The sequence below is a fragment of the Pseudoalteromonas sp. NZS100 genome (assembly GCF_015864815.1).
Classification (GTDB): domain Bacteria; phylum Pseudomonadota; class Gammaproteobacteria; order Enterobacterales; family Alteromonadaceae; genus Pseudoalteromonas; species Pseudoalteromonas distincta.
In genome coordinates this window covers 1-57,671 of record NZ_JADYWM010000006.1, presented here as the reverse complement: position 1 = coordinate 57,671, position 57,671 = coordinate 1, and the positions used below count along the sequence as shown (strand labels likewise).

The window sequence follows — 57,671 nt, the reverse complement described above, 5'->3', positions numbered from 1 at the left end:
ACCATTGATATTGAAAGAAATCACTTTCATAAAATTTACCTTAAAATTGGATCTATTTAATGAATTAAATTGTATCAGTAAATACGCGTACATAACATGACTGAAATGAGAAAATAGCTGCACAAATGTTGATCAATTGGTGAGTAAAGTTTAAATATTGTAAATGCAGTATTGATTTTTTAAATAAATAAAAAATTCAATTGAACTTAACTTTATTGAATATATAATGCGCGAAATTCACTTGTTTAGCTCGTTCAAATAGGATCTCTCATGAAAACACAACTACTTTTAGCTACTGCTTTATTAGCATCTGCAACTGCTTCAGCACAAAGCAATACTTACTTCAGTCAAGATAATAAAATTGAGTCTAAGTTATGTGTACTAAGCGCAAACGAAGGCTTTAGTGTTGCTCGTAAAGAAGCTGCTCAGCACGGTGTTTACTTATCTCGTTTTTCTAAAAGCATTTTATGTAATGGTGAAGATATTCGCGATATTGCTAAAAAAACGACATTAAGCAACGCATCAGTTGAGAAAGTAGAAGTATTTGCAAAAGACGCTCAACAAGAAACTCAATTATGTATGACGGCTTTAAAACAAGGTTTAGCACCTGTTCGTCAAAAAATTGGTAACTTAAACTCATTAAAATGTAATGGTCAAAACGTTACTGAGTTTGTTAAACGCTACCAAAACGCAGCAATCTAATTATTGGCTGAACTATATAACTAAAATTGAGATACCTGGTTTTTTACCGGGTATTTTTTTGCAAAAATTACAAGGTTGTTTGCAAAGCTTGCAAGCTTAACTTATTGAAAGTGTTCAATAAATATACCAATCAAGATTAAGTTGTTGATTCTTATAAGTTAACTATTATTGGCATTGGATTTGTATTAGTTAAAGTGACATTTAATTAATTACGAAGGATACGTCTTATGAAAAAGTTAACATTAGCAGCCACTATTTTAGCATCATTAAGCCTAGCGGCTTGTTCATCTAATCAAGGTCTTGAAAGAATAGACAGTGACTTTGCAAGTTTAGATAATGACAGCGATGGCTACATCTCAAAAGTTGAAGCTGATGACGATAGCATTTGGGGCCATTTTTCAAATATTGATACCAATATGGATAACGAAATTAGCCGCAAAGAATTCAACACTTACATGAAGTTAAACAATGGTAAAGTAGCCACTGATTCTGAAGTAAGTGAGTCGGCATTTAAAGCTGAAATCGCTAAATTCGATAAAATTGAAAGCAGCTTTTCAAGCTTAGATAACGACAGCAATGGCTATATCTCGGTAGTTGAAGGTAACGATGATGATATTTCAAATCATTTTGGTTACATGGATAAAAACCAAGATAAGCGCATCAGTAAAAGCGAGTTTATGGGTTACATTAAAAAATACGGTAACGCTGTAGCTGAAGATGATGCATTAGAAGCCATTAAACACAGCTAATATTTGTTGTTTTAAAGAGTAAATTAGAAGCCAGTGATAATCACTGGCTTTTTTGTGTTTAAAATCTAGTTATTTAGTAGATATATTTTCCTAGTTTGGCGTTGTTCTGTCATAATAGATGGCTGTGTATTTTTATTTGTTAAGAGTGTGTATGGCGGGTCGACGAATTAGTGATGAACAACTAGTTGAGATCATTGAAGCAGCTATTTTTGTTGCAGATAAGCCTGTGAGTAAACGCCACCTTAAAGATACTGTATTAATAGATTTAGCTATTTCTATGGCGCGAATAAACGACGCAATAGATACAATACAAGAGCATTTTCAAACTCGTGGTATTCGCTTAGTCGAAGTTGGTAGCGGTTATCGTTTTCAGGCATGCAGTAGTTTAAGCCCTTGGTTAAATAACTTGTGGCAAGAACGCGCGCCTAAGTATTCACGTGCTTTACTGGAAACATTATCACTTATTACATACAGGCAGCCCATTACACGCGGTGAAATTGAGCAAGTAAGGGGGGTTACTACGGGTTCGAATATTATTAAAACCCTACTCGAAAGAGAGTGGGTTAAAGTGGTAGGGCATAAAGAGGTTCCGGGTAAGCCGGCTTTATATGCAACTACTAAACAATTTTTAGATTATTTTTCGTTAACTGGACTTGAAAACTTACCTGCGCTGCCAACAGAGCAGCAAAGTAAAATTAACCAGTTATTAAGTGATCCTTCTGTGAGAGAACCATCCGAATGAGTATACAAGGTGAAAAGTTACAAAAAGTCCTAGCCCGTGCAGGCGTAGGCTCACGCCGTGAAATGGAAAAATACATTGATGCAAACCGCGTTAGTGTAAACGGTAAAGTGGCAAAGTTAGGTGACCGTGTTGAAGAAACTGATTTAATTCGTGTAGACGGACACACTGTAAAGATTGAAGAAAAAGCAGATAGAATCTGTCGTGTAATTATGTATAACAAACCAGAAGGTGAGTTAAGCACACGTAAAGATCCAGAAGGGCGTCGTACAGTATTTGACCGACTTCCTCGTATTGATGGTGAGCGTTGGATTGCGGTTGGCCGACTAGACGTTAATACTTCGGGTTTGATGCTTTTTACTAATGATGGTGAATTAGCTAACCGCTTGATGCACCCAAGCTATGAAGTAGAGCGTGAATACTCTGCACGTGTATTTGGTGAAGTAACCAACGAGACGGTTAAAAACTTACTACGTGGTGTTGAGCTTGAAGATGGTCCAGCCAAATTCACGACTGTAACCCCTATGGGTGGCGAAGGCGTTAACCGCTGGTTTAACGTGACGTTAAATGAAGGACGTAACCGTGAAGTACGTCGTTTATGGCAGTCTCAAGATGCGGAAGTATCTCGTCTTATTCGTATTCGTTACGGTAAACTAGAGCTTGATAAGCGCGTGCCACAAGGTGGTTGGATGGAGTATGATTTAGAAACAGTAAACTACTTACGCAAAACCGTTAAATTAGGGCGCGAGACACAAACTAAGCTTTCTGTTATGCCTGAAAAACGCAAAGATAAACGCGCTAAAATCAACCAGATCCGTAAAGCAGTTAAAAAACACAATCAACGTGTTAAGCCTACTAAACGTAAATAATAAATTAGTTATTTATTGAACACAAAAAAGCCGCTAATTGCGGCTTTTTTAATGTGTTGTTTAAATTTTTTAAACTCTAAATTACTTTTTTACTTGAGCATCTAACGATTCGCCATTCACTTTACTAGAATCATCGCTCATCAAGTATAAGTAGGTTGGCATTAAATCTTCTGGTGTAGCAAGCGCGTCTCTATCTTCTCCTGGGTATGCAGCAGCGCGCATAGAAGTGCGAGTAGCGCCTGGATTAATACAGTTTATACGAATATTCGTTTTGCCTACTTCACATGCCCATGTTTGCATCATGCCTTCTACTGCAAATTTTGAGATGGCGTATGGCCCCCAAAACTCACGGCCTTTGCGGCCTACACCTGATGACGTAAATACTATCGATGCATTATCAGACTTACGAAGAACAGGAAAAAGCGCTTTAGTGATCATCGCTTGCGCGGTCACGTTTACTTTCATTATGTTTTCGAACGTAGATGAGCAAAAATGTTCAAGTGGACCAAGTGACCCTAAAATACCTGCATTATTGAGCAAGCCATCAAGGCGGCCAAATTGATATTCAATTGTTGCAGCAAGGTCACGGTAGTTTTGTTTAGTTGCGCCTTTTAAGTCCATGGGCACAATTGCAGGTTTAGGGTAACCTGCATTAACAATTTCATCGTAAACACATTCAAGTTTATTAGTTGTTTTTCCTAATAAGATAACTGTAGCGCCGTATTTTGCATACGTAATTGCTGCTACTCGGCCAATACCATCACCGGCGCCTGTTATTAAAATAATTTTATCTTTAAGTGCGTTTTCAGCCGCTTGATATGTGTGCATAAAAGTACCCATTCATCTATTTTTTTTGATTTTAACATAGCGAAACGTGAAGTAATCGAATTTATTGTAAAATTAGGTGGCGAAAATAGAAACTTTACGTTAAGTTTAACTGGTCTAATGTCTCATTAATAACCTGATTACATTGTTTTAACTTAATACACTGATTAAACACACTATAAAAATAAAATATGTGCGGAGCCAACAATATGAAAAAAATGCTACTTTCACTCTCTGTTACAGCTGCCTTGGCAGGTTGTGGCGGCGGAGAAACGTTAGAAGATGTTAAGAACGACACAGCAACCGTTATTCCAACAGCAACGGTTACATTTGACCCTGCTGCAGGTATCTTATCGGTACCTAATGATTTATTAATGAGTGGAACCCAAGACGGTACACTTAATATTCCTGGAGAATTAGATGACGACAATGTGTCTATTTCTCGAGCAGCTTATGCTGACCCTCAGCTTGCATTAGGTGCACTTGATGGTTGGTCTTCGCAGGTTCCTTATAAAATCGATTTAACATTTCCGCCAAATGTGAGTTTAGATGAAACGTCTGCTGGGACACCAGGTACAGTTCGCATTTTTGAAGTAGTAATGGGTGCAAGTTTAACTGACGCAGAATGTTCAGTTGTTGCTGCCGGTACAGCTTGTAAATTGGTCGGTGAGCTTACTTTTGGTGTTGATTTTGTTACTCAAGCTTCTGGTGATGCCGTTGCAATTATTCCTTTAAAACCATTTACGGCAGGTAGCTCATACATCAATGTACTAACTACTGGTCTTAAAGATTCATTAGGGCGTTCTATCGAGCCTTCTTCTACTTATGGGCTGGTTAAACAAGAAGCGCCATTAATTACAGAAGCCCAACTTGGTTTGCAGGGCGCTGTTAACAGTTACGAAAATGTAGTTGTAAGTTCAGGAAATATAACAAAAGAAGATATTATTTTTTCTAGCGCAATGACTATTCAGTCTGCGGGGCCAGTACTTGGGACAATTAAAAAATTGCTAGCTGCAAGTTTGCAACAGCCTGCGATGCCAACGCCTGCGCTTCAAGTTCCTGAACAACCGATGGTAAATGTACAACAGGTATTTGCTTCTCAGGGTGTAGAAGTGTCTGCTGCTTTCTCTGGTGTTCAATATCAAAAAGGTAGCATTATGCTACCGATGTATTTAGGTACACCAACGGGTACTGATATTAGTGATTTAAGTGATACATATTGGCAAGGTATGTGTGATAACGCGGTGGCAATAATCGGTTACAAGGCCGTTGCTGGTGATGCATTTCCGACAGATCCTATTAGTGAAAATGATGGTTTATGTTCTGCATTAAGTGACGGGCAATTACGTGACTTAGGACTAGATAGCACACGTCATTTAACAAAATATAACTCCATTCCAAAAGTACAAAGCATGGCAAATGTGCCAGTGCAAGTTACTAAGCCTATTTTACCAATAATTAATGGTGTACGTGCACAGTTACAATTAGATCCTATCGCAATGCCTGATAGCGGATGGCCAGTTGTTATTATGCAACACGGTATTACAACACAAAAAGAAAGTATGCTTGCTTTAACGGCGCAGCTTTCTATTCAAGGCTTTGCAACAGTTGCTATTGACCATCCAAGACATGGTGAGCGTGGAATAGATGTTGATGGTGATGGAACAGACGACTTTAATGCAACAACGGGTTCTGTGCTTAGTTACATGAATTTAAGTTCATTACTTGTTGCGCGTGATAGCTTACGTCAATCAGCGGCTGATTTATTAGGTTTACGTTTAGGTCTAAACTTTATTAATGATGCAACGATTAATGCGCAAGATGTAACTTACATTGGTCATTCATTAGGCTCTATTGTAGCCCCTGCATTTATTGCACAAGCTAATAACCCATTAGCGCCAACCGTTGACCCATTATTTAATGTAAACACAGTAGCACTTGCAAGCGGCGGCGGCGGTATAGCTAGCTTCTTACTAGAATCAGCTGCATTTGGTCCATTTATTCAAGGTTCAGTACTTTCACAAGCAGGTACAACAGAAGCTGATGAGTTTAACGCGTATTTACAAGTTGATGCAGTGTCTAACTGTGGTGCAGTATTGCCAGATATGGAAGCATATTTAACCTGTGGTTATAACGAGTATGTAGCTTCGTTAACTACAGCTGGTGAAACAAGTAAGCTTACTAATATTCAAGGAGTGTTTACTCAATTTGCATTTGCGGCGCAAACAGCACTTGATAGTGGCGATCCAACTAATTACGCAGCCACTGTGAAAGCATTAGGCACTCCTGTTTATACTAATGTTGTTGTGGGCGATGGTGTTGATAACAAGCCTGACCAAGTGATACCACCAATGGCAGCTAATAATCCTATTTCTGGCACAATCCCATTAGCTAACTTGATGGGTCTTGAAACAGTAAGTACTTCGCAAGCATTGAGTGAAACACCAACAAGCTACTTAGTTAAATTTACTAAAGGGCATCATGGTTCTATATTAACGCCAGCTCAAGATGCTGCACAAGCTGCAACTGTTGAAGGCAGTGCTGCCGCTAATACAGAAATGCAGTTGCAAGTAGCTACTTACTTAGCTGCTCGCGGTCGAATGTTATTAGTTTCCAACCCTGAGGTTGTGACTGATTAATAACCAGTAAAATAATTAACCTTTAAAAGCCACTGAAAAGTGGCTTTTTTTTGCTTTAAAGCATGCTAAATTAGCTGAAATTTATAAATGGAGAAACCAGTTGGAATTTTTATACGAATACGGTTTGTTTTTTGCTAAAACAATTACTTTTGTTATCGCTATTGCAGTTATTCTAATGCTAATAGTTGGCGCTGCAGTTAAGCCTAAAGCCAAAAAAGGTGAAATACAAATTGACGACATATCAGAGCAATTAGTCGATCTTAAAGAAAGTTTTCTACAAAATACGCTGGGTAAAAAAGAGTTTAAAACGCACCAAAAACAGCTTAAATCGCAAAGTAAAAAAGCAGATAAAGATGAGCCTAAACCTCGTTTATATGTAATTGACTTTGTAGGTAGTATGGACGCTCACGAAGTAGAAAGCTTACGAGAAGAAATAACAGCCATTATCTCTATTGCTAACCCAAGTAAAGACAAAGTACTTATTCGTTTAGAAAGTGGCGGCGGAGTAGTGCATGGCTACGGACTTGCTGCATCTCAGCTACAGCGTATTAAAAATGCCGGTATTCCTTTGAGTGTTGCAATTGATAAAGTAGCAGCGAGCGGTGGTTACATGATGGCGTGTGTAGCCGATGAGATACTTGCAGCCCCTTTTGCCATAGTTGGATCTATTGGTGTGATAGCTCAAATACCAAACTTTAATAAAATATTAAAGAAAAATGATGTGGAATTTGAGCAAATAACTGCAGGTGAGTTTAAACGTACACTTACTTTATTTGGTGAAAACACAGATAAGGCCCGTGAAAAATTTCGTGAAGAAATTGAACAAACACATGATTTATTTAAAACGTTTGTAAGCACTCAACGCCCAAGCTTAGATATAAACTTAGTTGCGACAGGCGAGCATTGGTTTGCAACTCAAGCGATTGATAAAGGTTTGGTAGATGTTATAAAGACAAGTGATGATGCATTGCTGGAGCAGCAACATGAGCGCCAAATTTATAAGATTAAATACAAAATTAAAAAGGGATTAAGCGATAAGCTAGCTCTTGGCCTGAGTAGTGGTGTAAATAAAGTGGGAATAAACTTACTCTCAAAATTTAAATCCCTAAATCCTTAGATTAGAATTTTTTTACGATTCAGTTTAATTCTTTCTACTCGAAAAAAAACCTTGATGTATTGCATCAAGGTTTTTTTATAGCTGTATAAATGTAGCTTATGAGTCAATAGACTTATGATAATCTTCTAAGTCTTTAGCTGCATTAGGGTCGTTAAAGATGCTCTCATCAAGTTCCCCTTCAGATTTAGCCACAACACAGGTAACCATACAATCACCGGTTACATTAACTGCTGTACGTGTCATATCTAGCAAGCGGTCTACACCGATAATAATTGCAATCCCTTCTACAGGTAAGCCAACTTGGTTAAGTACCATGGCCAGCATTATTAAACCAACACCAGGTACGCCTGCTGTACCTACAGAGGCAAGTGTTGCTGTTAATATAACCATTAGATAATCAGAAATTGTTAAATCTACACTAAACACTTGTGCAATGAATACGGTAGCCACACCTTGCATGATAGCAGTGCCATCCATGTTAATGGTAGCACCCAGTGGGATAGTAAATGAGGCAACCGAGTTATTAGCACCTAGTTTTTTAGTAGCAGTTTCAAGTGTAATAGGCATAGTTGCGCTTGAGCTCGAGGTACTAAATGCAAATAAGCATGTGTGCTTCATTTTTGCTAAGAAAATAAGCGGGTTTAAGCCCGTTAATATTTTTAAAAGCAATGTGTAGTTTACGAAAGCATGTAATAACAGCGCAAGCACTACAACGCCAAAGTATTTGGCTAGGCTAACAATTAAGTTAAGCTCAATTGTTGTAAATAGTTTTGCCATTAAAAAGAACACGCCATAAGGTGCAATGTTCATTAACAGCGTAACTAGTTTTAAGATTACTGTGTTTAAATCTTCAAAAACACTTGCTACGCGTTTGCCTGTTTTACCACTTAATGCCATTGCTACACCAAATAATAGTGCAAACACTATAACCTGAAGCATATTACCCTTGGCCATTGCTTCAAATGGGTTAGTAGGAAACATATCTATAATTACACGTGCAAGGGTAGGCGCTTCTTTAGCATCATAAGTTGCATTAGATGGTAGGCTGATGCCTTCACCAGGGCTAAATAATAAGGCAAGTGTAATCGCCACTGTTATAGCAATAGCTGTAGTTAATAAATATAAACCAATAGATTTACCACCTAGGCGGCCTAGTTTTTTAGGGTCGCTTAAGCTACAGGTACCACAAACGAGCGATACAAAAACAAGAGGCACAACTAACATTTTTAAGCTGGCAATAAATATTTGGCCACCAACATGGAAAATACCATCAACAAAAAAGGCTTTAATTGGCAAAGAGAATAACCCAAGTGGTATTAGATAATCGTCTTCACCAGCTAATATAGCCTGAAATATAAAACCTACTGCAACCCCAAGCGCCATACCAATCATGATGCGAGTGGTTAAACTCATTGAACGGATTTTTGACATATTCCCTGATCTACATTTTATAAATTTGCCATAGACTACCAGCAAGGAAATATTTACTACAGAAAAAATTGGTATTTATTTAAAATTATTTTGCACAAAAAAGTAATAAAAAACTGAGATTTTAGACTAAGTTATAGGTTAATATTAAGTGAAAATTAATTTTGATTATAATAACAACGCTAGGGAGAGGTTCATGCCTTTAATGCGACTGCTCGGCATTTCATTGCTAAGTTTTTTACTCACAGCCTGTGGTGGCGGTGGGTCACTTGAAAAAGACGGCTCCATTAGTGATGGTGATTCCACGACGGAAACATCAACCTATACAATAAGTTTGAAAGGTTATTTGAAAGCGAGTGATACTGAGTCGAATAGTGTTACCGCTGATGCTCCTTTAGAATTAAGAGCTAGTTTAGTTAATGAAGATGGTGATGCAGTGTCTGGCGAGCGTATTACATTCACGTTAGCGGATTCTATTGGTGAGCTAGACCCAGTAGCAGGTACCGCTCTTACTCAATCAGATGGCGTAGCGACTATTGAGCTAATAGCAGGTTCAAGTGCAGGTGCAGGTGAAGTTACAGCCACTTTTACGATTGATAGTGTCAGTTACACGGATACATTTGCTTTTGAATCTGATGGTACCGCGTCAACAGAACCTCAGTTAAATATCACAGCTGTAAACAGTTCAGGTGAGAATACTCGTAATGTTGATTATTCAAACCCTCTTACTGTTCAAGTTGAGCTAGAGATTGATGGAGAGCCTGCTGCATTTAAGCTTGTTGAATTCGTACTCACTGGTTTAGGAACAATCAATCCAACTAACGGCACAGCACTAACAAATGCTCAAGGCATTGCAACAATAAGCCTTCTAGCTGGTACAGAAGTTGGTGCAGGTTCTATAGTTGCAACCTACACTGATAATGAAAACATTGTTTACAGCTCTGATGGTTATACATTTACTACCGAAGGTGATGCACCCGTTCAGGGTGAGTCGTTAGACTTTTCTATAGGATTGAGTCTTACATCTTCGACTTCATTGACCGAAATTAGTACCATTAGTGCAGCCGATAGTGGTGTGGTTAAAGCAACTGTTCTTGATGGTAATGGTATTAAAGTAGAGGGGGCCGTTGTTAATTTTTCTTCTACCCTAGGTAATCTTATTCCAAGCATTGGAACAGCATTAACAAACGAAAATGGTATAGCTTCACTTAATTTAACTTCAGGTACTGTCGAAGGTGCTGGTTTAATAACCGCACAGTATGAAGGTGTGGAGAAAACGTTGGGCTTTTACACCCGAGGCGATGCTGTAAACCCAGATCAAAGCACTGCGGATATCAATTTTAAAATTTTGCAAAACTGTCCGGTTGATTTTAAAACAACTAGAGATGCAAGTTTCTGTGAAGAGGTAACAAGTATTTCAGGTGATTCTTCAGCTATTTTATTTATTGAAGTGACTAATGAAGACTCTACAACACCACTTACTCAAGCTTTAGTAACCGCTACTACTACTATTGGATCTATTACTCCTTCAACAGGCACTGCAATTACAGATGCAAATGGTATCGCACTACTCGATATTGTTCCTGGGCAAGATGTAGGGGCAGGTGAAATCACCGTTTCTGTACTTGATAGTAACTTGACTAAAGCGTTTCAGATTGCTGCGGTAGATATTGAAATTTCTATTTCGAGTTCTATTGCTGATGATGAGCTATTAGCGGCAGGGGCTACGGCTCTAATTTCTATTGAAATTTCTAAAGATGGTGAGTTATATACAACTCCATTAACGGTTGAATTCTCATCGGGCTGTGTAAGTTCGGGGCAGGCATCAATTGATGAAACAGTGACTAGTATTGGTGGATTTGCACGTTCTACATATCGCCCTTTAACTTGTGTGGGTGGTGATATTATTACAGCAACGGTTATTACTGGTGGAGATACCGTTTCTGCAAATACTACAATTAATGTATCACCTGCAAATATTGGTTTTTTACAGTTTATAGATGTTACAGAGCCTGTAATTGCATTAAAAGGTACAGGTGGTGCTGACCGTACTGAAATTTCAGAAGTGACTTTCAAACTTGTGGATTCAAACGGGAACGATTTAGCGTCAAGAACGGTTAACTTTGAACTTTCAACTGCTGTAGGTGGCATTACATTAGGCACTGCCAGCGCTATTACTAATGCCAGTGGCGAAGTGAAGACATCAGTACTATCGGGTTCGATTGCAACACCTGTACGTGTTATTGCATCAAGTGAAGAAGAGGTAGAAGGTAATACAGTTGTTGTAACAGCCCCTTCAGATATTCTTGTTGTTAGTACAGGTATAGCTGATCAAAATAGTTTTTCGCTATCGCGTTCTATTTTCAATCCCCATGCATTAAATGTTGATGGTAATACAGTAGCGGTTAACGCACGTTTAGCCGATCACTTTAATAATCCTGTTCCAGATGGTACAGCCGTTACTTTTATTACAGAAGGTGGAGTTATTGAGCCAAGTTGTACTACAACGAATGGAGCATGTAGCGTTACTTGGACAAGTAGCAACCCGCGTCCTTTTACTGATTCAATGTACGAAAATACAATTGCTCAAAAATGTGATGGTGGATTACCGTGCCCATTAGGTATTTTAAATAATGATCTTACAATAGATTTACCACTTGGTGGACGAGCAACCGTTCATGCATATGCTATTGGTGAAGAGACTTTTTCAGACTTAAATGGTAATGGTTACTTTGATAGCGAAGACTTCTTTGATGATTTATTTGATATCCCAGAAGCTTTTATTGATAACAATGAAGATGGTACTTTTGGCGGCAAAGATTGTAGTGATGGAACAGACCCATGTTCTCGTGACAATTCAACAGGTGATGAGTTTGAAGAGTTCGTAGATTTTGATGGTAATGGCTCTTGGACTACCCAAAACGGTTTATACAATGGTTTACTATGTCGTGAAGAAGACGAAACCGCAGGACTATGTAGCCGTCAATTGGTTAATGTATTTCAAAACCAAGAGATTGTTATGTCGGGTGATGCGGCATTCTTTAGATTAGTAACCTATGCTGATGATTGCTCGGCTATTGCAGGCGTAACAGCATCTGAGGTGCATATAAACAGTGATCCAGCGAGCCCATTAGTACGTCGCTCACAAGCTGATCCAACAAGCCAACAGATGTGTCAAGTCAGTGAAATAGATTTAACCCAGAGTCCAACAGGGACTAGTAGTGTCAGTCTGATTATGTATATTGCAGATATGTATAATAATCCTATGCCTGCAGGTACTGAGGTATCTATTAGTACTGATAACGGTGAAATTACTGGCGAAACTAGTTATGTATTTCCTAATACTACGAGCTTTGTTCCAGTAGGTGTTTCTTTTGGTATTAAACGGGAACCTTTGACAGGTGGTAACGATAGTCCATCGGGTAGCTTAAACATTTCAGTTGAAGCTCCTTCAGGTTTAGTTTCGCCATTTTCAGTTTCAGTAATCGACGATTTATAATCGTTTAAAATAAAAAATGCCAACCTTTAGGTTGGCATTTTTGTTTCTGTTCTATATATTCCACATCAATTAATCTAAAAACACCTGTTTGTTTAATTTAACGACAAAAATTGTTCGTTTATTCAGTAAATACTGAAAAGTTTGTATTAAAAGCTTGTAACAACTAGTGTTTGTAGATATACCTATAAATATTCGCGCCGCTTATGTCGGCAAAACACATTTTTAATATTTGGTTAGAAATAGGCAACTATGGGCAAATCGCTAGTAATTGTAGAGTCACCTGCTAAGGCTAAAACAATTAATAAATACTTAGGTAATGACTTCATCGTAAAGTCCAGTATTGGGCATGTACGTGATTTACCTACTTCAGGTTCGAGCAAAGCTAAAGTGCCGGCAACTAAAACGCCAGCAGAAGTTCGCAAAATGGAACCTGAAGAGAAAGCAGCGTATAAAAAGCAACGAGATTATACTAACCTGGTCGCGCGTATGGGTATTGATCCTGAGCAAGGTTGGGAGCCGCATTATGAAATCCTGCCAGGTAAAGAGAAGGTTGTTCAAGAATTACAAAAGCTGGCTGAAAATGCAGATCAAATATACCTCGCAACGGATTTGGATAGAGAAGGGGAAGCAATTGCTTGGCACCTTCAAGAAATCATTGGCGGCGAACCTGAAAAGTATAAGCGCGTAGTTTTTAACGAGATTACCAAAAACGCAATACAGCAAGCTTTCGAAACACCTGGCGAGCTTAATACTGACATGGTTTACGCTCAGCAAACACGACGCTTTTTAGACCGTGTTGTAGGCTTTATGGTTTCTCCTTTGTTGTGGGCAAAAGTTGCACGTGGTCTATCTGCAGGACGAGTTCAGTCTGTTGCGGTACGCTTATTAGTTGAGCGTGAACGTGAAATTAAGGCATTTATCCCTGAAGAGTTTTGGGATATTCACGCTGATGTTAAGAATACTGAGTCTGAGTTACGCTTAGAAGTAACCAAACAAGCAGGAAAGGCATTTAAGCCTGTAAATGAAGCTCAGGCTAGCGCAGCTGTTAAAAGCCTTGAGAATGCAGAATACAAAGTAATTAGCGTTGAAGAAAAACCTAGTAAAAGTCGCCCAAGTGCGCCATTAATTACTTCAACCATGCAACAAGCGGCAAGTACACGCCTAGGTTATGGCGTTAAGAAAACTATGATGCTCGCTCAGCGTTTGTATGAAGGCGGTTATATTACTTATATGCGTACCGATTCAACCAATCTTTCAAAAGATGCGGTTGAAATGTGTCGTGAGTATGTAACGAACGAGTTTGGTGCTAAATATTTACCAAAAGATCCAATTAACTATAGCTCTAAAGGCAATGCACAAGAAGCGCATGAGGCAATTCGTCCTTCAAGCGTTACAGTGTTGTCTGGTCATATCGAAGGCGTAGATGCCGATGCTAAAAAGCTGTATGAGCTAATTTGGCGTCAGTTTGTAGCGTGTCAAATGGTACCTGCTGAATACGACTTAACAACACTGACTGTTGCAGCTAACGATTTCCAGCTCAAAGCAAAAGGCCGCGTGCTTCGCTTTGATGGTTGGACAAAAGTACAACCTGCGGTGCGTAAAAAGAACGAAGAAGATCAATCACTGCCAGCTGTTAAAGAAGGTGAAATACTTACTTTAATAGAACTTGATCCTAAGCAGCATTTTACTAAGCCGCCAGCTCGCTTTAGTGAAGCTAGTTTAGTAAAAGAGCTTGAAAAGCGTGGTATTGGTCGTCCATCTACTTATGCGTCGATTATATCAACAATTCAAGATCGTGGTTATGTACGTGTAGAAAACCGCCGTTTCTTTGCTGAAAAAATGGGTGAAATTGTTACTGACCGCTTAGTTGAAAACTTCACTGATTTAATGAACTTTGATTTTACAGCTAAAATGGAAGGTCGTTTAGATGACATTGCTGAAGGCGAGCGTGTATGGACTCAAGTTTTAGATAAGTTTTATGCTGATTTTTCAACGCAACTAACTGTCGCTAAAGACGAGCCAGAGAATGGCGGCATGCGTCTTAATGAGATGGTTGAAACCGATATAGAATGTCCTACATGTAGCCGCAAAATGGGTATACGTACGGCTTCAACCGGTGTTTTCTTAGGCTGTACTGGTTACAGCCTTCCACCGAAAGAGCGTTGTACTACTACAATGAACTTAGTGTCGGGCGATGAAGCGGTTGCTGCTGATGTCGAAGACGTAGAAACCGAAAAATTAATGCAGATGAAGCGTTGTCCTATTTGTGAAACTGCAATGGACTCATACCTAATTGACGAAACCCGTAAACTACATGTGTGTGGTAATAACCCTGCATGTAAAGGGCATATAGTTGAAGAAGGTACCTTTAAAATTAAAGGCTACGACGGACCAATTATCGAATGTGATAAATGTGGCTCTGACATGGAACTTAAATCGGGTCGCTTTGGTAAGTACTTTGGCTGTAACAACGACGAGTGTAAGAACACACGTAAGTTACTTAAAAATGGCGAGGCTGCTCCACCAAAAGAAGATCCTGTTCACATTACTGAATTAGAGTGTGAGAAGTCAGATGCGTATTTTGTTTTACGTGATGGCGCTGCGGGTATATTTTTAGCCGCAAATACTTTTCCTAAGTCACGTGAGACACGTGCACCTAAGGTAGAAGAGTTAAAACGCTTTAGAGACCGTATCTCGCCTAAGTTTTATTACTTAGCAGATGCACCTGCTAAAGATCCTGATGGTAATCTTGCTGTTGTACGCTATAGCCGTAAAAATAAATCTCAGTATGTTATGACTGAAGTTGACGGTAAAGCTACCGGCTGGACTGCTCATTATGAAGCAGGTAAATGGACAGAAGAAGCGAAGAAAAAAGCAGCGCCTAAAAAGAAAGCAGCTGCAAAAAAGGCACCAGCTAAAGCTAAGCCTAAAGCGAAAGCTAAAAAAGAAGATGAATAAGCACGTTATTGCTTATTCATAGTTTTTGTAGATTTAAAAAATCATAAAAAAACCGGAATGCACAGCTTGTGTCTATTCCGGTTTTTTTGTGCCTAGTTGAATGCTTTCGCAACGGCTTTATTAGCAGTACATTCACCTAAGCGTGTTACCAATTTGATTAAAAACCTGGTCATTTTAGCGTATTAAATAACTCAGTTACTGCGTTAAAAGCTATTCATATATGACTGCGTAGATGCAGAAAGTAGGCATTGCAGGGAGCAGCTGCCGAGAACAAATATATGTCATGTTTTTTCGCTTAGCTATTGAGCTATATTCTTAGCGCTTTAATAGATCACTAATTAAATGTAATTGGTATAATTAAATCTTAACAGAAGATACTTTTTTATAGCCTTCAGATTCAAGCTCATCATTTACGCATTTTAATACGTAGGCATTTAGCTCTTCATTGCTTACGTCATCATCTTTAGCCCAGTTAACACACATTTCTGTGTATTCTTTTATCATTTCGGCTGAAGCTGTTGGCGCATCGTCTGCAACCGCGTAAGTCGCAGATACTGCAAATAGTGGTGCTACGATTAATGCTAGCAATGCTTTTTTCATTCGTTTATTCCTAAAAAAATGGTGTGATGACTGATTTATCCAGTTTAAAGTTAGATATAAATCAGTAGTGCCCAATCCAGAACAACTCTGTTGGTATACTGATTTTTAATCGAAATTGAAATAAAAGATAACGAAATTTTTTTATCGTGAGGATGAGTAATTTACTTGTCAGTTTTTTAACTTTAGTAAGTACAGCATTATTAGCTGGAGTAATATATTTAGTAGCTACGAAAACCTGATTCTACGCTTTATATTAATAACCTTTAGATTGTTTTAGGGAAAATTGATTTCTTAGGTTCAAAAATGAAATGGATAAGCGTCATTGTTTATTTCTACTATGAGGATATTTTAAGTTTGTAATATCAGCCGTATTATTTGCTTTAACTGAATGTCTAAATGGTGAAACTAAAAGTCACTAGAATGCGTTAAATACAAAAAAGCCCAAGTGAATAGCTTGGGCTTTTTCGTGTGTAACGCACTTAGGTAAACATTAAACGCAACTTTTGAGTCATTAACACTGAGCGTAAAAACATGCGTAAGGCTCAAGCGTTGTGGTGCCTTGGTCTAACTTTGCGCTGTGGTGGCTAAGCTCGGTGTATTCTTTAACGATTGATGTTGGCATATCAATACTTGTTTGCTTAGCGCTGAGATTGAACATACAAAGCATTCTTTGCTTTCCAAGCGTTCTATAAAAAGCAAGCATAGGCTCTGGCGTTTCTATAAATTCAATATCACCTTCAAGTAAAACTGTTTGGCCTTTTCGCCATGCCATAAACTCACGGTAGGCATTTAAAATTGAGTTGTTATCATCTGTTTGTATAGCTACTGATTGCTGCTTATGTGCATCATCAATGGGTAGCCAAGGTTTTACTTCACTAAAACCTGCATGAGATGAATCAGCTAGATCCCAAGGCATTGGTGTTCTACAGCCATCACGCCCTTTAAAATTAGGCCAAAATGTAATGCCGTATGGGTCTTGTAAATCTTCAAATGCCACACTTGCTTCACCTAGACCTAGCTCTTCACCTTGGTACATACACACGCTGCCACGAAGAGAAGCTAATAGGGCGGTTAGCATTTTACATTGTTGAGGGTTTACTTCGCCATTTTCGCTCCAGCGGCTCGCTACGCGCTCTACATCATGATTACTAAATGCCCAGCATGGCCAGCCTTCAGTCATACGTTGTTCTAGAGTTTGAACCGTAGTTCTAATATATTCACTTGAGTAATCATTTGTTAATAGCTCAAAGCTATAACCCATGTGCAGTTTGTCGCCACCTTGGGTGTACTGCGCCATTGTAGCTAATGAATCTTCTGATGAGATTTCGCCAAGCGATACAGTACCTGGGTATTTATTAAGTAATGTGCGAATATCTTGCATAAATTCAATATTTTCAGGCTGAGTATTATTGTAGTAATGGTACTGAAATGCATACGGATTATCTTCACTAAAACCACGACCCTGGCGCTTATCTTTTGGTTTAGCCGGATTATCACGTAATTGCGCGTCGTGATAGCAAAAATTAATTGCATCAAGCCTAAAACCATCAACGCCTTTTTTAAGCCAAAACTCAACATTATCAAGCACAGCTTTTCGAACATCTGGGTTATGAAAGTTAAGATCCGGTTGTTCGGTTAAAAAATTATGTAGGTAGTATTGCCCGCGACGAGGCTCCCACTGCCAAGCACCACCACCAAAAATAGACAGCCAGTTGTTTGGGGCTGTCCCATCATCTTTTGCGTCAGCCCAAACATACCAGTCGGCTTTACTGTTATTTTGATTTTCACGGCTATCAGTAAACCATTGGTGTTGATCTGATGTATGGCTTAGCACCTGATCAATAATTATTTTAATATTACGAGTGTGGGCTTCGCTTATTAGCTCATCAAAATCATTTAGGTCACCAAAAAGCGGGTCAATGTCACGATAGTCGCTAATATCATAGCCAAAGTCTTTCATTGGCGATTTGAAAAAAGGTGAAATCCAAATAGCATCAACGCCTAAGCTTTTAATGTAATCAATACGATTAATAATCCCTCTTAAATCACCAATGCCATCGTTGTTGCTATCTTGAAAGCTACGCGGATAAACTTGATAAATAACCGCACCTTTATACCACTGCTTTTGGGTCATGCTTTTCTCCGTCATTCCACACAGTATTTAGACTATTTTTATTTGTGATTACGATTAATCACGTTATTTGCAAAAAGCATACGTGAAGCCTTGTACGCTGTAAAAAGTCTGCATACGTATGCACTAAAATTAACGCAATTAAATTATTAAAAATAAGTACTTATAGCTAGCTTAAAGGTGTTTTATTTATGTGTTGGGTGTTTACCAATTATGGTACTGACTTACTTTCTGACCTTTATTAAACATAACGGTTTGTCATACAAGAGAAAATATATTTTATGTTTTGAATTTAATGGTCTGACCAATTAAACATTTGAATTGTGTCTAATATTTCTTATTTTAAATAGCGATACTAATTAGTTTCACTTTGTTTACATTGCGTGCTGTTAACTTTTAGTTTTTGATACAGTAGATTTTACATATAAAGTTAGCTGCGTCATTTTCAATGGTTTTATTTTCAATAAAATCAATTATTTAATGTTTATTTGGCAAGGTTTGTAATAATGTGAAGTCGTGCTATAACTGTTGAATACGTATGCATAAAGTTGTTAATAAAATAAAGCTGGCGTTAATATTCATCCTGACAACAAAATTAGCTCGCCTGTTTGACTATCACTCAAATAAAGAAGCGAGTATCACAATATGGGTAACGGGAAAAACATCATGTCTATGTTCAAACCAAGTATATTAACGTTGGCAATGGCTACTGCAGGATTAGCAAGCTTTGCCTCTGTAGCAGCACAAGAAGATACAGTTAAAAATGATGACGTTGAGGTTATCGAAGTAAAAGGCTTTCGTGGCAGTGTTGTAGAATCAATCAACACAAAGCGTTTTTCTACTCAAGTCGTTGAGTCAATTTCAGCAGAAGATATAGGTAAGCTACCTGATTCATCTATTGCAGAGTCTATTGCACGTTTACCTGGATTAACAGCGCAGCGCTTAGATGGTCGCGCAAGTAGAGTATCAATTCGTGGTTTTGGTGAAAACGAAAGTGGCACCACATTTAATGGCCGCGAGCAAGTATCTATTGGTGATAACCGCGGCGTAGAGTTTGACCTTTACCCATCAGAAATTATGAGCGGCGTTACCGTTTATAAAACACCTAATGCAAGTATTGAAGCAGAAGGTATTGCGGGCATAATTAACATGCAAACCGTGCGTCCTTTAAGTAAAGGTGAACGTGTTGTTCAAGTAAATGGACAGTATGAGCAAACAAGCTTTGATAAATTAAACCCTGACGGCAACGACGACGGTTACCGTGGCACTTTCTCATACATCGACCAGTTTGCTGATGACACCATTGGTATTGCATTTGCACTAAATACCATGAGCTCGCCAAACCAAGAAAAGCGTTGGAATTCATGGGGTTATCCTGAATTCACTGCTGAAGATGGTAACTCGTATTCAATTTTAGGCGGTGCTAAGCCATATGTTCGTTCATCAACGCTTGAACGTGATTCAGCAATGCTTGTTCTAGAAGCAGCGCCTACAGATAAACTAAATATGACGTTTGATGCGTTGTATGTAGACTTTACAGACGAGCAAATTTTGCGCGGCATTGAAGTTCCTTTTGCTTGGGGTCAAGGTAGTATTGATGCAAGCAGTGCTATAGTAGATGCAGAAAGTGGATTCATAACAAGTGCTGTAACACAAGGCCAACGTGTTGTTGTGCGTAACGATTACCAAGAGCGTGATGCTGAACTAACTGCATTTGGCTTTAACACTAAATACGATATTGATGATTCATGGTCAGTAGAATTTGACGCAAGCTACTCGCAAGTTGACCGTAAAATTTGGAGTATTGAAAGCTACTCAGGTACAGGGCGTGGTGATTCTCGCGGTGTTGCAGATAACTTAGGTTATGCTTTTAATGGTGGCAATACTGGCGCTACTTTTTCACATGACTTAGATTACAGCGATTATGATCTAATTCAATTAGGTGGGCCGCTTTCGTGGGGTGCAAGCTCTGCACTAAATGATGCATATGGATTAACGGGCACAGAGTATGTAAACCAAGCTCAAGACGGTTTTATTAATGCTCCAACTATTGAAGATGAATTAGTTACATTAAAACTTGCAGCGTCTAAAGTACTAGAAAACGAATACATTAGTTCAATTGAATTTGGCTTAGGTTATAAAGAACGTGAAAAGTCTAAATATTCGCAAGGTTACTTCTTAACTTTAACTGATTTTTCTCTTGAAAACCCAGGAATGCTTAGTGTACCTGAGCAATACCGTTTAGGCAGTGTTGGCCTTGACTTTATTGGGCTAGGAGACATGATAGCCTACGATGTAAATGGTTTAGTTAATGATGGTTACTATGAAACCCTTGACGAAAGTTTAACTAGCTCAACTCATGCAACTAAGTCGTGGACAGTAAAAGAAGAAATCACCTCAGCATTTGCACAAGCTAATATTAATGCAGAAGTAAGTGGTCTTCCATTAACTGGTAATATTGGGGTGCGCTATGTTCATACAGATCAATCCTCTCAAGGTAATGCTTTTGGTGTAGATGGGAATACTGGTCTAGTCATTACTTCACCTACAGATATTGGTCACGATTATTCTCACGTTTTACCAAGCTTAAATTTATCACTTGCGCTTGATGAGCAGCAAACAATACGTTTTGGCGCAGCGAAAACAATCTCACGTGCGCGTATAGATGAAATGAACGCCTCTGTTAATGCATCATATAATGATACACCGGATGAAAACGGTAACTTTTGGTCTGTATCGGGTGGTAACCCTAACCTAGAACCTAAAGAAGCAACAGGCTACGATTTATCTTATGAAAACTACTTTAGTGATGAAGGTTACTTCTCTGCTGCATTTTTCTATAAAGACTTAACCCAGTGGATTTTTGATGGTAAATACGAAATTGATATGTCGGGCGTTGCGGACCCATCAACAGGTGAAGTCCCAGCTACGTCAGAAGGTACTGGCAGTGGTAAAGTAAATGGCGGCGGCGGTGACCTATACGGTTACGAGCTATCTCTAGCGTTACCATTTAAAATTTTCCACCCGTCTCTTGAAGGCTTTGGCTTAATTGCTAGTCATACAGGTATTGAATCTGATATTGAAGATGGAAATGGCAATGAGTACGAACTACCGGGTCTGTCTGACAAAATTCAAAGCTTAACGGTTTACTACGAAATGAATGGTATTCAACTGCGTACCAGTATGCGTAAACGTAGTGCCTTTAAAGGTGATGTATACGGGCTAGGTTTTGATACCGAGCAAGTGGATATCCTAGGCGAAACAATTTGGGACATTCAAGCTGGCTACGACTTTAGTGAGGCCGGTGTTGAAAGTCTTGAAGGGTTATCAATTCAGTTCCAAGTTCAAAACTTAACAGAAGAGCCGTTTACATCGCTTTCTGGCGATAACGCGCTACAAGTTCGTGACTACCAAGATTACGGTCGTACTTACTTGTTAGGCTTTAGCTACAAGCTATAATAAAGGTTGTGTGTAGGAGCCCTTGTAATTTGTTTTACAAGGGCTTTTTTATAGCTACTTTATCAAACTTAACAAAGCTTTAAACTGTAAACGTGGACAATAATATGAAACCAATAAAACACGTCGTAATCGCAGGCGGGGGAACGGCAGGGTGGATAACAGCCGCCTTGCTTAATAAAGTGTTAGGTAAAGTAATTAAAATAACCCTTATTGAGTCAAGTACTATTGGCACTATAGGTGTGGGTGAAGCAACAATTCCGCCTATTATTCAGCTTAACAATGCACTGGGTATTAACGAGCAAGATTTTATAAACGCTACTAATGCATCTATAAAACTAGGAATTGAGTTCGAAAATTGGAAAACCACCTCTCATAGCTACATGCATGCTTTTGGCTCATTTGGGAAAGACTTCCCCTTTTGCGATTTTTACAATTTTTGGGTAAAAGGGCATATTAGCGGTGCAGAAGAAAGCTTATGGGACTTTTCTCTTAACTACCAAGCGGCTAAACAACATAAATTTGCACCCTTAAATACCCTACCTAATACACAATTGCCTGGCTTGAGTTATGCGTATCACTTTGACGCAACGTTATATGCTGAGTTTTTAAAAAACCTCGCAACATCACGCGGTGTTGAGCATATTGATGCCAAAATAGAGCAGGTTGAACAATGCCCTCTATCAGGGAATATAAAATCATTAACCCTTGGTAACACACAGCAGATAAACGGCGACCTTTTTATAGACGCGACAGGCCAGCGCGCCTTACTCATAGAGCAAACCCTTAACACAGGTTTTGTCGATTGGTCTCATTATTTACCGTGTGATAGCGCCGTGGCGGTGCAGTCTCAAGGTACTAGCGAGCTAAAACCTTATACGCGTTCAATTGCACACAGCGCAGGCTGGCAGTGGCAAATACCGCTGCAAAGCCGAATAGGTAATGGCTTGGTGTACTGTAGCCGTTACTTATCTGACGATGCAGCAACGCAGTTATTATTAAAAAACTTACCCGCTGAGCCCATTACGGCGCCACGTGTTATAAAATTTAAAACAGGACGGCGCTTAAAGCAGTGGCATAAAAATGTGGTGTCGGTTGGTCTTGCTAGTGGCTTTTTAGAGCCGTTAGAGTCAACTAGTATCCACTTAATACAAAGTGCAGTAACCCGTTTAATAAAGCTGTTTCCACATCATGGCATAAGCGAAACTTTAGTTACTGAATTTAATAAGCAAAGCGTGATAGAAATAGAGCACATACGCGATTTTATTATTTTGCATTACAAACTGACGGAGCGAGAAGATTCTGCTTTTTGGCGACAATGCAAGCAAATGGACATTCCTCACTCATTGGCCCACAAGCTCAAATTATTTAAGGAAACTGGCAAAGTAGTGCGCGAAAACGACGAATTATTTGCCGAAGTTGCCTGGCAACAGGTGTTTATTGGCCAAGGACTTATCCCCGAAGATTACAACAGCATTGTTGACTCACTCAGTAGTGAACAACTAAACGATTTATTCTCAACACTAAAAACGCTTATTACCTCAACGGTAGATCAATTACCCACTCATAAAGATTTTTTAGCAAAAATTAAAAAGGCCTGATGATGCGATTTTTAAACACACTTTTACTTGTAAGTGCTTGTACTTTACCAACCATTAGCTACGCACTTAACGTTGAGCCTGCTAATTGGTGGGTTGGCATGAACAAAAACACCATAACCATCATGGTGCATGAGCAAAATATTGCAAACGAGCAAATTAAATTAGCTAAATACAATGGTGTTAAGTTAAATAAAGTAACCCGTACAGATAACCCAAATTATGTATTTTTAAATATTACTATTACTGATACCGCTAAAGCAGGAACGCTTGAGTTTAACAGCAGCGAAGCGAGTCAAAATTTTGAGTTTTCACTACTTGAACGGGGTAAAAACAGCGCAAAGCGCCAAGGGTTTACATCATCCGATACTCTTTATTTAATTAACCCCGATCGCTTTGCTAATGGTGATAAACAAAACGATAGCGTTCCTAGCATGTTAGAAGCCGCTGATCCTAGTACTAAGGGTGGGCGCCACGGTGGTGATATACAAGGTGTTATAAACGCACTTCCATATTTAAACGATTTAGGCGTAACACAGCTTTGGCTTACCCCAGTGCTTGAAAACAATATGCCTAATTATTCTTACCATGGTTATGCAATTACAGACTTTTATAAAGTTGACCCACGTATGGGCTCAAACCAGTTATATAAAACGCTCTCGGTAAAAGCAAAAGAGCAGGGTATAGGTCTAGTAATGGATATGGTTCTTAACCATTTTGGCTCTGAACATACTTGGGTTAAAGATAAGCCAACTAAAGATTGGATTAACTTTAATGGTGAGTTTAAAAAAGGTAAAAACGCCACAAGCCATGCACGCCAAACTATACAAGACCCACACGCCAGTGAATACGATAAGCGCCAGTTTAACGATGGTTGGTTTGTAGAAACCATGCCTGATTTAAATCAGCGCCAACCACTGTTAAGCGAGTATTTAATTCAAAATGCTATTTGGTGGATAGAATACGCTGATTTAAGCGGAATTCGAGTTGATACCTACTCATATTCAGATAAAGCATTTTTGAGTGATTGGACAAAAGCCATAATGCAGGAGTACCCAAACTTTAATATTGTTGGAGAAGAGTGGACGTCAAACCCTGCTATTGCCTCTTACTGGCAACGTGGCAAGCATAACCAAGATGGTTATACATCAAGCTTACCAAGCGTGATGGACTTTTCTTTGCAAGAGTCGGTAATTCAAGCGCTAAATGAAGAAGAAAGCTGGAACACGGGCTGGGTTAAAGTCTATGAGTCGTTAGCTAATGACTTTTTATACCCTGATACTAATAACATTATGGTATTTGCAGATAATCATGATATGAGCCGTGTTTACACTGAGCTTGGCCAAGACGTAGCCAAAACTAAAATGGCGATGACCTTGTTTTTAACCACGCGTGGTATAGCCCAAATATATTACGGTACGGAAGTGCTATTAGATAACACCCCAAGTAAAGACCATGGCGATATTAGAATAGACTTCCCAGGTGGATTTAAAGGCCAAACTCGGAACGCCTTTACGGGCGAGGGGCTAACAAAACAGCAAAAAGACATGCACAAAACAATTAGTACCTTGCTTAATTTTAGAAAAAGCAGCTCAGCACTTGATAAAGGAAAACTTGTGCACTTTACGCCTCAACAAGGCGTGTATAGTTACGCGCGTATTAGCGACGAGCAAACTGTGTTGGTATTTATGAATAAAAACACAAAAGGGCTAACTAAGAATATTGAGTATATGCAGGAAGTAATACCAAAAAATACCAAAGCACTTAACTTATTCACCCACAAAACACAGGTGTTGGGTAATACAGTTGCTTTACCGGCAATGAGTGCAACGGTATTAATTATAAATACCTCTCAATAGTTTACCTGAATACGTATGCAGCAACTGTATGGTTGCTGCAGTAATCTTTAGTATAAAGTTAATAACAATACTGACAAAAAAGACACACAATGAAAAAATCAGTTTATGTACCCGCAGTACTTTGTAGTGCACTTATTGCTACAGGGTGTTCAGAAAATAACAAACCTGAACAACAGCAACCACCTGCACACACGCAAAATGAGCTTACCAAGCCGGTTGTATATCAAGTATTTACCCGTTTGTTTGGTAATACCGAAACAGCCAATGTGCCATGGGGCACTAAAGATCAAAATGGTGTAGGTAAATTTGCCGACTTTAACGATGCAGCCCTAAAAGGCATTAAAGAGCTAGGTATCACGCACGTTTGGTATACCGGTGTGTTACACCATGCGTTAGTAGGCGATTATACCGACTACGGCATTTCGCAAGATGACCCCGATGTAGTAAAGGGCCGTGCAGGTTCACCGTACGCAATTAAGGATTACTACGATGTTAACCCCGACTTAGCCGTTAATGTGACGAACCGCATGGGAGAGTTTAGCCAGCTTATTGAACGTACACATAACCACGGTATGAAAGTCATTATTGATATAGTGCCTAACCATGTTGCGCGAAATTATCAATCATTAGGAAAGCCTAAAGGGGTTGAAGATTTTGGCGCGCAAGACGACACCAGTAAAACGTACGATAAAAACAATAACTTTTACTACGTACCAGGGCAGTCTTTTCAGGTGCCAACATCGCCAGAGTATAAAGCATTAGGGGGTAATGAAAGCCCACTAGCTGATGGCTTTTTTGATGAAACACCCGCTAAATGGACAGGTAATGGTGCCCGTGCAGCAAAACCCGACATAAACGATTGGTACGAAACAGTAAAAGTAAATTATGGCGTAAAGCCAGATGGTAGCTACGATTTTGCTCAGCTGCCAAACGACTATAAAGACAAGGATTACCGTGCTCACTACGAGTTTTGGCAAGGTAAAGAGCTCCCTAACAGCTGGTACAAATTTAGAGACATAGCGCTATTTTGGTTAGATAAAGGCGTTGATGGCTTTAGGTACGACATGGCCGAAATGGTGCCTGTAGAATTTTGGAGTTTTTTAAATTCGTCGATAAAAATGCAAAAAAGCGACGCCTTTTTATTAGCCGAAGTGTATAACCCGTTAATGTACCGTGCGTATATTCACCAAGGTAAAATGGACTACCTTTACGATAAAGTGGGCTTTTACGACACATTAAAAGCCATTATGCAGGGTAAGCAAGCTGCTAATGCTATTTTTGCTGCCCAAAGCCAAGTTACTGATATTGAAGCACACATGCTGCACTTTTTAGAAAATCATGATGAACAACGTATCGCAAGCCCCGACTTTGCAGGTAATGCTGCTTGGGGTAAACCGGCCATGGTGGTTTCAAACTTAATGAGCCGCGCACCCACGTTATTATATTTTGGCCAAGATGTGGGAGAAGATGGTTCAGAAAACGCAGGTTTTGGAACACCTACTCGCACCAGTATTTTTGACTACATTGGCGTGCCAGCGCACCAAGCATGGATGAATAATGGCAAGTTTGACGGTGCTAATTTAACACAAGAGCAAGTAGCACTTCGTGATTACTACAAAGCGGTTATGTCACTTAATAGTTTACCTGCTGTAGTAGGCGGAGAAATGACTGAGCTTAGCGTTACAGGAAGTGAGCGAGTTGTAGGTTTTACGCGCAAACTTGGCCAACAAACGCTGTACGTATTAAGCAACTTTAGTGAACAACCTCAAACAATTACGGTTAATTTATCAAAAGAGCAATTAGCGGTACTTAGCGAGCACACTCAATTACATGACTTACTTGAGCAGCACAGCACCGAGATCACATCAGGGTCTCAAGGCGCAAGCTTCACACTCACACTTGATGCATTTAGCAGCGCAGTATTAACAAATAAGGCTAGCAATGAATAATCAAAATAATAATACCGATAAGCCAAATTTAAGTTTTTGGCAAATATGGAACATGTGCTTTGGCTTTTTAGGCATACAGTTTGGTTTTGCCCTGCAAAACGGTAACGTGAGCCGAATATTTCAAACATTAGGCGCACAAGTTGATGATATTCCCATTCTATGGGTTGCAGCCCCGCTTACTGGCTTAATCGTACAGCCTATTATTGGTTACTGGAGCGATAAAACGTGGGGGCGCTTTGGTCGTCGTCGCCCGTTCTTTTTTATAGGCGCAGTATTAACAACGCTTTCACTATTTATTATGCCGCATTCACCAACGCTTTGGATTGCCGCTGGTATGTTATGGATTATGGATGCGTCAATCAACGTAACCATGGAACCTTTCAGAGCACTTGTTGGCGATAACTTGCCAGAAAAACAACGCGCTACAGGTTACGGGTTACAAAGCTTTTTTATTGGTATTGGTGCGGTACTAGCCTCAGCATTACCATGGATGATGACCAACTGGTTTGATGTAAGTAATACTGCAGCGCCTGGGCAAATTCCAGAGTCTGTTAAATACTCATTTTATTGGGGTGGGGTGGTGCTACTTGTTGCTGTGCTTTGGACCGTTACACGTACAAAAGAGTACAGCCCAGAGCAATTAGCTGAGTTTGAAAAGCAAAGCGCTCAACCAACTACCAGCAAGCTGGTTGATATTAATTTTAATAAAGGCGCCATTATTTTTGTGGTGTTAGGTTTAGCAACCCTTGCATTAGTAATGGGCTTATCCCTTGAAAAAGAGTTATACCTACTTGCTGGTGGTTTATTAGCGTTTGGTATTGTGCAGTGGATTGCAGCAGCGCTTAAAAATGCTAACAAAACTCAAGGTGGTTTTTACCAAGTAGTACAAGATGTATTTACAATGCCAGAAGCCATGAAGCAGCTTGCATGGGTGCAGTTTTTTAGCTGGTTTACTTTATTTGCCATGTGGATTTATACCACCGCAGCAGTAACAAGCTTTCATTATGGTAGTAGCGATGCAACCTCTAAAGCATTTAACGATGGTGCAGACTGGGTGGGTATTTTATTTGCCGCCTACAATGGCTTTGCAGCTATTGCCGCTATGTGTATTCCGTTTTTAGTTAAAAAAATGGGGTTAAAAGGCGCGCATTGTTTTAATTTATTGCTGGGCGCGTTAGGTCTTGCAAGCTTTATGTTTATTCAAGACCCTAAAATGTTACTTATTCCTATGATTGGGGTGGGGTTTGCGTGGGCGTCTATTTTATCGCTGCCTTACGCCATGCTAAGTAACGCACTGCCAAGTAATAAAATGGGCGTTTACATGGGTATTTTTAATTTTTTTATAGTTATACCTCAGTTACTTGCCGCCAGCATTTTAGGGCTCATTTTACGCCACGTATTTTCTAATCAGCCTATTTACGCATTGTTAATTGGTGCAGCCTCGTTCGTTGTCGCTGCCGTTGCGGTAATGCGCGTTAAAAATTCACATTAAGGACACACAATGAAAAAATATAACCTTATAACCGCCTCACTTTTAACGTTAGGTTTAACGGCTTGCGGCGCTCAAAACACAAACACAACTAACGAAAGTACCACAGCACAGGTTACATCAGCACCAGGCGCCCCAGGCGCAGAGCCTTTTTGGGCTTATGCGGGTAAAACCGGTATTGGTACATCGTACGAGCAATACCAAAACGGCCAATACAGTGATTCAGCTGCAACGGGCGATGTATCTAAGGTGTGGTTTTCAATTGCTAAAGGTATGATCACCGAAACCATGTTTGGGCTTATTCACCAAGCTCAAATAAAAGACATGCAATTTATAGTAACAGGTAAAGACTTTACCGTTAGTGAAGCTGATGATTTAGATGTCACCATTGATTACTTACATAAAGATGCACAAGGTCGCCCACTTTCTCTGGCTTATAAAGTAATTAGCACTGATAAACAAGGGCGCTTTAGCCTAGAAAAACACATTTTTACTGACCCAGATGGGCAAACATTATTTGTACGCAGTGTATTTAACACTGAGCTTGAAGGGCTAAAAGCATATGTGTCTGTTAATCCGTATATTAATAATAACGGGCTAGGTGACTTTGCTAAAACAACAGAGCAAGGGCTTGTCGCATGGGAAGACGATAACTATTTATCACTTCAATCCTCATCACCATTTAAAGCAAAAACGGTAGGGTTTACAGGTGAAAGCGATGGTATTAACACACTTAAAACTACGCAATCTATAAATACACAATACACAAATACCGGCGATACAGCAGGTAATGTAAGCATGCTTGCAGAGCTTGGCGAGATAAGTGCAAATACTACCTTTGATTTAGCCCTTAGCTTTGGCAAAACGCAGCAGCAAAGTATAAAGCAAGGCGAAAAAAGCTTAGCAAAAGGCTATAAAGCGGTGCTTGATCACTATAACGGTAAGGGTGAAGCGCTAGGCTGGCAAGATTACCTACAAAGTCTCAAACTGCTCAATAAAATGATTGAACAAACAGCCGATAACGGTAAGCTTTTATACACAAGCGCCATGGTTCTAAAAGCACAAGAAGATAAAACACACGCAGGGGCATTAATTGCTTCTTTATCTAACCCATGGGGCGAAACGGTTTCAGCCAAAGAAGGTTCTACGGGTTATAAAGCGGTATGGGTGCGCGATTTTTATCAAGTAGCCATGGCATTTATGGCGCTTGGCGATACTGCCACAGCAAAAACAGCGTTCGAATACCTTGAAAAAGTGCAAGTAAACAGCAAAACACCAGGTAATAAAGGCGATACCGGCTGGTTTTTACAAAAAACACACGTCGATGGTGAATTAGAATGGGTAGGCGTACAGCTTGATCAAACTGCTATGCCTATTATGCTGGCATGGAAGTTACATAAAGCCAATGTACTTAGCGATGAAGAGCTAAAAAGCTGGTACGGCAAAATGTTAAAACCAGCGGCCGATTTTTTAGTCGAGGGGGGACTTGCTAAAATTTTGTGGAACGACACACAAATTACACCACCGGCAACACAACAAGAGCGCTGGGAAGAGCAAAGTGGTTATTCGCCTTCTACAACTGCAGCAATAGTGGCAGGCCTTATTACCGCAAGCGATATCGCAACGCTTAGCGGTGATGATAAAAACGCGCAGCGCTACCTTGCCACGGCTAAAAAATACAGCAGCGATATTGAATCGCAAATGTTTACTACCGAAGGTAATTTAAAAGGCGAGAATAGCGATGGCGAATACTTTATTCGTATAGGCCAAGATACCGATGCAAACTCAAACACTAAAATTAACGCTAATAATGGCCGCGAAGGGTTTAATAAAAAGCAAATTTTAGATGGCGGCTTTTTAGAGTTAGTACGCTATGGCGTACGCGGTGCAAATGATGAAAGCATCGTTAAAACACTACCTGAGTACGATGACGAAACGCTTGAAGATAACCTACAAGTAAAATACAGCTTTAGCTTTGACGATGGCAGCGGCACTTTTGCAGGCTACCGCCGCTATGGTAATGATGGCTACGGTGAAGATGAAGTTAAAGGCACAAACTATGCTGAGGGTGGTAGTAATACACCAGGCCAACGTGGCCGTGTATGGCCATTTTTCACCGGTGAGCGCGGGCATTACGAAATCGCAGCAGCTAATGCAAACAACGCTCTGGATGATGCTAAACAGGCGCAAATTAAAAACAGCTATGTAAAAGGCTTAGAGCAATTTGCTAATAACGGCCTTATGTTACCAGAGCAAGTATGGGATGGTGTAGGGATTAACAAAGCAGGTTATGAGCTAGGCGAGGGAACTAATTCAGCAACACCATTGGCATGGACTCATGCCGAGTATATTAAATTAGTCCGTTCATTGAGCGACAAACAAGTTTGGGATTATTACCCTGTGGTAGCCGAGTCGCTTAAAGACTAATATAAAGCATGTTGCAGTTATTAAAAAAAGGCTTCTAAATAAATTTAGAAGCCTTTTTACTATTCAGTAATTCTGTATTTAAACTAATATGAATAAGCAGTAATACTTAATTATTTGTTGGTAATAACAAGATAACGAAATTTTTATCTTGTTATCAGTACGATTTTCATACCTCAAAATAGATCACCTAATTAGGCGATTTGGTATAAAGGGTGCTCTTCATATGAAATGAATGCCACCCTTTTATTACATTATTTGAGGCCACATTTATTATCAAACCAAGATAACAACTCTGTATAAAACTCTTTTTTATGATCGTAGAAAAGCGTATCAGAAAAGTGATCAGCATCTTCTAGCTCAATATATTTAAAGTCTTTTTTGTACTTTTCAAGCTCAGATACAAAGTCTCTACTGTGTTTTACTGGAACACGACTGTCGATATCGCCATGTACAACCAGTATAGGAATATTTACTTTATTTACTTGCTCTACAGGAGAGACACCAGAAATAGTAGGGCGTTGTAAGATACTTAAAAAGCGATTTTCGTTAAGAGTTGCATTGATACGGCTCAAATCACTTACACCCGCACCGGCAACAACACATTTATATATGTTGTTTTCACGCATAGATGCAGCAAATGCAGCATAACCACCATAACTCCAACCAAATAAAGCAAGCTTATCTTTTGTTGCTAAACCTTTATCTATTAAATATTGTGCGGCGTCGTCTAAATCATCTTGTTTTTTCAAGCCCCAGTTATTATCACCGGCTATCCAATGCTCCAAACCGTAACCTGTAGAACCTCGGTAGTTTGGTTGAATAACTACGTAACCATGATAGGCTAGTAACTGTGCCCAGTCATCAAATACAACAGAGTCACGAACCCAAGGACCACCGTGAGGGAGCACTATTGCGGGGTAAGGACCTTTAGTTGCAGGAATAGTTACGTATGCTTTTATTTTACGTCCATCTCTTGCTTTATAAGAGATATATTTAACGGTTCCTAATTTACTTTTATCAATAAACGGAAGGCGATCACCAATCTTAGTTAACTTCTGTTTATTAGTAACAATGTAATAGCTGCCAGGGTTATCGTCAGCAGATACTCTCACTACTAATACATTATCGTTATCAGAGCTACTGATGATTTGTACAAATTTACCTTTAAATAAAGACGCAACAGATTCGTTAAGTGCTTGTAGGTTAGGATCTGTGAAATAAAACTTAGGTTGCTTAGTTGTATAGCGAAAGCCTTGTAAGGTGCCGTCGGTATCAAGTATTACACCATCGGTATCTACAGACTTAAGACCAAATTGACGTTCAGAATACTGACCTGTTTTAATATTATAAATATAAATGCCAGTCGTATTTTCGCCTAAGTTGGCATTAACATAAACTTCGTTAGGGTTACCTTTCGCAAACCCTAAAATCTCAAAGTTTTCACGCTTTTTAGGACTAACTTGCTTAATTACTTTCCAATCATCATTACCTTTATCTCGGGCATAATAATCGATTGCGTTATCAGACTTATTCCAACCTTGGGCTATTCTTATTTCACCGTCGTAATCAGAAACGAATGAGCCTGATACTTTTTCATTTCCGCGCATTACAGTAACGCTTCGTCCAGTATTAATATTAAAGCGCACTACATCTGGAATGTAGTTATTATTAATATCAACCTCTACTAATACTTCATCTTTTTTGTCAGGAAGTATATTTATTATATTAAATTGAACATTTCGTTTTTTCTTAAATGGTAATAGCCAGTCGCCTTTACCATCTGCATCGGTTATTGCAAACTTATTAACCCAGTATTTGCGACTTCCATCTTCTAATATTTGCCTAAACATAACGCCAAGTTTTTCATCGTTTAACCATACGATTGAAGATATCAGCATTTTATCAGCGCCTAATCTTACAGGCTCTGCATCTAGGTTATTTGGATCTCTTATCTCAATTATATAGTCACCATTTTTAGTAGTCGCTCTTAAAATAGCAAGCTTCTTACCATCAGGTGATGCTACAACACTGCGTATAGCAGATGACATTGAGAAAGCATCAATACTGCTTACTTGTGCCGCATCTTCAGTTTCGCTATTAGCAAAAGAAGATAGGCCTAGTAGGGTTAATCCTACTAATATTCTTTTTTTAAATTTCATTTTTATTCCCTCAAAAAAAATGGCCTAAAATTTTAGGCCATCTGGATTGAATATTTACTCAGCCAATTCTAATTAAAAAGAAGCTGTAAAACTGATGTATGGGCTACGACCTGAAGTGTCATAACCAACACCTAGAGGGATATTAGTGTTTGAAAAAGAACCACTTGGATCTACTTTAGGAGGAGCTTCATTAAACACGTTACGAACACCAAAGTTCACTTTATAAGCATCGTTAGACCAAGTCATACCGATGTTATGTACAAAGTAGTCATCGGTGAAGCCAACTGGGCGACATTTAAGTGCTTCACCGTTAGCGTCAGTTAAACCACGACAACCTGCAGTGCCTTCTTCAAATTCTCCTAAATCATCCTCATCTTCACGACCTTTACCGATGAAACGCGTTTCCCAGTTAAATCTAAAATCAGAGTATTTAAGTTGTAAGCGAGCGGTACCACGCCATTCTGGAGAATCTGGTTCGCCCATATTGTCATCAATAGTACCAAGCACGTCAAAAACTTGCTCTGTCATGCGAGTAGCTTGAAGATCTAGTGTAATACCTAGGTTTTCTTCTGCGATTACTGTATCTGTTTCAAAGTAGATATTGTAATCAAAACCTTTAGATGAGATTAAACCAATATTGATAAAGCTAGCATCAACTAAATCAATTTGACCATTTTCATCACGCCCGATACGGCTACAGAAAGCATCATTACCATCAGCAGAATAACACTGACCAATACTGTAACCAGCGCTTGGTTCTGCAATACTATTCGTTACTTCAATATCAAAACGAGTTAATGACATTGTTAAATCAAATGCATCAGTGAACGGTTGTTCAAAGATAAAACCATATGTTTTAGCTACTGATGTTTCAGCACTAAGCTCAGTTGTACCGCCAGTTTCAATCTCAGCGCTGTAAGCAGCAGTGTATGAGTCAGTTCCATTTTGACCTAAACCAAGAGTAGTTGGATCAATACCTGATGCTTGACAAGCGTTTAGTACAGCTGTATCACGTGTTTCTTCAGCTGCATTATATGTAGCTGCTGAACCTGGGTTCAATGGGTCGATATTACGAGCATCTTCCGGAACAACACATGGATCGGCAACTGTATTAAAACCAGACGTACCGTTTAAGAAACGCTCGCGTAGGTTAGGTGCTCTGTACGAAGTACCTTTTGTTGCACGTAGAGTAAACCACTCAACAGGACGGTAAATTGTTTTAAGACTATAAGTTGATTCTGCATCGTAGAAAGATTCTTCAGAAACACGGCCAGAAGCTGTAAATGTAAGTTCTTCAGCGCCTTTAACACCTTTAAGTAAAGGGAATTCAACTTCTGTGAATATTTCCTTTAAGTTACGTGAGCCATCAGCGCCTTGGTCAGCAAAATAGCCCCATAGTAAGCCTTGAGATGCAGCAGCATTTGGATTTGATTCAATTTCATCACGACGATATTCAACCCCAACGATACCTGCAACAGTTTCGTTGTTCCATGGTAATGCGAAGAAATCACCACCCATGAATGCATTGAAAACAAACTGGTTTACTTTAGTTTCGATATCGCGGTCGATAAATAAGTAAGCAGCTTCTTCAGGTGAAAGCGTACCGCCACCTTCTTGATAAATACTATCTGCAAATAAATTAACAGGAACACATCCATCAGAACCGGTACCACAGGTAACAGTACCATCATCATTAAGAACAGCGGTTTCTAATGAGTTAATTAAGCGCTCTTCATCAATACCAACACGGTGGTCAGTACCTTTTGATGCGCTGTACGATACAGACGCGTCGTAGTACCAATTGTCTAAACCGATGTTTTCAAACATACCAAGATTACCAGTAACACCAGTAACTAAACGATATTGTGAAACTTCAACCTCAGTTTGATCACGGTCACCACGAATATTGATGATTGGCTGAACGGCTTCTGGTCCACCAGGGCCCACACCTAACACGCCAAAACAGTCAATACCGTTTGTTCCACAAGGGTTATATGGGTTTGATGCCGCTACTTGTTGGAATATCTGTGCACCTGGGCTAAAAATTGGTGATTTACGACTAGCGTATAAACCTTCGTAGTAGAAAGTTGTATCGTTATCATCTTGGAAGTTATATTCACCATTAAGCATTAGTGAAATACGTTCATTTTTACTTCTGTAATCACCACTTTTGTAATAATCAGATTGTTGGAAAGCGTATAGAGGGTCTTGGAAATCAACGTCACGGAAACCATCGCCGTTACCATCTACAAATACACCATCATTGATACCATCGCCATCAAAATCGCCCGCTACCCATGAAGGTAAAAACCCTTCAAGACTTGATGGTACAGTTGATTCACTGAAGTTTGGAATACCAGTGTTTGTAAAGTCAGGTGTATAATAAACACTACCAAAGAAAGATGGTACGCTAATACGGTTTGTTAGAGGGAAAATGTCACATGAATCTTCACCGCTTGCTACAGGACCATAGCCACTGTTTCGGGTTACGATACTGCCATCTTCAGCTTCCCAAATACGCTCTTCACACCCTTTAACAAAAGGGTTGCCAGCTAAAGATTGAGATTTCTGTTCTGAATATTCAACACCAACGGTGATAAAACCATTATCCATGGTTTTGCCCCACATACCCGAAAGTACAGTTTCTTCACCGCCTTCACCTTTAGGTTGACGGTAAGATGCATCAAAAATAAAGCCTTCAACATCTTTTTTTAATATTACGTTAGCTACACCCGCTACCGCATCAGAACCATAAACGGTTGATGCGCCATCAAATAAATTCTCTACACGCTCAATCATTACACCTGGTATTAAGTTCAAATCAGGTGAAGTTGGCGCACCACCTACACCTGCGGGAGCCATTCTTCGACCGTTGATAAGTACAAGAGTACGCTCAGCACCTAAACCACGAAATCCGATTGTTGCAGCGCCTGGACCGTTATCTAGTACAAAACCACCAAATGTATTATCTATTTGAGCACCAGCCGCTTGGCTAGTTGACTGGAGCATTGAACCTGCATCAAATAAACCCATTTCACGAGATAAGTCACCGTTGATAATTTGAATTGGCGATGCATTTGAAAATTCAGCTTTTCTTATACGCGAACCTGTAACAACAATTCGCTCTGGCGCTTCTTCTTCTAGTTCAACGTCTGAGTTTAAGTCATTTTCCTGGGCTAGCGCGTTAGGCGCTAAGGCTACAGATCCTAGCAATAAAGAATATCTTATTGCATTTGATAGTGCTTTAGTTTTAAACATATGTAAATCCCTGAGATATTATTGTTATTTAGGCTATAAATCATAAATTAAACAAAGTGAAATATAGCATCACAATAAATTTACATTGTTGAAACTAAATAGTAAATGCGGTTAATGGTGAGTAACTATGCAAAAGGTGCTGAAACAGCCTTTTTTGGGTCTTAAAAGTGATTTTTTTCGCTAAATATTTTTTAATTAACTGTTTTTAAATGTTTTTTTTGTTTGTAAACGAATGTGAATGGACGTAATCGGCATATACATGGAAAGAGAAGGCTCAGCTTGACTTTCTAGGAATGAGAATAGGAGGCAACAGGGTGCTTTGTACTTCTTCACCACGTATCAGTTTTAATAGGTTCTCTACTAACATTTGCCCAGCAATAGTGGTGTTTTGCTCTATTGTAGTTAAGGGGGGATTTACATAACTAGCAATGGCTATGTTATCAAAGCCGACTACCGCAACATCTTTTGGCACGTTAATATTTGCTTCTTTAAGTGCACGTATAGCCCCAATAGCAATTAAGTCACTTGCAGCAAATAAGGCGTTAAATTTAATATTATTAGCAATTAGTGAGCGTGTTGCGTGATAGCCAGATTCTTCAGTAGAGATAGCATTAGCCATTTTACGTTCATTTATTTTAACGTTGTTAGCCAATAGCTCATCTTTAAAACCCTGAAAACGACTAAAAAATTCGGGGCTGTGATCAGAGGCATCACCAATAAAAGCGCAATCAGTTCTACTATGCGCAATAAAGTGCTCAGCGGCGAGCTTACCGCCACCGTAGTTATCACAACAAACAGTTAAATCGGGACGGTTATCTACCGTTGCACCCCAGCAAACAAACTTAGTGTTTTGTTCAAGTAAGGTGTTGAATTTTGGTTGGTAATCAATGTAATCGCCATACCCGAGTAAAATAATGCCATCAGCTCTGTGGCTGTCTTCGTAGTCTGCTTGCCAATCAGCACTGGCCGATTGAAATGAAACTAATAAATCGTAACCTTCTTTAGCGCAAGCACGGGTAATACTGCCAAGCATGGCTAAAAAGAAAGGATTTATTTGGGACTCGTCAGAAGTGGGATCTTCAAACAACAATAATGCAAGCGTACTACTTTGTTGAGTGCGAAGGTTACTCGCATTTTTATCAACTTTATAATTAAGCTTTTTGGCTATATCGAAAACACGCTTGCGTGTTTCTTCATTAACAAGGTGGCTGTTACGTAAAGCGCGAGATACAGTCGATTGAGATACCCCTGCATAGTGGGCAATATCAAATGAGGTAGCTTTACCTTTCATTGTTACAACTTAATTAAATTGATAAATAATTGTGTCATTTTCGTTTATTGATGAATAATTTCAAGCTTTTTGTGAATTAACGTATATTTTTATTGATAAATTCCTGACACCGGTGTCATAATGTCAGTGTTTTATCATTTTGTTGTCAAAACGTATTCGCTGTCTATATCTTTATAGGCAGCATTTTTTACTGTGATAGCTACTTTGAGGTGATAGCTCAAAGTATAAATAACAATGGTACACCATTGTAAAATAATAAGCATGAGTCGCTTAACAAAAGAGATAATACTATGAGCCCAAACGCTTCTGCCCAATTTGATCCCATCTTAGTTGCTGATGTCGGCGGCACTAATGCCCGCTTTGCTTTAATAACTGCTTTTAATGAACAGACTAACCAATTTATAATAGAGCACATTAATATTTTTCCTAGTGCCAATTTTGGTTCTCTTGAAAGTGCGCTCGAGCAATATTTACAAACAGTCCCACATATTGCACCCAAACGCGCATGTTTAGCCGTTGCAGGGCCAATAAAAGCTGGGCAAGTGCATTTAACCAATTTAGGTTGGCATTTTAGCGTCAGTGAATTTAAAACTCATTTTGATTTACAACAACTTGAAGTCATTAATGATTTTGCTGCCTTTGCTTACGCTGCACCTTACTTAGATCCTAAACAAAATGTCATTGTTAAATCAGGTCAAGCTGATGATAACGCAAACATTGGTGTTATAGGTCCAGGTACTGGTTTTGGTGCCGCGTGCTTAGTTAGAACGTCCCAATCTACCGCAGTGCTAAGTTCAGAAGGGGGGCATATATCACTTGCACCTGTTAATGAACTCGATACTTTATTATTGAATGAATTAAGAAAAGATCATCCCCATGTTTCTATCGAAACAGTTTTCTCAGGTCCTGGCATAACGCATTTATACAAAGCAATGTCTGCGGTTAAGGGTGTAACAGCTAAAAATTTAGATGCCGCACAAATTAGCAGCCTTGCAAATAGTGGTGAATGTGATGTGTGTGATGCAACCTTAAACCAGTTTTGTGATTGGATTGGCAGTGTTGCCGGTGATTTAGCGGTTGTTTATGGCGCCTTAGGCGGATTATTTATTGGCGGTGGAATACTACCTCGTATGCAAGCGAGACTTCTTGAGAGTCGTTTTGTTGAACGATTTTCGCAAAAGGGTATTATGTCGCAGTACGCAGGACAAATCCCTGTAACACTCGTAACACAAGACAACATACCGCTAATTGGCGCTGCTGCGTGTTTACACAATAGCTAATAGGGCTTTGGTCTTACAGGTTGTATTTGGATAATGGATAGATGAAAAAAGTAACCATAAATAGTGTAGCAAGCCATGCAGGGGTTTCTAAAAAAACCGTCTCACGCGTGTTAAATAATGAGCCTAATGTAAGTGCCGCCACCCGAGAAAAGGTGCTTGCGGTATTTAAAGAGCTTGATTACACCCCAAATCCAATTGCACGAGGTCTTGCTCAAAATCGTAGCTTTATTATTGGCTGTTTATACGATAATCCAAGTAAAAGTTATATTACCCGAGTGCAAACGGGCGCCTTAGAAGCGTGTAAAGAAAATAACTATAATTTATTGATACACCCTTGTGAGTTTCGTGGTGAAGCACTTATAAATAATATTGAGCAATTACTACAAACTTCTCGATTAGATGGCATTGTGCTAACACCTCCTTTTGGTGATTTTGCTGAGCTTGTTGCTTTTTTAAAATCTAAAAAAATTCCTTATGCAAGGGTTGCTTCAGCTTTACTACAAGATGATTCAATTTCAGTGCGTAGTAATGACGAGCAAGGCGCATTTGAGATTACTGAGCATTTAATTAACCTGGGTCATAAATCTATAGCCTTTATTAAAGGGCACCCAGATCACAGTGCCACGCAACAACGTTTTAAAGGTTACAGGCGTTCACTTGCAAGCCATGGTATAGAATTTGATGAGCGCTTAGTAGAGGAGGGTAACTTTAGTTATCACTCAGGTGTAGATAGTGCACGCAGTATTTTAGATTTATCCCCTAGGCCAACCGCTGTATTTGCATCAAACGATTACATGGCGGCAGCCGTACTTAAATTAGCAACTCAGCGCCAATTAAAAGTGCCTGATGACATTTCAATAGCTGGGTTTGATAATGCACCCATTGCGCGTCATATTTGGCCTGGGTTAACAACGATTGCACAGCCTGTTGAAGAAATGACTAAACAAGCCGTAACACAACTTATTTCACACATAGCTCAACCACAAGAACAGCCGTATCAGGTAACGCTTGAGTCGCGCTTGATTACACGTGAGTCTACCTCAGCAATAAAATAGTGGGTTTAAAACACTTTCACAGTAGCCCGAATATGAGTGACGCTTATTCGGGCTTTTTTTTACTCTGAACTTGCTAAAACATGCTTTGTGCCTAAAAATCAATTAGGTCATTATTTGGTCATGTTAAAATATTAAACTATTTTTGTTACCCGGGGTTGACACCGGTGTCATTGCTATGCGTTAATACAGTGACACCGGTGTCAGGGTTGTTGTGAGAGGCTCCCTGGTAGCGTACCTTTGAACGGGTAAATCAAAGATGCTCAGTACAGTTATTTACGTGGAGTCTGTAGTTGCTACTGAGCCTTTATCCTCTAACTAATAGAGATGAGTTAAATTATGTTACATCCTCGTATTCAAGAAGTTACCCAGCGCGTTATCGAACGCAGTAAAAATACCCGTCAAGATTATTTAGATCGCATTTCGCACGCAAAAAAACAAACAAGAGTTCGTGCCGGTTTAGGTTGCGGAAATATAGCCCATGTTATGGCTGCATGTAGCAGTGATGACAAAGCGCGCTTAAAGGCTGATGAGCAGCCAAATCTTGCTATTATCAACTCATATAACGATATGTTATCGGCTCATGTGCCATACAAAGACTACCCAGATTTAATTAAAGACATTGCAACAAAATACGATGCTACAGCTCAAGTTGCTGGTGGCGTGCCTGCAATGTGTGATGGCGTTACGCAAGGGCGTGACGGCATGGAACTTTCACTTTTTTCTCGCGATGTAATTGCTATGTCTACGGCAATTTCTCTTTCGCACGATGTGTTTGATGGCGTTTTTTGTTTAGGCGTTTGTGACAAAATCGTCCCGGGTTTATTAATTGGTGCATTGTCGTTTGGTCATTTACCTGTGTTCTTTTTACCAGCAGGTCCAATGCAATCAGGTATTCCGAATAAAGAAAAAGCACGTATTCGCCAAAAGTTTGCACAAGGTTTAGTGAGCCGCGAAGACTTACTTGAAGCTGAAAGTGCGTCTTATCACAGCGCTGGTACATGTACGTTCTACGGTACTGCCAATTCAAACCAAATGTTAATGGAAATAATGGGCTTACACCTTCCAGGTAGCTCGTTTATTAATCCTTACACTGAGCTTCGCGATGGTCTTACAGGTAATGCTGTAGAAACAATGCTTAAGCAACTTACAGATGATAAAGAAAGCCCGTGTTTAGCCGATGTGATCAGCGAAAAAACGATTATAAATGGTTTAGTGGGTCTGCTTTCTACAGGTGGTTCTACTAACCATGCAATCCATATTGTTGCGATAGCAAAAGCTGCCGGCATTCAGGTTACGTGGAAAGATATGTCTGACTTATCAGAAGTTGTACCACTTCTTACACGTATTTACCCTAACGGCTCAGCTGATGTAAACCACTTTCAAGCAGCTGGCGGTATGGGTTTCTTAATGCGAGAACTAGCAAGCGCTGGTTACTTACATACAGACGTGAAAACAATGCTTGGCGATGGTTTAGCACCATACATGACAGAGCCTCGTTTGGATAAAGACGATAGCTTGATCATGAGCGACTCAACTGGCCCAACTAAAGTTAAATGGGTAGATTGCCCAGCAAACTCGCACGATGAAGAAGTACTTCGCCCAGTGAGTAACCCATTTAGTAAGCAAGGTGGTCTGCAACTTCTAACTGGCAACTTAGGTAAAGCTGTTATCAAAGTGTCAGCTGTTGCTGAAGAACATCAAAACGTTACTGCTCCTGCAAAAGTATTTAGCTCACAAAGTGCTCTGCAAGATGCATACACTCGTGGCGAATTAAACCAAGACTTTATTGCCGTGCTAAAAGAGCAAGGCCCTAAAGCGAAAGGTATGCCAGAGCTACACAAGTTAACGCCAGTAATGGCAACGCTTCAAGATGAAGGCTTTAAAGTAGCCATTGTTACTGACGGTCGTATGTCGGGTGCATCTGGTAAAGTACCTGCTGCTATTCACTTAGCACCAGAGGCAGTAGAAGGCGGCATTATTGCTAAAATCCGAGAAGGCGATTTAGTGACGCTTGATGCGCCAAACGGAATATTAAAAGTACACGTTAGCGACGAAGAACTTGCTAAGCGTGAAGCAGAACTTAGCCTGCCAAGTGCAACATTTGGTACAGGTCGTGAATTATTTACTGGATTTAGAAATATCGTAAGCAGTGCCGATTTAGGCGCGAGTGCTTTTGGACTTGAATAAATATTAGCCATACTGGGTAATGAGGAACAAGTAATGAGTATTGAAAAAATCTTAGCATCGGCACCCGTAGTGCCAGTGGTTGTAATCGAAAAATTAGAAGATGCAGCACCACTTGCAAGAGCTTTATACAACGGTGGCTTGAAAGCCTTAGAAATAACACTACGTACACCCATTGCTGCAGAAGCTGTAAAGCTAATGAAAGCAGAAGTACCTGAAGCCTATGTAGGTACTGGTACGGTAGTAGATAAGGCAAGTTTTGATCTTTCGGTTGCTGCTGGTGCAGATTTTATGGTGAGTCCAGGTGTGAGCGATGAGCTTATTGCTTTAGCTAAAACATCAGATATACCATTTTTACCAGGCGCTGCAACTGCAAGTGAAGTTATGCAACTTGCGTCGCATGGTTTTAAGTATTTAAAATTCTTCCCAGCAGAAGCTGCGGGCGGAACAGCTATGCTTAAATCAATCGGTGGCCCATTACCACATATTACTTTTTGCCCAACTGGCGGCATTAGCCTAGCAACTGCTCCTAATTATTTAGCGCTTAACAACGTTATTTGTGTTGGTGGTACGTGGATGCTAGATAAACAACTAATTGAAAATAAAGACTGGCAAGCAATTGAAGCGCTTGCTCGCCAAGCAAGTGAACTTAAATAGGAGTCTAAAATGATTAATGTAGCAATTAACGGTTACGGCCGTATCGGTAGAAATGTTTTACGTGCACTTTATGAGTCAGCTCAAAACAGCGAAATTAAAATTGTAGCAATTAACGATTTAGCACCAGCTAACGTAAATGCACATTTAACGCAGTATGACTCAGTTCATGGTCAATTTTCTAAAAAAGTAACACTTGAAAACAACACTATGCTAATTGGGGATGACGTAATTACGTTAACGCAAGAGCGTGACCCTGCAAACTTACCGTGGAAAGAGCTAAACGTAGATATCGTTTTAGAATGTACTGGTTTTTTCACTAAACGTGATGACGCTGCTAAGCACATTACTGCAGGCGCTAAAAAAGTAATCGTATCTGCTCCAGGTACTGGTTTAGATGCAACAGTAGTGCATGGTGTAAACAGCGACGTAATTAATGCTGATAGCAATATCATTTCTAACGCTTCTTGTACTACTAACTGTTTAGCGCCAATTGCAAAAGCAATTAACGACACAGTAGGTATTGAGCAAGGTAGCATGACGACTATTCACGCTTACACCAACGATCAAAACTTATCTGACGTATACCACCCAGATTTATACCGTGCGCGTAGTGCAACTCAATCTATGATCCCAACTAAAACAGGTGCTGCGGCAGCTGTTGGTTTAGTATTACCAGAACTTGCTGGTAAATTAGATGGTATGTCGGTACGTGTACCTACAATCAATGTTTCTTTAGTTGATTTTACGTTTATCACTAAGCGTGATACGACTGCAGAAGAAATCAATGCAATCATGAAAGAAGCATCAACGGGTTCGATGAAGAGTATTTTAGAATATAACGAGCTTCCGCTTGTTTCTATCGACTTTAACCATAACCCAGCGTCGTCTATCTTTGATGCAACGCAAACTAAAGCCAATGGCAAACTAGTTAAAGTAATGGCTTGGTACGACAACGAGTGGGGTTTCTCAAACCGCATGTTAGACCAAGTTAAAGCATTAGGTCAGTACTTATAATTGACCTTGTAAAAGTTTAGCTTTATCCAACCAAGCCACGCATTGCGTGGCTTTTTTGCGTTTGGTTTATCTGTATATTTGCAATTCAAAATTAGGAGGGAACTATTTGTATTTTCTATACCCTAAATTTTGTTAATATGTGTGTGTGTAAATCAATGGAATTTCGTTGTATTTAATCAACTCAACGACGCAAGGAATAATAAAATGATAAGAGTTTTATCGCGAAAAGTATTTCGCACAAATCATCTTCAGATAGGTGAGGGCAACATAAGTGGCTACATAGCCTGCTTTTTAGCAATACTGAGTTGCTTAGGCGTATTAGCGTTTCACTTTCCTGAATACTTAACCACACCAGAGCTAAGAAAAAGCTACAGCGTCGACTTTTTACGTCAGCTTATGTTTGCATCATTATTGGTCTCGGGCAGTCTAGGATTACTTAACTTTGTACGTAATACCAATAAGCGTTTAGGGGCTACAGCGTGGTTTTTTATTTTACTCGCTATTATGTTTGGCGGACCAAACGTTGAAGTAAACGAATTTGCTTCTGATACACCTTATATAGGGCTTGATTGGTTTATTTTAGATTTACTCGGCTCAACACTTATATTTATTGTGATTGAAAAGTTATTACCTCATCGTAAAGAGCAAAAAATATTACGTAGCGAATGGCGAGGCGATTTAAACCACTTTTTTGTAAATCATTTAATTATTGGTTTTGTATTACTCGTTACTAACCACTTTGTGCATTATGGCTTTGGCTGGGCTGTATCATCTACAGTACAAGGTTATATAGAGCAAACACCCTTTGTAGTGCAGTTGTTTTTAATAATACTTGTGGCAGATTTAATGCAGTATTGGGTGCATCGTGCTTATCACGAAGTCCCTTTATTATGGCGCTTTCATGGCGTACATCACAGTGCTAAAGAAATGGACTGGTTAGCGGGCTCTCGCCAGCATATTCTTGAAATACTCGTAACGCGCAGCTTAGTGCTCACGCCTATATTTGTGCTTGGTTTTTCACAGCAAATAATTAGTTTGTACGTAATAATTGTGGGTTTGCAGGCTGTGTTTAACCATGCAAATGTACGTGTGAAATTTGGTTGGCTAAAATATTTTATGGTTACACCGCAGTTTCACCATTGGCATCATGCGTCAGATAAAGCCGCGATTGACCGAAATTACGCTGCACATTTTTCGTTTTTAGATTATGTGTTTGGTACTGCTGTTAAAGGCCAAAAAGAGTGGCCACAAGCGTATGGTGTAGTCGGGGATTACATGCCCGTAGGTATGCTTAAACAACAGATTTACCCGTTTAAGCGCACTAAATAAGTTCGGAAAATCCGAATAAACATAAAATAAAAGCGAGTAAGGTGTTACATTTTGCTCGCTTATATTATTAATATTAAATTTATTTTAGCTCTGCTAATAACTCAGTAAATGTAGGTCTTTGATTTAATGTAAGTTGCATGGCACATTTTGCCATATCGGACATTTTAACAAAGAGCTCACTTTGTCTATCATCGCCAGTTACCGTGCCTAATAAGTCTTCAATTAAACACCCTAATGCACGTACTTCAATTAACTCGATTTGCTTTTGTTGATAATCACTTAACATGGCTAAGTTTGTGGCTGCACCAAAATCACCAAATAATACATCAGCATCTTTGTTTATCATGGTGTTATGCGCATACACGTCGCCATGGCTTACTTTACAAATATGCAAGTGATGTAAGGTACTTACCATTTGCTGTGCAATTTTTAAAATAGCGTGAGTTGAGTAATGGCAATCATCGTTGAAGGTATCACGCGTACAGGTTTCAAGGCTTGGAGGCAGGCCTAAATTAGCAAAGTTTTTATCTATTAGCTCCATTACTAAACCTAGCTGATCACTTTGCTCAATGTAGGCAAGTACTTTAATTAAATTAGCGTGATCGCCTGCTTGTAGGCAGCAATTTACTTCATCAAGCGGGTAGCCGTCGCTGGTAATTGCGCCTTTAAATAATTTGATCGCTACAGCGCTATCAGCTGCTTGTGCTAAATGAATAACGCCCGATGCACCTTGGCCAATAACATGACTGAGTGTGTAATCGTTAAGAGGCTTATTTTCTAAGCAGCTATTTGTAAGGCACTGAGCTTTATTAAAATCGTTACCGGCAAACGCAAGCCAAGCAAGTTTAGGCAATTCAAACAGCCAGTCGTCTACGTGTGTTAAGTTATTAGCAGAGAGCCTAACAAGCTCAAGGTTTTTACACTGCGCCATGCTACTTGGCAGTTGCTTAAGTTGATTGCCTGCAAGCGCAAGCTTTTTAAGCTGGGTATAATTCCCAAAATCTTCAGGTAATTCGCTTAACGTATTATCGGTGAGTATTAGCCACTCAATATTTTTTGGCAGGCTGTTTAAAGCAAATTCAGAAATTTGGTTACCTTTAAACGCGACCATAATTAAAGCAGGGCATTTAGCGAGCACTTTAGGAATATGCTTAAACTGATTAAACGATAAAAACACACGCTTCAGGTGTGTTAAACAGGCAAATTCATCAGGTAGTGTTGATAAGTTATTATTTGATAAATCGAGAACTTCAAGCGTGTCAGCTAAGCTAAATATTTCTTCAGGAAATGTCGTTAGCTCTTCTACCAATTGCAGGCGAGTAGCACCAACAAGTTTGCCACTTTTAAGCTCTTTAAGGGAGTTCATATTAATACCATGTTCTAAAAATGAAAAAGCCAACATAGCTGTTGGCTTAAAGTCGTTCTAACTTACTAAATCGCTCTTTAGAATTGCGCGTTATGGTAAACGTTTTGCACGTCGTCGCAATCTTCTAACATTGCTAAAAAGCGTTCCATAACTTCAACGTCTTCGCCTTCAATCGGCGTTTCAATTTGTGGCACAAAGCTAATTAGGTCTTCGTCAAATTCAGTCACGCCCATTTCTTCAAGCGCTGTACGTGTATTGTTGTACTCTGTGTGAGGAGCAAAAACAGTAACTTTACCGTCATCTACTTCTACGTCAGTTACATCAACATCAGCCATCATAAGAGCTTCAAGTACTGCTTCGTCGTCATCACCGTCAAATACAAAAATAGCAAGGTGATCAAATAAATGTGAAACAGAGTTTTGAGCGCCAATTTTAGCATTTGCTTTGGTAAAACAAACACGTACATCAGCAAAGGTACGCTTGTTGTTGTCTGTTAAACAGTCAACAATAATCATACAGTTACCAGGGCCGTAACCTTCGTAACGTGTTGCTGCGTAGTCTTCACCGCCGCCGCCTTTTGCTTTGTCTATTGCGCGGTCAATAACGTGTGCTGGTACTTGGTCTTTTTTAGCGCGTTCAATTAAACGACGTAATGATAAGTTACCATCTGGATCTACACCGCCGTTTTTTGCACAAATATAAATTTCTTTGCCGTACTTAGAATAAACTTTAGTTTTAGCACCCGCAGTCTTAGCCATTGAATCTTTTTTGTTTTGGTAAGCTCTTCCCATCTGCGTTTCGCCTTAATATATGTAAATAATAGAATAAAATTATAATGCGTATTCTAAAGGTAAATGCATTCAAGGGCTAGTAAGTATTAAAACAGATTAAAACGATAACGTTTAAAAGCCATGTAAACTGTATTTTATTAATGGGATCATCGAGGGTTCTAGACGTTGGAATTATACTTATTATGTGTAAATTTAATTCAATAAAAAAGCAACCTGTATAACAGGTTGCCTTACTAAGTAATAAAAAGTAAGTGTTACTTACCAAATACGTACACGCTCATCTTCAGGAAGGTATAACTCATCGCCTGGTTTTACATCAAACGCTTTGTACCATGCATCGTGGTTACGTGGCGCTTGTGCTCTAAAGCGACCTGGGGCATGTGTGCCACCACGAAGTTGGTTAAGCATGCTTTGCTCAGTACGTTTTTCTTTCCATACTTGTGCCCACGCAAGGAAGAAACGTTGATCGCCAGTAACGCCGTCAATAACAGGCGCTTCTTTACCATTTAAACTTAGCTTGTAAGCGTGATAAGCCATCGACAAACCACCTACATCACCAATGTTTTCGCCAAGGCTATTTCGACCATTAACAAAATTACCTTCAATTGGCTCGTACTTACTGTACTGCGCAGCCAGTTGTTCGGCTTTTTTGTCAAATGCAGCGCGGTCAGCATCAGTCCACCAGTTACGTTGCACACCGTTTTCGTCTGATTTTGAACCTTGGTCGTCAAACCCATGACCCATTTCGTGACCAATTACAGCGCCAATGCCGCCATAGTTTACAGCCGGATCAGCATTTGGATCGAAAAAAGGTGGCTGTAGTATCGCAGCCGGAAATACAATTTCATTAAACGAGCTATTGTAGTAAGCGTTTACGCGTTGTGGCGTCATGCCCCAGCGGTTACGATCTGTTTTTTGTAGCTCTTTTTCAACACTTTCTGCGTGGAAAAATTCACGCATGTTTTTCACATTACCGATTAAATCGTTTTTAGTAATGCTTAAACCATCATAAGACTGCCAAACATCGGGGTAACCAATTTTTGGTACAAATGCAGCAAGCTTAGCGCGCGCATTTACTTTAGTTGCATCACCCATCCATTCTAGATTATCAATACGTTCACCCAGGGCTGTTCGAAGGTTTTCAACCAGCTCTGACATTTGTTGTTTTGATGACTCAGGGAAGTAACGCGCTACGTATATTTTACCAATAGCAAAACCAAGCGAACTTGTGCCTGACATTTGACTTATTGCACGTTTCCAACGAGGGCGAGGCTCTTGTTGTCCGTTTAGTTCTTTACCAAAAAAAGCAAAGTTAGTATTAAATACGTCTTCTGATAGTAAACCTGCGTTACCGCTAATAGCGTGATACGTTAGGTAGTCTTTCCATACTGCAATATCTTCTTGATTGATTAGCTCAATCATCGCTTTTATAGGTTCAGGTTGAGAGACATTTAACTGAGGTACTTTATAACCTGTTTGCGCAAAATATAAATCCCAGTTAAAACCAGGATAAGCAGTGCTTAAATCAGCGCGTTCAATTTGGTTTAGCGTTAAATCGCGATTACGGCGCTTTTCACGAGGCCAATGACCTTGTGCAATTTTGGTTTCAAGATCAACAATTGCTTGAGCACGCTCTGCGGTATTTTTTACTCCTGCAAACTCAAGCATGTCAGCAATGTGAGCAACATAAGCTGTACGGGTTTTAACAAAGCGCTCAGCGTCTTCAAGGTAGTAAGAACGATCGGGTAGGCCTAAACCACCAGCACCTAGTGACATTTCATATTTATTAGGGTCTAGGCGATTAAACCACATGCCGCCGCCAAAAGGGGCTTTATTACCGGTTAACCAAGACTTACCAAACATCTCAGCTAAATCGTCGGTCGACGATATATCATTAATTTCACTTAGCAATGGCTTAATTGGCGCCACACCTAGTTTATTAAGTGTTTCGGTATCCATGTAGGCGTTGTAAAAATCAGCAACGAGTTTTTCTTCTGCGTTTAAATCTTTGCGTGCGGCTATTTCTTCAATAATAGCTTTAACATCGCCTTCGCTTCGCTCTGCTAATCCTGAAAATGCACCGTAGCGGGTTTTATCTGCCGGCATTATATAGTTGTCATACCAAGTACCACTGGCATACATAAAAAAATCATCGCCTGGTTTAACGGCTTCATTACGGGCTGTTAAATCAACACCAAAACTACCTAGTTCTGCTTTTTGTGTCACTGCTGCAGTGGCTACTTTAGATTTTTGCTCGTCTGTTTTTGTTGTTTGCGGCTCTGAACAACCAGTAATAAATGTGGCAGCTAATGCTGCGGCTATTAAACTCTTTTTCATTACTTACTCCTGAGTATCACTGATTGAATTAAAGCAGCAGTGAATCATTTTTATTGTTACGAATATTTAACTTATCGATTGTTATTGATATTAATCATACAAACAAACCTTTTGAGGTGAATCACCACAGTGCTCGATAAAACTAATATAAGAGAAAACAGAAAGGCTAATAGGTTCTATAAACACTTTATTTAGCTCGCATACTTAAAAGTATCAGAGCTAAGAGGGGTTACGCAGTATTTATTTTTTATGCTGAAGCTCCCACATACGGGCATATTCTCCGGCGAGTGTAAGTAACTCATCGTGCTTACCTTGCTCAATAATTTGTCCGGCTTTGAGCACAATAATGGTGTCTGCATCGGTAATAGTAGAAAGGCGATGAGCAATAACAATACTCGTATGGTTACTGGCAACTTCACGCATTGCAGCAAGTATTGCTTGCTCAGAATGAGAGTCGAGTGCAGATGTTGCTTCATCAAAAATTAAAATAGGGGACTTTTTCAAAATGGCGCGCGCAATAGCAATACGCTGTTTTTCGCCGCCGGATACTTTTAAACCGCGCTCGCCAACCAGTGTTTTATCGCCTTTATCAAGTGTGCCTATAAAGTCTTTTAAATGCGCCATTGCAATGGCGTCGTCAATTTCAGCATCGCTTGCTGTTGGTCTACCGTAAGCGATATTTTCACGAATCGTGGTGTTAAACAACACGGTGTCTTGCGGGACTATTGCAATGGCTTTTCGTAAACTATTAAGTGTTACTGAGTTTATTACTTGATTATCAATGCTAATTTCACCGGTGCTTACATCATAAAAACGATAAAGCAGTCGCGCCAATGAGCTTTTACCTGCACCACTGGCACCAACAATGGCTACTTTGCTGCCAGCTTTAACACTAAAACTAAGGTTATTAAGAATAGGGCGATGCGCATCGTAACTAAAACTTACATTATTAAATGTTATTTCACCTTGGCTAATATTGAGCTCTTTTGCATTAAGTGCATCGGTTATTTGTGGTTTTTTGTTAAGTAGTCCAAGCATGTTTTCAAGGTCGGTTAGTGCGCGCCTTATTTCGCGGTACACAAAACCTAAAAAGTTAAGCGGTAAAAATAGCTGAATCATATACGCGTTGATCATCACAAGTTCACCAATAGAGAGAGTTCCTGCAACTACTTCGGTTGAGCCCAACCACATTAACGCGGTAATAGCACAGGCAATAATAAGTGCTTGGCCTGAGTTGAGGGCGAGCAACGACATTCTATTTTTTAAACGGGCTTTTTCCCAGTTTGCTAAAAAGGTGTCGTACGTTTTAGCTTCAAACTGTTCATTATTAAAATATTTTACAGTTTCATAGTTAAGTAGGCTGTCTATAGCGCGGGTATTACTTTGGTTGTCGGCAGCGTTTGCTTCGCGAATAAAGCGGTTTCTCCACTGAGTAACCACCACAGTAAAGGTAATATAAATAGCGACTGCCAATAATGTAATAAGCGCAAACCAAACAGAAAACAACGTGCCAAAAATAATCGCAACGGTCAGTATTTCAAATAAAGTAGGCACAATGTTAAACATTAAAAAACGCATTAAAAAGCTTAACCCGCTAGTACCTCGTTCTATATCGCGGCTAATGCCACCGGTTTGCCTATCTAAATGAAAAGCCAGCTCAAGTGAGTGCAAATGCTTAAATACTTTTAAACCAATATCACGCATGGCGTGCTCGGTTACCCGAGAAAATACAGCATCTCTTACCTCACCTAAAAATACGCTAGCAAAACGCAGTCCACCGTACATCAATAGCAATAAAGCAGGAATAACTAACAGTGGGTTAATCGACTTATCTACAGAGTCTATTATTTCTTTAAGCGCCCAAGGCATTAAAAGCGTGGCACCTTTTGCGCCTATAAGCGCCATAAGTGCAATAAAAACACGGCCTTTAAATTTTGTAAGGTAGGGCCACAGTGTTTTTACACTTTGGCGTAAATTCATGGCGTCTGGTCGTTTTTCTGTGCTTTGTCTGGGGCGCATTAGCGATCTCTGTTAAAACTAAATACTTAATTAATAAGCATTGTATTTTAAATGCTTGCCCTTATATACTACGCATCCCTTATTTTAGTTTTAAAACGTGAATGTTTAAATTTAGAGTGTTTTTAACTGCCTTTTTGCTACTTGCTGCACTTTTTAGTGTGCAGAGCAATGCTATGGGCGCCTCACAAAATTTAAATATAAATATTAGCACGCAGGTTTCGCTTACTAATATTGGCGATTTAACTAAAATACAGCCTATTAGTAAGTCTGTAGATACTTTGCAACATAAAAAAACGCATCAAACCGATTTTGACGCGCACCAACCAAGATTAACTGCCAATAATTCATCTTTGTTTTTGCACACTGTGCAAAATGAGCCAGAATACGATGTGGTTTTTGAATTTTTTGCTCAAAATCTTGTTAGGCATATATTCTTACGACCGAGAGCCGTTAACCGTATACAACCTTGGTATACGCTTGTAACTAATAGTAAAAAGTCGCGCTTAAGTGGCTGGAAAGATGTTAACTTACTCTACACTGCCGTAACTACCTACCACGCTTAATTTTCCTTATTTAATTTTATTAGGTTTTAACTTTTAAAGTTTTAGCCTGCAGATTAATTGTGCTTTTAAAAAGTACGTTGCTAGCATTTCTGGCAATAAGGATTAAACATGTTAAGTTTTAAAAAAGATAAAAAGCCGTCTACGGCTAAGTTCAAATTAAGCTATATAGCCATGCTAATAGTATTGGTTTTATTAGCTATTAGCGCATTACCAAACCTATATCCAAATAAATCGTGGTTGCACGTAAGTAATACGCCGCACAGCGAAACGCAATCTTTACCGAGCACTAAAACGCTAGTTACTTTTTTGAATAACCAAGGGCTTGAGGTTGAGCAGGGTTTAGATAAGCAATCGACTATTAATGTACTTTTAAACGAGCCAACTAAAAGCGCTCAGGCGCAAGTGGCTATAAAAGCGCAATATCCAAACACGCAAGTAAAAATTGTTGAGCATGCAACCAGCCCCACATGGCTACAAAATTTTGGTTTATCACCAATTAAGCTAGGCCTTGATTTAAATGGCGGTGTGCTATTTGTATTAGACGTAGATTTAGATAAAGCCGTTTATGAGCAATTAGTCAGTGCGTATCAACAAGCTAAATCAATTATTATTAAGCAAAAAGCACATGGCGTAAAAGCGCAGCAAACTCAGCACGGGTTTGAAATAAACGCATTGCCTAATGCAACCGACAAGTTAACCCCTGTTATTGAAGAGCTACAAAGCCGATTTGCTAATTTAGCCGTTGTAACAAGCAATAACGGCAGCGTTAAAACTGCCAAATTTAGTTATTCAGAGCAAGGCCGCAGCAGCTTTGATAAAGAAGTAATGGGGCAAACACTTACAACCCTTCGTTCACGTATTGAAGAGTTAGGCATTACCGAAGCGGTAACACAGCAACAAGGTAAGCACCGCATTCGTATAGAGCTACCGGGTGTGCAAGATCCAACCGAAGCTAAGCGCATTATTGGTGCAACCGCATCGCTTGGTTTTTATCAATTAAAAGAAATTGGCGGGCAAACATTTAATATGCAATCGGGCGGAACGATAAAGCTCGATCCTGTGCCAATTTTTACAGGCGATCATATTAATAATGCAAACATAGGCCGCGACGATTGGGGTAAACCACTTGTACAACTAAGCCTAGACGGCCAAGGTGGGGATGCTATGTCGGCGTTTTCAAAAGCCAATATTGGTAAGCCAATGGCGACGCTTTACTCTGAGTACTCTCAAAACGCTAAAGGCGAAGTAGTTAAAAAAAGCGAAGTTATTAATGTTGCCAATATTGCTCAGCATTTAAGTTCGCGTTTTAGTATTACCAATATGAAAAGCCAACAAGCGGCAGCCGACCTAGCATTATTACTACGTGCAGGCTCGCTTACCGCACCCGTTACAATTGTGCACGAACAAACAATAGGCCCAAGCCTCGGCAGCGAAAATATTAGTAATGGCTTAGCCGCGCTTATGTTAGGCATGGGTATTACGCTTGCATTTATGGCGCTTTGGTATCGCCGTTTAGGCCTTATTGCAAACGTAGCACTTATATTAAATTTAACGTCGCTTGTGGGCTTAATGTCATTATTACCAGGGGTTGTGTTAACCCTGCCGGGTATCGCTGGCCTAGTATTAACCATAGGTATGGCGGTAGACACTAACGTAATAATATTTGAACGCATTAAAGAAGAACGTCGCCAAGGCCGTGCACCATATCAAGCTATTCAAGAGGGTTATAAACAAGCCGCAAATACAATATTTGATGCCAATATAACGACCATGATCACCGCACTTATCTTATACGGCATAGGCTATGGGCCCGTTAAAGGTTTTGCCATTACACTCGCACTGGGGCTTTTAACATCTGTATTTACAGGTGTGTACGTATCAAAAATATTAAGCCAAACGTTGTATTTAAAAATGGGTAAAAAAGCAGGAGTAAAAGCACATGCTTAACATTTTTTTGAAAGGTGAAAAGGGCACACGTTTACGTTTTATGGGCATGCTTTTAAGCGCCATGTTAGTGTTGCTATCCGTATTTACGCTTACGCAAAAAGGTTTAAATTTCGGCTTAGACTTTACCGGCGGTTATTTAACTGAGTTTACAACCAGCCAAAGCGTTGAGCTAAAAGAGCTTCAATCGTTTATTGCTAAAAATCACAACGGTGAGTTTGAGCTAACCGCGCAAGGTAATAGCCATTTTCAATTAAGAGAAGCACCAAGTGCATCAACAACAGCTAATAGCCTTGATTGGCAAAGCGCTGTTACACAAAACGATGATATAAACGCACAGGTATTATCGTCAGCTTATATTGGCTCACAAGTGGGCGATGAGTTATTTGATCAGGGTTGTTTAGCAATGTTTGCTGCAATGATTGCGGTAATGATTTACCTTGCAGTGCGTTTTGAATGGCGATTAGCGGTAGGCTCTGTGGTTGCGCTAGTGCACGATTTAATACTCGTTCTTGGGTTATTTTCACTATTACAAATTGAGTTTAACCTAACCGTGCTGGCCAGCTTACTGGCTATTATTGGTTACTCACTTAACGACTCAATAATAGTGGGGGATAGAGTGCGTGAGCTTTTACGTGTTCAATCAAATAATGTACTTAGCCCAGCGACTATTATTAATAATGCGATTAAAAGCACACTAACGCGCACCTTAATAACGTCGGGTACCACACTTGCGACGGTTGCGAGCGTTTGGTTACTTGCAGGCGCACCACTGCAAGGCTTTGCTATAGCATTATTTACCGGCATTGTAGTGGGTACGTTCTCGTCTATTTGTATAGCGGCAACCTTGCCGGAGCTATTGGGCTTAAGCGCTAAAAACTACGAAGTTAAAGTAGATGCCCACACGCAAACATTATTAGATATGCCATAAGGTTTTTAATAGAGCATAAGCAAAGAGCTGTACCAACCAACCGCAATTTGCTTGTTTAATGCTAATTTAAGCCCCGCTAGTATTCCCACCAAACTTGCGGGGTTTAAAACAATGGTTTTAAGCCTAGCAAAAATGTTAAACTAGCTGCCTTATTTTTACAGCCTGTATTGTACTAATCCCCATGAATAAAACCCACGTTATCGAACATCTTCGCTTTGCGCTAGAAGCGCAGCTTACAACAGCAAAAGTAGCGGCAAAAACTGCGCACGACACCGCCACACATGAAGAAAACATAGCCGAAAATAAATACGATACCCTAGGGCTCGAAGCCGCTTATTTAGCACAAGGCCAAGCCCAGCGCGTAAACGATTGCTATAAAAGCATAGAATTGTTTGAGCCTGCTTTTAACGAAAAACCAACCGACAAAATAGCTATCGGTTCGCTGGTGTGTTTAGAAGATGACAAAGCTGCTCAAAAATGGTTTTATTTAGGCCCCGCAGCTGGTGGGTTAACAGTAAACGTTAAAGAGCACGCAATTGCTGTTGTAACACCCGGCGCACCAATGGGTAAGCAGTTATTAAATAAACAGATTGATGATGAAATTACGTTAACAATTGCAGGTAAAGCCAACGAATATGTGGTGGTAGAGATTTTATAAAGCTTTTTTTAAGAGAAGCGCCATCCGACAAAGGTAATTCTGTCTCATAACATTATTAAAAGTCGTTTTGACATAAATCAGCAGAGTTAACTTTGATGCATAGGTAATCACTTGTTTACATCAGAGTTATTAAGTGAAATTATTGGCGTATTTAATACACGCCACTTTGGTGTGTTCTAAATCACCAAAGTGATGTTTAATTAGCCGTCTACGTTTCGATTAATTACTTTAAGAGATATACTAATGGAAAAGGAAAAAATTGTTCTATTTCTAGGGCATGCAGATAGGGAAGGTGTAACTGCAAAATTGAAAGCAGTAGGTACGCGCTATAAACGAAAGATGCTTGAATCCACAACTGATAATTGGAAAACAATTATTAGTTTCTTTGACCAATATGAAGTGACTTCTGTGGTCGTAAAAATGACTAATACAGCGTTTGGTATTTTTGTAGCACCTCATTATGGTAGTTTAGTAAATGATCTATTAACTAGAGTATCAAAAGTTCCTAACCTGTTCTTGGCTCATGAATCTTTGATTACAGGTATAGACAGTTATGAACAAAATCAACGTGATCAAAAGCTGGATGACTTTGACCCTGATCTAGAACCTGAATACGAATATATGGACTCATTTTACGATGGTTTGTTCACACCCCCAGATTCAGATACAAGAACCTCGGTTATTTCATTACTAGAAAACTATGGATTAACATTAATACCTTATAAAAAAATGTAGAGTTAAGTCTTTTAGCATCCTCGTTTATTGATCAAAACGAAAGTAACCTTATTTTTAGAATTTATATTCCTGCTGAAAGAATGTGGGCGAATGAAGCTGAAAAGTTATTATTGCTTTTTAGGGAATATTTACAAAAAGCTTCACATCTTGATGTGCGACAAGAGCAATACAGCACTAAACAAGGTGTAGTTCATGAATTTTATAGTGGTGACAGCATCGATCCTTCTATATTACCTAAAGAATTTGAGGAATTCTCTACGTTTATGGATACTTGTGTTTCTAACCCTGACAGCGCGTCAGCACTTTTAGTTTCAAAAAATATGAGTTCAATGGAAGTTATAAAAATTGTTGAAAGATACTCCAAAGAGGCAAGGCGTCTCCATATAGACTTAAAGCAAGAAAGGGAGATGAAAAGTTTAACCATTAAACACCGGCTAGAAAGTGAGTTGGGTGAATTTGTGCGCACAGATGAAGACTGGGCAAGTATTAATACTTTAGTAGATTCAGCTATTCCCAAGTTTAATGGTATTGATTCTGCCTTATTGATTGATAGAAGCTCTTTGAGTCCAGTTCAGAATAACCTGACTGTAAATATCAAACCTCAAATAATTGAGTCTGTAAACGGAGTTGTCGCACAAGAAATCATTGGCGACCAGCACCTTGGTACGGATGCAAAGCAGCTTTTAGAGTTAATTGAAAAATTTGCAGATAAAAATAAAACTGAATTAGCCTCCGCGGTTCATGAATTAGTTGATGTTAGTTCTAAAAAAGAAGACCGTCTTAATGCAAAACAAAAATTAAAAGGTTTTCTATTAACTGCTGGGGGCAAAGCCGGTGAAGTTGCAACAGGTTTATTGCAAACTTTTATTGAAAATCAGATTGGTCTATAGAAAATAAGTCATTCAAGCAGGACAATGCTCTCCCCCCAGTTCAATGGCACCTCCTCATCACTTTGAGGAGGTTAAATAAAATAGTTTTAGCCGATAATTAGTTGTATTAGTTCAGACAAGATCTGACACATCAACTTGAAAAAGTGAGAGTTACCCGTTTTGATAAAAGGTGTCGA

General features: G+C 39.5%; 38 protein-coding genes (1 of these 38 running past the window's edge). 26 read left to right on the top strand and 12 right to left on the bottom strand.

What is annotated here, in order from left to right:
• Nucleotides 1–30, bottom strand: partial view of an exodeoxyribonuclease III gene (gene xthA, locus I6E69_RS07980; protein ID WP_024596546.1) — the beginning only. Its footprint begins 777 nt before the window's first position; only the first 30 of its 807 coding nucleotides appear in the window; the start codon lies at nt 28–30; its stop codon lies beyond the left edge, outside the window.
• Nucleotides 31–270: 240 nt separating this feature from the next.
• Here xthA and I6E69_RS07975 point away from each other — a divergent pair, with 240 nt between their 5' ends.
• From I6E69_RS07975 to rluB, 4 genes are all read left to right on the top strand, one after another.
• Nucleotides 271–702 (top strand): hypothetical protein, encoded by a 432-nt coding sequence (locus I6E69_RS07975; RefSeq protein ID WP_007582577.1) that lies wholly within the window; start codon nt 271–273, stop codon nt 700–702.
• Nucleotides 703–929: 227 nt separating this feature from the next.
• Complete coding sequence (locus I6E69_RS07970) at nt 930–1,451, top strand: EF-hand domain-containing protein (protein WP_002959711.1); 522 nt, start codon at nt 930–932, stop codon at nt 1,449–1,451.
• A 151-nt stretch (nt 1,452–1,602) separates the two neighbouring features.
• The gene (scpB, locus tag I6E69_RS07965) at nt 1,603–2,193 is read left to right on the top strand and encodes an SMC-Scp complex subunit ScpB (RefSeq protein WP_197121002.1); all 591 of its coding nucleotides are present in this window, start codon (nt 1,603–1,605) and stop codon (nt 2,191–2,193) included.
• Nucleotides 2,190–3,059: a 23S rRNA pseudouridine(2605) synthase RluB gene (gene rluB, locus I6E69_RS07960; RefSeq protein WP_138488964.1), complete on the top strand. Its 870-nt coding sequence runs from the start codon at nt 2,190–2,192 to the stop codon at nt 3,057–3,059. Before scpB ends, rluB begins: the two co-directional genes overlap by 4 nt.
• Before the next feature lie 81 nt (nt 3,060–3,140).
• Here rluB and I6E69_RS07955 read toward each other — a convergent pair whose 3' ends face one another.
• A complete protein-coding gene (locus tag I6E69_RS07955; RefSeq protein ID WP_002959717.1) occupies nt 3,141–3,887 on the bottom strand; it encodes a YciK family oxidoreductase in 747 nt (248 codons plus the stop codon).
• A 206-nt stretch (nt 3,888–4,093) separates the two neighbouring features.
• Between I6E69_RS07955 and I6E69_RS07950 the strand changes: the two genes are divergently transcribed.
• Together I6E69_RS07950 and sohB are read left to right on the top strand one after the other, a co-directional pair.
• Nucleotides 4,094–6,523, top strand: coding sequence for a VolA/Pla-1 family phospholipase (locus I6E69_RS07950; protein ID WP_197121001.1), 2,430 nt, complete (start codon nt 4,094–4,096; stop codon nt 6,521–6,523).
• Between the two features lie 100 nt (nt 6,524–6,623).
• Nucleotides 6,624–7,640 carry a protease SohB gene (sohB, locus tag I6E69_RS07945; protein ID WP_197121000.1) on the top strand — a complete coding sequence of 339 codons (1,017 nt, stop codon included), beginning with the start codon at nt 6,624–6,626 and terminating at the stop codon, nt 7,638–7,640.
• Between the two features lie 96 nt (nt 7,641–7,736).
• On the opposite strand, the gene I6E69_RS07940 is transcribed toward sohB, so the two are convergent.
• On the bottom strand, nt 7,737–9,071 hold the full coding sequence (locus I6E69_RS07940) for a dicarboxylate/amino acid:cation symporter (RefSeq protein WP_024606768.1): 1,335 nt from the start codon (nt 9,069–9,071) through the stop codon (nt 7,737–7,739).
• 193 nt (nt 9,072–9,264) lie between these two features.
• Here I6E69_RS07940 and I6E69_RS07935 point away from each other — a divergent pair, with 193 nt between their 5' ends.
• Both I6E69_RS07935 and topA read left to right on the top strand, forming a co-directional pair.
• The gene (locus I6E69_RS07935) at nt 9,265–12,567 is read left to right on the top strand and encodes an Ig-like domain-containing protein (RefSeq protein ID WP_197120999.1); all 3,303 of its coding nucleotides are present in this window, start codon (nt 9,265–9,267) and stop codon (nt 12,565–12,567) included.
• Between the two features lie 249 nt (nt 12,568–12,816).
• Nucleotides 12,817–15,525, top strand: coding sequence for a type I DNA topoisomerase (topA, locus tag I6E69_RS07930; protein ID WP_149602799.1), 2,709 nt, complete (start codon nt 12,817–12,819; stop codon nt 15,523–15,525).
• Nucleotides 15,526–15,882: 357 nt separating this feature from the next.
• Here topA and I6E69_RS07925 read toward each other — a convergent pair whose 3' ends face one another.
• Together I6E69_RS07925 and I6E69_RS07920 are read right to left on the bottom strand one after the other, a co-directional pair.
• A complete protein-coding gene (locus tag I6E69_RS07925; protein WP_002959734.1) occupies nt 15,883–16,125 on the bottom strand; it encodes a hypothetical protein in 243 nt (80 codons plus the stop codon).
• A 511-nt stretch (nt 16,126–16,636) separates the two neighbouring features.
• Complete coding sequence (locus tag I6E69_RS07920; protein ID WP_197120998.1) at nt 16,637–18,259, bottom strand: alpha-glucosidase family protein; 1,623 nt, start codon at nt 18,257–18,259, stop codon at nt 16,637–16,639.
• Between the two features lie 663 nt (nt 18,260–18,922).
• Between I6E69_RS07920 and I6E69_RS07915 the strand changes: the two genes are divergently transcribed.
• From I6E69_RS07915 to I6E69_RS07890, 6 genes are all read left to right on the top strand, one after another.
• Nucleotides 18,923–21,715 (top strand): TonB-dependent receptor, encoded by a 2,793-nt coding sequence (locus I6E69_RS07915; protein WP_197120997.1) that lies wholly within the window; start codon nt 18,923–18,925, stop codon nt 21,713–21,715.
• Nucleotides 21,716–21,819: 104 nt separating this feature from the next.
• Nucleotides 21,820–23,313 carry a tryptophan halogenase family protein gene (locus I6E69_RS07910; protein WP_197120996.1) on the top strand — a complete coding sequence of 498 codons (1,494 nt, stop codon included), beginning with the start codon at nt 21,820–21,822 and terminating at the stop codon, nt 23,311–23,313.
• Nucleotides 23,313–25,169, top strand: a complete 1,857-nt coding sequence (locus tag I6E69_RS07905; RefSeq protein WP_197120995.1) for a glycoside hydrolase family 13 protein — start codon at nt 23,313–23,315, stop codon at nt 25,167–25,169. The genes I6E69_RS07910 and I6E69_RS07905 overlap by 1 nt, the downstream gene beginning before the upstream one ends.
• A gap of 89 nt (nt 25,170–25,258) precedes the next feature.
• Entirely contained in the window at nt 25,259–27,118 is a 1,860-nt protein-coding gene (locus I6E69_RS07900) for an alpha-amylase family glycosyl hydrolase (protein ID WP_197120994.1), read from the top strand.
• A complete protein-coding gene (locus I6E69_RS07895) occupies nt 27,111–28,610 on the top strand; it encodes an MFS transporter (RefSeq protein WP_039489899.1) in 1,500 nt (499 codons plus the stop codon). Before I6E69_RS07900 ends, I6E69_RS07895 begins: the two co-directional genes overlap by 8 nt.
• A gap of 9 nt (nt 28,611–28,619) precedes the next feature.
• Nucleotides 28,620–31,034 carry a glycoside hydrolase family 15 protein gene (locus I6E69_RS07890; protein WP_197120993.1) on the top strand — a complete coding sequence of 805 codons (2,415 nt, stop codon included), beginning with the start codon at nt 28,620–28,622 and terminating at the stop codon, nt 31,032–31,034.
• A 251-nt stretch (nt 31,035–31,285) separates the two neighbouring features.
• Here I6E69_RS07890 and I6E69_RS07885 read toward each other — a convergent pair whose 3' ends face one another.
• The 3 genes from I6E69_RS07885 to I6E69_RS07875 all read right to left on the bottom strand — a co-directional run bounded on the left by I6E69_RS07885 (nt 31,286) and on the right by I6E69_RS07875 (nt 37,742).
• A complete protein-coding gene (locus I6E69_RS07885; protein WP_149602792.1) occupies nt 31,286–33,193 on the bottom strand; it encodes a S9 family peptidase in 1,908 nt (635 codons plus the stop codon).
• Nucleotides 33,194–33,265: 72 nt separating this feature from the next.
• A complete protein-coding gene (locus tag I6E69_RS07880; RefSeq protein ID WP_024596124.1) occupies nt 33,266–36,451 on the bottom strand; it encodes a TonB-dependent receptor in 3,186 nt (1,061 codons plus the stop codon).
• 274 nt (nt 36,452–36,725) lie between these two features.
• A complete protein-coding gene (locus I6E69_RS07875) occupies nt 36,726–37,742 on the bottom strand; it encodes a LacI family DNA-binding transcriptional regulator (protein WP_024596123.1) in 1,017 nt (338 codons plus the stop codon).
• A 290-nt stretch (nt 37,743–38,032) separates the two neighbouring features.
• Between I6E69_RS07875 and glk the strand changes: the two genes are divergently transcribed.
• The 6 genes from glk (at nt 38,033) to I6E69_RS07845 (ending at nt 45,261) form a co-directional block, all read left to right on the top strand.
• The gene (gene glk, locus I6E69_RS07870) at nt 38,033–39,022 is read left to right on the top strand and encodes a glucokinase (RefSeq protein WP_149602791.1); all 990 of its coding nucleotides are present in this window, start codon (nt 38,033–38,035) and stop codon (nt 39,020–39,022) included.
• A 41-nt stretch (nt 39,023–39,063) separates the two neighbouring features.
• A complete protein-coding gene (locus I6E69_RS07865; RefSeq protein ID WP_197120992.1) occupies nt 39,064–40,077 on the top strand; it encodes a LacI family DNA-binding transcriptional regulator in 1,014 nt (337 codons plus the stop codon).
• Between the two features lie 336 nt (nt 40,078–40,413).
• The gene (gene edd / locus I6E69_RS07860) at nt 40,414–42,264 is read left to right on the top strand and encodes a phosphogluconate dehydratase (RefSeq protein ID WP_197120991.1); all 1,851 of its coding nucleotides are present in this window, start codon (nt 40,414–40,416) and stop codon (nt 42,262–42,264) included.
• A 33-nt stretch (nt 42,265–42,297) separates the two neighbouring features.
• Nucleotides 42,298–42,918 (top strand): bifunctional 4-hydroxy-2-oxoglutarate aldolase/2-dehydro-3-deoxy-phosphogluconate aldolase, encoded by a 621-nt coding sequence (eda, locus tag I6E69_RS07855; protein ID WP_002959756.1) that lies wholly within the window; start codon nt 42,298–42,300, stop codon nt 42,916–42,918.
• Nucleotides 42,919–42,927: 9 nt separating this feature from the next.
• Entirely contained in the window at nt 42,928–43,932 is a 1,005-nt protein-coding gene (gap, locus tag I6E69_RS07850) for a type I glyceraldehyde-3-phosphate dehydrogenase (protein WP_002959757.1), read from the top strand.
• A gap of 204 nt (nt 43,933–44,136) precedes the next feature.
• Nucleotides 44,137–45,261 (top strand): sterol desaturase family protein, encoded by a 1,125-nt coding sequence (locus I6E69_RS07845; protein WP_002959759.1) that lies wholly within the window; start codon nt 44,137–44,139, stop codon nt 45,259–45,261.
• Between the two features lie 79 nt (nt 45,262–45,340).
• Here the strand turns inward: I6E69_RS07845 and I6E69_RS07840 are convergent, their stop codons facing one another.
• The 4 genes from I6E69_RS07840 to I6E69_RS07825 all read right to left on the bottom strand — a co-directional run bounded on the left by I6E69_RS07840 (nt 45,341) and on the right by I6E69_RS07825 (nt 51,774).
• Entirely contained in the window at nt 45,341–46,627 is a 1,287-nt protein-coding gene (locus tag I6E69_RS07840) for a leucine-rich repeat-containing protein kinase family protein (RefSeq protein WP_197120990.1), read from the bottom strand.
• A gap of 77 nt (nt 46,628–46,704) precedes the next feature.
• Nucleotides 46,705–47,418 (bottom strand): YebC/PmpR family DNA-binding transcriptional regulator, encoded by a 714-nt coding sequence (locus I6E69_RS07835; RefSeq protein ID WP_002959761.1) that lies wholly within the window; start codon nt 47,416–47,418, stop codon nt 46,705–46,707.
• Nucleotides 47,419–47,676: 258 nt separating this feature from the next.
• A complete protein-coding gene (locus I6E69_RS07830; protein WP_197120989.1) occupies nt 47,677–49,755 on the bottom strand; it encodes a M13 family metallopeptidase in 2,079 nt (692 codons plus the stop codon).
• A gap of 240 nt (nt 49,756–49,995) precedes the next feature.
• Entirely contained in the window at nt 49,996–51,774 is a 1,779-nt protein-coding gene (locus tag I6E69_RS07825) for an ABC transporter ATP-binding protein/permease (protein ID WP_197120988.1), read from the bottom strand.
• Between the two features lie 101 nt (nt 51,775–51,875).
• Between I6E69_RS07825 and I6E69_RS07820 the strand changes: the two genes are divergently transcribed.
• The 6 genes from I6E69_RS07820 (at nt 51,876) to I6E69_RS07795 (ending at nt 57,495) form a co-directional block, all read left to right on the top strand.
• Nucleotides 51,876–52,337: a hypothetical protein gene (locus I6E69_RS07820; RefSeq protein ID WP_197120987.1), complete on the top strand. Its 462-nt coding sequence runs from the start codon at nt 51,876–51,878 to the stop codon at nt 52,335–52,337.
• 108 nt (nt 52,338–52,445) lie between these two features.
• Complete coding sequence (gene secD, locus I6E69_RS07815; RefSeq protein ID WP_197120986.1) at nt 52,446–54,284, top strand: protein translocase subunit SecD; 1,839 nt, start codon at nt 52,446–52,448, stop codon at nt 54,282–54,284.
• Nucleotides 54,277–55,212 (top strand): protein translocase subunit SecF, encoded by a 936-nt coding sequence (gene secF, locus I6E69_RS07810; protein WP_197120985.1) that lies wholly within the window; start codon nt 54,277–54,279, stop codon nt 55,210–55,212. Before secD ends, secF begins: the two co-directional genes overlap by 8 nt.
• Nucleotides 55,213–55,393: 181 nt before the next feature.
• On the top strand, nt 55,394–55,870 hold the full coding sequence (locus I6E69_RS07805; RefSeq protein WP_197120984.1) for a GreA/GreB family elongation factor: 477 nt from the start codon (nt 55,394–55,396) through the stop codon (nt 55,868–55,870).
• 243 nt (nt 55,871–56,113) lie between these two features.
• Complete coding sequence (locus tag I6E69_RS07800) at nt 56,114–56,605, top strand: hypothetical protein (protein ID WP_197120983.1); 492 nt, start codon at nt 56,114–56,116, stop codon at nt 56,603–56,605.
• Between the two features lie 80 nt (nt 56,606–56,685).
• Nucleotides 56,686–57,495 (top strand): hypothetical protein, encoded by an 810-nt coding sequence (locus I6E69_RS07795; RefSeq protein WP_197120982.1) that lies wholly within the window; start codon nt 56,686–56,688, stop codon nt 57,493–57,495.
• Nucleotides 57,496–57,671: the final 176 nt, after the last annotated feature.

Coding starts and splice junctions, on each gene's coding strand:
- I6E69_RS07975 (WP_007582577.1), top strand. CDS start 271: ATGAAAACACAACTACTTTTAGCTACTGCTTTATTAGCATCTGCAACT.
- I6E69_RS07970 (WP_002959711.1), top strand. CDS start 930: ATGAAAAAGTTAACATTAGCAGCCACTATTTTAGCATCATTAAGCCTA.
- scpB (WP_197121002.1), top strand. CDS start 1,603: ATGGCGGGTCGACGAATTAGTGATGAACAACTAGTTGAGATCATTGAA.
- rluB (WP_138488964.1), top strand. CDS start 2,190: ATGAGTATACAAGGTGAAAAGTTACAAAAAGTCCTAGCCCGTGCAGGC.
- I6E69_RS07955 (WP_002959717.1), bottom strand. CDS start 3,887: ATGCACACATATCAAGCGGCTGAAAACGCACTTAAAGATAAAATTATT.
- I6E69_RS07950 (WP_197121001.1), top strand. CDS start 4,094: ATGAAAAAAATGCTACTTTCACTCTCTGTTACAGCTGCCTTGGCAGGT.
- I6E69_RS07940 (WP_024606768.1), bottom strand. CDS start 9,071: ATGTCAAAAATCCGTTCAATGAGTTTAACCACTCGCATCATGATTGGT.
- I6E69_RS07935 (WP_197120999.1), top strand. CDS start 9,265: ATGCCTTTAATGCGACTGCTCGGCATTTCATTGCTAAGTTTTTTACTC.
- topA (WP_149602799.1), top strand. CDS start 12,817: ATGGGCAAATCGCTAGTAATTGTAGAGTCACCTGCTAAGGCTAAAACA.
- I6E69_RS07925 (WP_002959734.1), bottom strand. CDS start 16,125: ATGAAAAAAGCATTGCTAGCATTAATCGTAGCACCACTATTTGCAGTA.
- I6E69_RS07920 (WP_197120998.1), bottom strand. CDS start 18,259: ATGACCCAAAAGCAGTGGTATAAAGGTGCGGTTATTTATCAAGTTTAT.
- I6E69_RS07915 (WP_197120997.1), top strand. CDS start 18,923: ATGTCTATGTTCAAACCAAGTATATTAACGTTGGCAATGGCTACTGCA.
- I6E69_RS07910 (WP_197120996.1), top strand. CDS start 21,820: ATGAAACCAATAAAACACGTCGTAATCGCAGGCGGGGGAACGGCAGGG.
- I6E69_RS07905 (WP_197120995.1), top strand. CDS start 23,313: ATGATGCGATTTTTAAACACACTTTTACTTGTAAGTGCTTGTACTTTA.
- I6E69_RS07900 (WP_197120994.1), top strand. CDS start 25,259: ATGAAAAAATCAGTTTATGTACCCGCAGTACTTTGTAGTGCACTTATT.
- I6E69_RS07895 (WP_039489899.1), top strand. CDS start 27,111: ATGAATAATCAAAATAATAATACCGATAAGCCAAATTTAAGTTTTTGG.
- I6E69_RS07890 (WP_197120993.1), top strand. CDS start 28,620: ATGAAAAAATATAACCTTATAACCGCCTCACTTTTAACGTTAGGTTTA.
- I6E69_RS07885 (WP_149602792.1), bottom strand. CDS start 33,193: ATGAAATTTAAAAAAAGAATATTAGTAGGATTAACCCTACTAGGCCTA.
- I6E69_RS07880 (WP_024596124.1), bottom strand. CDS start 36,451: ATGTTTAAAACTAAAGCACTATCAAATGCAATAAGATATTCTTTATTG.
- I6E69_RS07875 (WP_024596123.1), bottom strand. CDS start 37,742: ATGAAAGGTAAAGCTACCTCATTTGATATTGCCCACTATGCAGGGGTA.
- glk (WP_149602791.1), top strand. CDS start 38,033: ATGAGCCCAAACGCTTCTGCCCAATTTGATCCCATCTTAGTTGCTGAT.
- I6E69_RS07865 (WP_197120992.1), top strand. CDS start 39,064: ATGAAAAAAGTAACCATAAATAGTGTAGCAAGCCATGCAGGGGTTTCT.
- edd (WP_197120991.1), top strand. CDS start 40,414: ATGTTACATCCTCGTATTCAAGAAGTTACCCAGCGCGTTATCGAACGC.
- eda (WP_002959756.1), top strand. CDS start 42,298: ATGAGTATTGAAAAAATCTTAGCATCGGCACCCGTAGTGCCAGTGGTT.
- gap (WP_002959757.1), top strand. CDS start 42,928: ATGATTAATGTAGCAATTAACGGTTACGGCCGTATCGGTAGAAATGTT.
- I6E69_RS07845 (WP_002959759.1), top strand. CDS start 44,137: ATGATAAGAGTTTTATCGCGAAAAGTATTTCGCACAAATCATCTTCAG.
- I6E69_RS07840 (WP_197120990.1), bottom strand. CDS start 46,627: ATGAACTCCCTTAAAGAGCTTAAAAGTGGCAAACTTGTTGGTGCTACT.
- I6E69_RS07835 (WP_002959761.1), bottom strand. CDS start 47,418: ATGGGAAGAGCTTACCAAAACAAAAAAGATTCAATGGCTAAGACTGCG.
- I6E69_RS07830 (WP_197120989.1), bottom strand. CDS start 49,755: ATGAAAAAGAGTTTAATAGCCGCAGCATTAGCTGCCACATTTATTACT.
- I6E69_RS07825 (WP_197120988.1), bottom strand. CDS start 51,774: ATGCGCCCCAGACAAAGCACAGAAAAACGACCAGACGCCATGAATTTA.
- I6E69_RS07820 (WP_197120987.1), top strand. CDS start 51,876: ATGTTTAAATTTAGAGTGTTTTTAACTGCCTTTTTGCTACTTGCTGCA.
- secD (WP_197120986.1), top strand. CDS start 52,446: ATGTTAAGTTTTAAAAAAGATAAAAAGCCGTCTACGGCTAAGTTCAAA.
- secF (WP_197120985.1), top strand. CDS start 54,277: ATGCTTAACATTTTTTTGAAAGGTGAAAAGGGCACACGTTTACGTTTT.
- I6E69_RS07805 (WP_197120984.1), top strand. CDS start 55,394: ATGAATAAAACCCACGTTATCGAACATCTTCGCTTTGCGCTAGAAGCG.
- I6E69_RS07800 (WP_197120983.1), top strand. CDS start 56,114: ATGGAAAAGGAAAAAATTGTTCTATTTCTAGGGCATGCAGATAGGGAA.
- I6E69_RS07795 (WP_197120982.1), top strand. CDS start 56,686: ATGTGGGCGAATGAAGCTGAAAAGTTATTATTGCTTTTTAGGGAATAT.